Raw genomic sequence first — 53,528 nt, forward strand, 5'->3', positions numbered from 1 at the left:
TTTAAGTTTCGAAGAGAAGTAGGCGGCATAGATTCCCATATCATAATTTAAATGGTAAGACTGCAGCGGATCTGTTTCGTACTGGCCGGATAAAGCATTCAGTATGTGCACATCCGTAGCGTTGGTAATATGCTGCTGCACGGTTTTCGCTCCCATTTCAAAGGTAACATTGTCATTCAGAGGGTGCACATAATCAATTGACAGGTTATGACTGTTGTCTGTTCCGGGGTTGTTCCCTGAAATTCCGTTATAGGGAGAAGCCACTCCTGACAGACTCTGTGTCTGGAAATAGCTGGTGGTGGGAGAACCATAACTGAACACATAGTCTGCTGTAAGCTCCTGCCCTTCTTTTTTAAAGGCTTTTCTGAAGCTCAGACTTCCATCTATAGAGCGAACGGAAGACTGATTATCAGAAGTTCTGGATCCTATAATAGATTCTACATTGGAGGTGTTATAATCTGTGATATACTGCTGCTGGCTGATCAGCCCGGTACTTTTATTTGAAAAGCTGTTAAAGGATAGCGAGCCACTTAAAGCAGTGGACGTACTCATTGACCAGTCAAATCCCAGTCCTGTTCTGTATCCGTGTCTCTCAAAATCAGTATAGCCATCCTGTAATAGACGAGTACCTGTATTGGAGGCAGCATCTCTTGATGTTCTGTCCTGAGAAAAAGGAGTTTTTGCTTTCAGTTGGGCATTTCCGCTAAAAAAAGCATTCATACTGAAGGTATTGTTCTTATAATTCAGATTCAATGATCCGGTTTCGAATAAAGTTCCACCAGTAGCATTCACAATTCCATTGATTCCTTTTACTTTACTGTCTTTTAAAACAATATTAATAATTCCTCCCGTTCCCTGCGCATCGTATTTTGCTCCCGGGCTGGAAACCACTTCAATACTTTTAATCTGACTTGCAGGAATAGATGCCAATGCATCCGCAAGACTGTTTCCAAAGATACTTGAAGGTTTTCCGTTGATCAAAAACCGGATATTTGAATTTCCCTGAAGCTCTACATTTCCATCCGCATCTACGGTTACCTGAGGGACTTTTCTCAAGACATCAATAGCTGCTCCATTTTGAGAAGTCACATCATTGCCAGCATTAAATACAATTTTATCTACTTTATTTTCAACTACTGATTTTTTCCCCACAATTGTTACTCCTTCCAAAGCAGTTTCCCCATTGATCAGCTGAATATCACCCAATGAAACAGTCATATTACTGTTCCCGATCTGAATATCAGAAGTGGTTTTGTTTTTGTACCCCGCATAAAAAACAGCTATTTTGTACGTTCCCAAAGCAATATGATCTATGGAGAATTCCCCTTTTTCATTGGAAGTACCTCCGTTCATTTCTTTGTTATCCTGATTCAGCAAGCCAATACTGGCATGATCTATTGCATTTCCCGTTCTGGAATCTACAATTCTTCCGCTTATTTTCCCCTGATCATCCGCTTGTTGTGCATTGGCCATTCCTACAGAAAAAAATAGAGCCAATAAAATTGATACTTGTTTCACTATGATTATAGAATTATTACGGTGCAATAATGGGGATCAATTTAGTATAAATTCTGAATTTTCAATTAAAAGGGTTTAAATAAAATAGTAGAGATTCCTGCGGAATGACAAAGTGTATGGATAGATAAAGCTTAATATTTGTCATTCCGGTAGGAATCTAAACTCACATATGAAGTGCTTTATTTTAAACCATTAAGAAGAAATTAAGAGGATAAGAATGTTACGAAAAGCTTCGCTTTTAGAGTGGACTTAAATAAAATCTTCGATTTTCATCTTAAATCCCCTTAATAACTTCATAATCTTTAATGGTTAAAAAATAATTTACTCCAGTTCAACAGATACTTTCACCAACTCCTACGCCATTCATAATACTTTAACATCCATTATACCCTATCCCCAGATAAATTTTCGTTCTTTTGCAAAAAGTTTTAATTTTTAAATAATTGCATGTCGAAGTTTGATGAAATCCGGTATTTTTCTGATCAGGAAGTGAATGAAAGATTAGGGAGTATTGCCCATGATCCCATGATGAAAGCATTTATGAATTTTACTTTTCCTGGTGCAGATGAGCAGGTTTGGCTTGAACAGTTTAAAGAAGTTCATTCCATAAGTGATTTTCAGCATCAGTTTGTAGCCTATGCCGTTCGTCAGATCCTTGCGAAAAGTTCTGAGGGTTTAACAACTTCCGGCTTCGATAAGCTGGATAAAAATACCTCTTACCTTTTCATCTCGAACCACAGGGATATTGTTCTGGATACTTCACTGCTTAATCTGGTATTGCTGGAAGGAGGCTATGTTATGACGGCTTCGGCCATCGGCGATAACCTTGTCCGTAAAAAGTTTTTGAATGTACTGGCTAAGCTGAACCGTAACTTTTTAGTACAAAGAGGATTGTCACTTCGTGAACAGCTTAAAAGTTCACAGACTATGTCTGAGTATATTGATGAGCTGTTGCATCAGGAAAACCGCTCGGTATGGATTGCCCAGCGTGAAGGCCGTACAAAAGATGGTAACGATTCTACCCAGCAGGGCGTTTTGAAAATGCTTGCTATGGCAGCCGGAGACCAGTCGCTGATAGATTATTTTAAAACATTAAAGATTGTTCCGATCTCCATATCTTATGAGTATGATCCTACAGATTCATTAAAAATGCCTCAATTATTGGCCCAGCACAGGGATGAGGAATATATCAAAGGTAAAAATGAAGATTTCACCAATATATTGAGTGGAATTCTTGGGCAAAAGAAACGCATTCATCTGCATGCCGGTGATGTTATCGATACGGAACTGGATGATATTGCAGCCACCATTGATAATAAAAACAAACAGCTGCAAGCGATTGCTCAGGTTATTGACCGTTCAATCATCAGTAATTATAAACTTTGGCCAACGAAGTTTATTGCTTATGACCTGCTTCACAACACCAATATCTACGCCTCTGAATATACTGAACAGGAAAAACAATTGTTTGTCCGCAGACTTGAAATGCGTATTGATCCCTCTGAACCCGTTTCGAGAGAGTATTTCTTAGCGATGTATGCGAATCCTTTAGTGAATAAGCTGAAATTGGAAGAAGATAAAAACAGTGCATCAGAAGATGAATAAATAATCTCTGCTGTGAGCATAAAAAAGCCAATGAAAATAATTTTCATTGGCTTTTTCTTTTTAATACAGATTAAGGTATGGCAGGAGCAGCAGCTTACGGTTTCCCGTAATTTTTCCTTCTCAGTTGTTTGTAGTTTCGAACATTATAAAACAAGAGGTTTTCATCAATCTCGATTCAAAAAACAACTGATACATTATGAATAAAAAAACGACTCCTGCAGATCTCTTTTTGGGAATTCTTGCATTATTACTGATCAGCGTAAGCTTTTACCAGACCTGGCTCGGATTACAGCAGATTTTTGGCCCGGCATCATTTGTCATCGCTTTGGTTCTGTCATTACTTCTTCTGTTTCTGTGCTGGATGCTCAGAAATGCCAAACTGGAGGGAAAACCTACGGGAAGCCTTGTTGGTATCTATATTTTTATTGCTTCTTTCTGTTTCATTGCCAACTTTAATGCATTGTACACAAGGTTTATGAAAACAGATATCTATACGGATGAACTTCGGGATATTAATAAAAACTTCACGACTCTTGAAAACGATGTAGAATCGAAATTAAGCTATAAATACAATAAGATCACCACTCAAAATATCGAGATCAAGAAAAAACAGCTGATGGAGCAGATCAAAGATCCCGGAAATAAAGGAATCGGAACGCGTGCCCAATCATTGATAAGAGATGTTGAAAAAATGACGGGTCAGAAAGTTGACCTCCTGACTCCTGTTGGCAATGACTATGAGGATCTTTCTGAACGAATGGGAAGGCAGATCGATAATATGATCTCTGACCTGTCTCCCGAAGAAAGAGCATTGAAAACAGACATCAATAATGCTTCCCTGAAATGGAATAAAAACATCCAGGATCTACTTCTTTTATCCAAGAAAGAAAAGGATGAAATGTCACAGGGACTGATTGATGAATCTTTAGCGGATTATAATAAACTGGGAAGCAGAGCACAGACTGTTTTGGGAAATGAAAAGATTCATTTTGAGCCTTTAGAATCCAAAACCCAGCAGGTAGGAAAAATAGGGTTTGCCTTTGAGCATGCTATTAAAAACTTCGGAATGTATCAGTTTGTGGTATTGGCAGGCTGTATCTTACTTGATTTTGTTATCGTCATTATCATTCTGCTGGTGACCAATCCGGGAGGTCATAACCGAAATAACGGAGGCAGCGTATTCAATAATAAAAGAAGTGGTAAAACAATAATTCCTAATAACTAAGCCATGGAAAGTAATGAAAATTTAAAACCGTTGTCCCTTAACAATGAAGATGCTCTAAAACCGCTGTCTTTTGATTTCCAGAATACGGTAAATGAGGATTTCGTTCCTATTGCCAAAACCATTTCCAATGATATCAAAAATAAGGAGAGCAACTTTGTTTTTTTCTTTGGAACTGCAGAATCAGGGAAATCTGTGATCCTGTCTTCTATGCTGTATTATCTCCGATCGTATGCAGGTGTATTAAGGCCTAAACTTGGAACTCCTAATTCCAAAGAAGCCAACGTCCTTCTGTCTGATTTTTTTGAAAATATAAGACAGGGAATTCTTCCCAACAGGACTACGAGAGATCAGGTCACACGTCTGGATCTTGTTTTTGAACCGAATAATAAATCCAAAAAAGTATTCCCGATAGACCTTACTTTTCTGGAAACTTCCGGGGAAAATCATAATGATATCAGAAGAGGAGGAAGCTACCACAGCAGTATTGAGTCTTTTCTTAATGCGAATATCCCGCTCACTTTCATTATTGTCACGAGTTATGAATCTGCTTATAAAGACGATTCCCTGATCAATGAATTTCTGGATGAACTGGAAAGAAAGGGCAAAAATTTAAAATCTGTCAATGCCATACTGGTGGTTTCCAAATGGGATAAATCCGGAAGAATGGATGTAGAAAGTGCTGAAGAGCTCGATCATTTTATTTCAGACAGACTGCCTATGACTGCTCAGCGAATTGACACCTATGGTCTAAGCAAAACCTATTATACCGTGGGAAGCGTTCAGAATGCCACCGGGGAAGAAAGAATTAACTTATTGAATCTTTCTACGGCTGAAGTATTGTCCAAATGGCTGTACAGAAGTATTGCAGGATATGATCTTGATTATGAAGGAACATTTTGGGAACGTTTAAAATTTAGTTTAAAAAATTAATGGACAGTACTTATTTTTTCTCTGCATTTGGTACGTTCGGAAATCCGAATGGCTTCAGGCAGTCATTCTTTCTGGGCGCCAACAGAGAGATTGCCAGAGAGATCAGAACCTTTGATTTAAAGACGGATGCCATTAAGCTATTTCCTCAGAGCAATATCTATTCGGTACGAAAAGATATTGCAGGCGGGCGCAACCTTATCTCCTACTCTGTGTATACATTTGCCAAAGAGCAGAATTCTGATAGAGGGGGTACTTTTATAGGTTCCAGTCTTATTTTCATCAATAAAACAGCCTCCGAAGGTTTGATCATCAATGCATTGAATGATTTTCAGACGAATCTTGAAAACAATACCCTTTCGGAAGGCACGATTACAATCAATCATTCGGACCAGTTTACCATTCAAAAGCCTAAAGATTTTGATAAAATAGGATTTAATCTCCGGGAAATAGATGATCTGAGTTTTGCTCAAAGCAGCAATAATTACATGGTTGTTTACTGTGAAACCAATGCCTCTCAGTTGCAGAAATTTTTCAGTAAATCTATTGAACTTCTGAATGCCTACGATACAATCTATTTTACCCAAAGTCATGAAATCGGAGAGTTCGTGAAGCAAAAAGGAATTTTTAAAATTGTAGATGCGGCTGGTTTTCAAAAAGAAATTGAAAAGCTTCATGAGGAAAAACTCCGAGCTGTTCAAAATACGATTGCTGATCTTGAAAAGGAAAAGGAAAGTCTGAATGAGGAAAGAAAAACCCTGCTTGAAGACTTGAAAAGACAGATCGCACAGAATGAAAAACGACACCAGGAAAATGAAGATAAAATAAAAGAATCCAAAAAAGGAATTGATGTCATTAACAATGAATATGACCTGTATTCCGGAAAAATTACTGAGGTAATAAACAGTCTGAAATTGGATGGACAGGTGAAAACCGCCAGGGAAAGACATATCGACAATAAAAAATCATTTACCCATAAGCTCAATCAGAATAAAAATACGGAATCGCTTGATACTTTACTTTCCCCCTCTGCCAGAACAGAAATTTCAAGAGAAAACAGACCCTACGGAAATGATCTTTCAGATTTTAGCCGGAGCAATGGAAGAAATGAAGAAAAAGAATTCAAACTGGATGTCTTTAAGGTAGCAACATTAATACTTTTCCTGTTATTGACGGGAGTCATCGTTTGCTGTTTTGTGTTTTTGGATGCCGGAAAATTATTCACCTCAATAAATATTTAAAAACAACTTACTAATCAATCAATTACACCCACTTCCCTTGCATACATTATGTAAGGGAAGTTTTTTATTTCCTCGCTTCTTTTTCAGCTTTTACGATCAACTGATAGGCTTTCTGACGGGTAAAAAAAATACCACATCTTGTAAAAACATTTTGAAAATCACTCCATTAAAAGTAAAATTGTTTATATTTAATTAGATAAAAGGCAAAGGAATTGAATGTTATAAAAGGCAGGATAATTGCAGCCATCTAAAAAACCACACAAAATAAGGCTTATGAATTTACAGTTAGATCCACATTCTAAGACTGAAAAAGAGTCTGTTGATCATTTCCGTTTGGACGTTCTGAATGGACTGCAGCATACTCCCAAAAAATTATCTTCAAAATACTTCTACGATAAAATCGGCGATCATCTTTTCCAGAAAATCATGGCCATGCCTGACTATTATCTGACCCGTTGCGAGCTGGATATTTTTAAAAATAAAACGGATGAACTTACCAGCCTTCTCATTCCTGAGAGCGAATCTTTTGACCTTATTGAACTGGGAGCGGGAGATGCTATGAAGTCAACTTATTTACTGGAACAGCTGATCAGAAAGGGAGTTGATTTTACTTATATGCCGATTGATATTTCGGGAAATATTCTTTCGATTCTCCATAAAAAACTAAGCAGTCAGTTTCCGGAAATGAAAATCATCTGCTTGGAAGGTGATTATTTTGAGATGCTTCAAAAAGCAGCCTCATTATCTGACCGAAGAAAAGTCGTTTTGTTCTTAGGAAGCAATATCGGAAATATGACTCCGGAAGAAGCTGAAGATTTCTGCCTGCATTTGAATACCAATCTATCTTCAAAAGACCGTGTGTTGGTAGGATTTGACCTTAAAAAGAATCCCCACACTATTTTGAGTGCCTATAATGATAAAGAAGGGATCACCGCTTCCTTTAATCTTAATCTTCTGACCCGCATCAACAACGAACTGGGTGGAGATTTTAACCTTGAGCAATTTCAGCATTATCAGACTTATGATCCCATCACAGGAGCCTGCAGAAGTTTTCTGGTAAGCCTTATCAGCCAGCAGGTAACCATTGGCAATACCAGAATTTCATTTGAAGAAAATGAGCTTATTGATATGGAAATTTCACAGAAATTCTCTGCTGAAAAGATTAAAGAATTGGGTGAAAAATCAGGTTTTACCATCACAGGAGAGATCAAAGATTCTAAAAAATGGTTTGTAGATACTGTCTGGCAGGTAAAATAAATGAACCCCTGCAGCCCATCACATCTGCAAGAGTGAAAAAATGAAAATCAAGCACTAAAACAAAAAGATATGACACCAGAGATCACCACAAAAGATATTGTAAAAAAATATGTGGATATCCGCAGACGTTCTGAAGAAATCTGCGCTCCACTGGAAATCGAAGATTATGTAGTACAGCCTATTGTAGATGTAAGTCCTCCGAAATGGCATCTTGGTCATACCACCTGGTTTTTTGAAACTTTTATTTTGATGCCGAATTTTCCCCAATACGGGGTTTTTGATCCTCAGTATAATTTTGTTTTTAACAGTTACTATGAGACCATCGGAGCACGGGTCATCCGGACCGACCGCGGAAATCTCAGCCGTCCCTCGGTTTCAGAGGTGTATCTATACAGAAAATATGTAGATGAGCAGATGAAGGCTTTTCTTCAAAGCTCATTTATGAAAGAGTCTATAGAACCACTGTTGGAATTAGGTCTTAATCATGAACAGCAGCATCAGGAATTATTAATCACTGATATCAAATATATTTTAGGACACAACCCACTTTTCCCTTCTTATACAAAAGAAAAGCCTCAGCAGTATGGCTCCGGAGATCTGCAAATGCTCAGATTTTCGGAAGGAATCTATGAAATTGGTTTTGAAGGGGAAGGATTCTGTTTTGATAATGAATTAGGAAGACATAAAGTATATCTTACAGACTTTGAAATCGCCAATCAACTGGTAACTAACGGTGAATATTTAGAATTTATGGAAGCAGGTGGATATTCAGATTTCAAACACTGGCATGCGGAAGGATGGGACTGGGTGAAACAAAATTCTGCAAAATCTCCGCTATACTGGCATTATATTGAGGGCAAATGGATGAATTATACCTTAAACGGATTACAGGAAATAGATCCCAATGCCCCGGTGTGTCATATTAATTTCTATGAAGCATCTGCTTTTGCATCGTGGAAAAGAATGCGTCTGCCTACTGAAGCAGAGTGGGAAGCAGCTTCTCATCATTTTGATTGGGGAAGCCGTTGGGAATGGACGAATTCTGCTTATCTGCCCTATCCTCACTTTAAAAAAGAAGCAGGGGCTGTAGGTGAATATAATGGAAAATTCATGGTCAATCAAACGGTTTTACGGGGTGCTTCAGAAGCTACTCCTCCGGGACACAGCAGAAATACGTACCGTAATTTTTTTCAAACCCATTTGAAATGGCAGTTCACAGGAATCAGGCTTGCTCAGTAATTGTTTACCGATGATCAAAGTAGAATCAATATCTAAGAGTTTTAATGGAAAAAAGGCAGTAGATCATATTTCTTTTCAGGCATCTGATCAGGAGATCCTTGTTCTTTTGGGAACCAGCGGATGCGGGAAAACAACCACCCTTAAGATGATCAACCGTCTCATAGAAGCAGATGCGGGGAATATTTTCATTGATGGTAAGAATATCCGTGATCAGAAAGCCGAGGAACTGCGGATGGGAATTGGCTTTGTAATGCAGCATTCCGGTTTATTTCCTCATTATACCATTCAACAGAATATTGCGGTAGTTCCGGAGCTGATGAAATGGGACAAAAAGAAAACGGAAAGAAAAACTCATGAGCTGTTGGCTAAACTTCATCTTTCTGAAGAGGTCCTTTCCCGATTCCCCCACGAGTTAAGCGGCGGACAGCAGCAACGGGTAGGTATTGCAAGAGCTTTGATTGCAGACAGCCCGGTTTTACTGATGGACGAACCTTTCGGGGCTTTGGATACTATTACCAAGGCTGATATTCATTCAGAATTTAAATCACTGGAGGATCTTAAAAACAAAACGATTGTATTGGTTACCCATGATGTACAGGAGGCATTTGATCTGGGACATCGGATATGCCTTATGGATCAGGGAAAAATTGTACAGACCGGCACTCCCAAAGAAATTCTTTACCATCCTTCCAACCATTTTGTCCGTGATTTCTTTGCTGAAAACCGGCTTTTATTAGAATATAAAGTAGCGACTTTACAACATATCAGTCCCTTCCTTAGTCCTGAAAAATCATATCATGAACTAGAAAGTATCAATAATATAAGCGTATGGGATGTTTTACAGCAGTTAAGCTCCGGTCATCAAAATGCTGAGGTGTATGAAGAGCTGATCAGAGCGTTTAATCATTATAGAAAATCACAGATTGTATGACGCAGCAGAGTCTTTGGGAATTTATTGCTGAACAGCAGGAAAAGCTGATCACCCAGGTTATTCAACACCTTGGGCTTACTTTTTTGTCTCTGCTTCTGGCTATTATTGTTGGAGTCCCTTTAGGAATCCTGATTGCCAGAAAAAAGAAACTTTCCAGTCCGGTACTGGGTATTGCTGGGATTTTACAAACCATTCCGAGTATCGCATTACTGGGATTTATGATTCCCGTTTTTGGTATTGGTCCAAAACCAGCGATTGCAGCTTTGCTGATCTATGCACTTCTTCCTATCATCCGAAATACCTATACCGGAATTACAGGTGTAGATCCGGCAGTTATTGAGGCAGCCAAAGCAATGGGAATGAACAGGAGCCAGCTTCTTTTTAAGGTAAAACTTCCTTTGGCAATGCCTGTCATTGTTGCCGGAATAAGAACCGCAGCGGTTATTAATGTGGGAGTTGCTACTTTGGCTTCTTTTGTTGCAGCAGGCGGTTTGGGAGAGTTTATCTTCGGAGGTATTTCGCTTAACAATACCAATATGATTTTGGCAGGAGCCATTCCGGCAGCATTACTTGCTGTTGTATTGGATCAAACAATTGCCATGATACAAAAATCGGGATATCAATTCTTTCAAAAACTGAAATATATACTTCCCATCCTCTTTATTATTCTAGGAATAGGTTATCTACTGACTTCTGTCTCAAACCGTACGATCAAGGCTGGTTTTACCCCGGAGTTTATGGGAAGGCAGGATGGCGACCTTGGATTGCGTTCTGTATATGGACTCAACGTACATCCGCTTGTGGTAAGTGATGCCATTATGTATAAAGCGGCCTATGAAAAGGAACTTGATCTGATCAGCGGATATTCTACAGACGGCAGAATCAAAGCTTTTGATCTGTATGTATTGAATGATGATAAGAAGATATTCCCGCCCTATTTTGCGGCTCCTATTATTAAAACCAAAACACTGAAAAAATTTCCGGAACTGGAAAAGACCTTAAATCTATTGGCTGGAAAGTTCAATGATTCTATCATGACCGATTTGAATTACAGGTCTGATCATCTCAATCAGACCCCGGAAAAGATTGCGAAGGATTTTTTAATCAGAAATAATCTGTATAAAAGTCCACGAAAGGGAAATTCGGGGACGGTTCGGATTGGTTCAAAGATCTTTGGGGAACAATATATTCTCGCAGAAATGTATAAAATGCTTATTGAAGGCTATACAGACTATAAAGTAGAAACAAAAACAGGCTTGGGAGGAACCAAAATATGTTTTGATGCCTTAACAAATGACGCCATTGATTTTTATCCTGAATATACAGGAACCGGGCTTCTGGTGCTTTTACAACCTACGAAAGAGGTGATCAGAAATGTTTCCCAAAGTCCTGACAAAACCTACCGGTATGTGAATTCAGAGTTTGAAAAGCAATATGGAATTCAATGGCTGCAGCCTTTAGGATTTAATAATGCTTATGCATTGATGATGCGAAGAAAGCAGGCTGAAGATCTCCACATCAAAAGTATCTCTGATCTTAGGAAATATTTTGACGGAAAGTAAAATAAAGGATTTCCCAATTATTGAGGAATTTCTTTAATAATAAAAATGATGGGTGAAAAAATAAATAAAAGAACGATCGGTTTCAATAACGAAGCTGATCTCACTATCATGCCGAGGTTTCTCAGGATCAATCTTCATTTCATAAACATATTGAATTTCTCCTTCAATGTAGGTTTCTATTGCTAAATTAAGTTTCCAGGAATGCTGAAAATCTGCAATCTTCTGAAGCATCTTTTCCTGATCTGTCAGCAGGATCTCTGAATTTTGCATTTCCCATTCATCAGAACCGGAAGCACCCATGGCAGCAATGATAAATGATGTAAAATCCGGAATATCCATTTTCTGTATCTTAATAAGGGTAAGAACAATTTCATCTCTATTGAAAATCACTTCTGCGATTTCACGCTTAGAAATAAAAAAATCAGAAGCTCTTTCCTTTAATTTTTCTGTTAATATGGATCGGTCAAAAGGCATTTTTATTCTTTTAGCAAAGTTAATTTTATATTTTAAATAGTTCCAATCCGTTTATAGGAGATCAATTATCTGTTTAAAATAAACATTATCTTCGTACAAAATTCGAAAATATGAAAAAAACACTTTTGCTGGTTTCAGCTGTACTTGTTCTCAGTTCCTGTGTAGTAAGAACGGCGACTAAGGTAGTCTCAGGAGCGGTAAATCTGAGTTACAAAGCTGTAAAAGGTACTGTAAACGGAATCAGCTGGGCAGTAAGCAAGGCGAAAGGGAAAATTGATGAAGACCGTCTGGATGGCACCTGGAAAGTGGTAGGAGTTTATCGTGGTTCTTTTGAGGATTTCTCAAAGGATCAGAATCCTGATGGTTCATTTACTTCAGAATGTGCAGAAGGTTTTGATCAGATTATTTTCAAAGCTAAAAAGTCTAAATTCAAACCGGTGCACTGCAGTTCTGAGAAAGAAGACTGGGTGAAATATTCTTTAGAGTTTGGAAAAAATCCTGCCACTAAGGAAAAGGAGAATTATATAGAATACAATTCTAATAATTATATTTCGGTGGTTGACGCCAACAGTAAAACGATGATTCTGGAAGGAAATCTGATGCCTAAGCTGGCATTTTCCGGGGCTAAGCTCTATCTGCTGGAAAAAGTAAAATAGATTTTAAAAATCAATAAAAAAATCCCTGTTCTTACAAGTAATAAGAACGGGGATTTTACTTTTAAAAAATATTTCTCAGAATTATCTCTTTAGATCCTTATTTCTGTTCAATATCAACTATTTTCTTTCCCGGCTCTCCCAGATAATGAAGAACCAGTTTTTCATATACTTTGTAGCCGTCATCTACATTGGTAAATATCACGATCCCTTTTCCTGAATTGGGTAATACAATGGCAATACATCTTGTACCCTGATCAGCTCCGCCATGAGATAAAGCATATTCCCCATTTCCAAGGTCATAGATTTCAAGACCTAATCCGAAATACTTATTTTCTTTGATTTTCACCTGCTTTTTGATCATATCCCGGAATATTTCAGGTTTCAGGTTTCCCCCCTTCATTACACTGGCCATAAAATTTCCGTAATCTTCTATCGTGGTATGCAGATCATCAGCAGCATTAGCTGTTTTAATTTTTTCTATTGGATAAGGATTTCCCTTTTCATTATATCCTGTCACAAATCTTGACTCATCCATATTCTGATCCCAAATATAGTTGGTGTCAGTCATTTTGAGGGGCTGAAAGATAAGCTCTTTGGCAAGCTGTTCCAATGGCTTTCCAAATTTCTTTTCGAGAGCTTTCCGAAGGTATTCAAATCCTTCTCCTGAATATTGATATTTTGTACCGGGATCAAACTGAAAGTTCAGTTTTTTATCAGCATTCATCCATCTCCAGTTGGGAAAACCGGTCTGATGGCTCAGGACAATCCTCGTTGTCAATTTCTTGTGTCTCGGATCGTTGATGATATCAGGATCTGTCCAGTAGGCATCTAAAGGTTCATCCAACTTCCACTGTCCTGAACTTACAAGACGTAAGGCAACCATTGCTGTAACAGGTTTGGTGAGCGATGCGACATTAAAATAGGCATTTCGGGGAGCTGAAACTCCTTTTTTATATTCTCCAAAAACTTTTACTTTCTGTAATTTTCCTCCTTCAATAATTCCTAATCCCAAGGTAGGAATATTATTTTCTTTCAACCAGCTTTGCATCGACTGGTCGTTATCAAACATGGTTTCACTATCCGTAGTTTGCTTTGGGTGGTGATTAAAGCTCAATGAATTCTTAAGTTTCCACTCAGCATTTTCCAACACCCACAGATGCGTGAACTTTGCTTCCCCTACTAATTTGTCAGCTTGATTTCCTGCCTTTTCATAAAACAGATGATCTCCATTCTGAATGGCAGCATAGATCTTCCCATCTTTATACATGGGATAAATCTCAGTGCTTTTCGCAACCAAGACTCTCTTGAGCTGATAGGTTTCCGGAGATTTACACAATCCGTTTTTAAAATCAATGATGAATTTCTCTTTATCCTCAAAACCACCTTTATCATGATAAAATTCAAATCTGCTGCTTAGCATACTTTCCATCTGCCTGATGTTGCAAGTATTGTAGCCTACTGAAAAAAGCAGACTGTCTTTCGACATAATTGTTCTATAAAGAGGATCTGTTTTTTCTGTCTGTGCATGAATTGTACTAAAGAGCAGCATAAAAAAAGGAAGGATAAACTGTGCCGTTTTTGTCATTATTATTTTTTTGACAAAGATTCAATTTCATTTCATTTTTTAAATAAAAATGAACCCGACAAAAACCCGACAAAGCCGTGACATGAACTATATCATATTGAAATTCAACTTGTAATATAATTTTTTATAACGGTCTATTTCTGCAGCATTACGAAGAATAACAAATATATTGGACAGGATAATGATGATCATAAGCACTAATGTAAGCTTTGGTCCCGGCTTTAAAAAGATCCCGAGCATGAATACAATAGGTGCCATTATCGTCCATATTATCTGAACCGAAATGATTTGTCTTACGAGACTATTTCGTTGTTTCATGGTAAACATCAGCAGCAATGGAACAAAAATATTCAGAGGGGGTAAAAGGGTAAATAATAATGATGACAGGTTAATGATTTTAATATAAGAATAGTTAACCGGAATTGGAATTGGCTCTTCTTCTACTTTTATTTCCACCTCATCTGTTTCTGGAATTTCCTGAGGGATGTCCTGCAGCAATGCAGATTCTTGTATTTCCAAAGCCTGCGCAAGAGTTTTGAGGGTATACCCTTTCGGTTCTGTCCCAGCTTCTATCCTTTGGATGGTTCTCACAGAAATCTTTGATTTTTCTGATAGTTCTTCCTGGGTCAGATTGTTCTGTTCTCTTATGGCTTTTAGCTTGGACATAGTATGCCTTCCAATTAATTTTCGTCAGCTAATTTACATTTTTTAATAGTAATACAATAAAACAGCATTCTGTACGGATACAAAATGCTGTCTCTTTGGAGTATAAGTATGTTTATTTTAATAAGTCTTTTCAGAACTCTCCAATAGTCTTTCATAAACTTTCCTTTTTGGTGGGATTATGGGGTTGTACGTAATTTCTTTGTCGACCCAACGTTCGGGCCGTAAAAATGAGAGAATAAGCTCCATATCTTTGTTATTAAACCCTTCATAAAATCTGTTTTTTTCTTCTTTTGGTATGGGAGTTGGGGGTGTTCCATCTTTTTTACGCGGAGCAAAATGTGCCCCTATATAATCTCTTTTTTCTCTTCTGAATTTTGATTCTATATTAGGTTTAAGCTGTTCCTTCAGGTCTTTTATCTGTGTTTCTGTTTTGGCTCCTGAGGTCATTATTATTTTGTTAATCTCTTCATCTAATTCGCTCTCAATTCTTTGATTGATTTCTTTTATCTTTTCCTGAAGAAATTTACCTGATCGTGTTGGAGGTTCACTCAGCAACAAACGTTCATATCCGGTGGCATCTCCTCCTTTTTGAGTCTTGCCTCCATCTCCCTTCTTCCAGGTAAGCATTCTGCCTCCGCTCTCACTACCCTCTTCCTCCATGTACCTTACCGTGTATCCTAACATCGCCATTACTTCCAGGTTGCCGCTTCTAAAGCCCAGATGCTTTACATGGGTAAAATGTCTCTCAAAATACTCATACAGCTTAAACTGCCCAAAACGGGTATTGCCTCCCCATGCTAATAAAGATTCTGTTTTTTCATCCCAAAATTCGGTGATATTGAATACTTTAGAAGGGTGAATATGACTTTTAACCTCATTGACAATATCATCAAACTTAGATCCTCTCTCTTTCACATAGCCTTTATCTCCGGTAATAATGATTGCATCATACATCTCCGCTACTCTATAAATAATCTGCCTGATCCCTGTATAGCTTGTATCGTGTTCTATATGAATATCTCCTCCTTTCCCACTAAAACGGGACCATAAAATAAGTAAGTTGGTTCCAATGGTAGGGATTCCTTTTTGTTCCAGCCATCTTTTTATAGCGTCATCTTCATAGGTATTGATATTGACCTTCCATCTTTCTTTTAGCTTAATCCGTAAGGCCGGCGAGTATTTTCTGGCAATATAATCTGTCCCATAGTTCACCCCTTTAATATATCCCTTTCGCTGATATTTACGTGCTTCATCTTCTAATTTTTTCTTACCGGCTTTATCTCCCCTTAACTGTTTTACTTCTACAACATGTATTCTGTCCTCACCTATCCCGGAATCTCTATAGAATCTTTTTATAGAATCTGCTTTATCCGTATGGTCTGTGACCGTGCCGTCGCCTTTTGAAATTACAACATGAAGCTCCTCATCACCAATTAAAGCCGCGGCAATTCCAAACATATCCCCTGTGGCATATCCAGGCTGGATAAGCACTTTAGGTTTAAATTCAGGTTTGGGGCCACGTTGGCGTTCAGGTCTTGGTGCTGGTCTGCGAGCAGCAGCATCTGTATTGGACACAGGTGCTTTGTCTTTTTTTCTATTTCTTATCATATCGTTTATTATAATACGTTAGGGAACAAATTTCAAGGTAAAGCTCCCGACAAAATAGAGGGGATCTACCCATTTTTAGAAATTCAGGGTTTCCCCTTATGGGCAGACAATGTATTTGTGTATCATGCATTACTGATGATGACATACACTTATATATGCTGCTTTATTTTCCGATTCTGTTATTTACTGACACGACGGTTATCTAAAATTTCACTCATAGGAGAATTCCCTTATTTTTTAAAATTCAGTTTTTTCCCTTAATAAAGATTTATTCAGTTTGATGAAATTTGTATCAGACAAAAGAGATCAACAATCTCACAGTGAAGACTTAATCAAAAATAATAGGAAGGTTGAGTTGAAAGAAAAGTCTTTGAAAAAAGAGGCTTGAAAATAAAAACAATAGTAACCCATTAAAACCAGAATATGGCAGATACAGTAAACACCCAGACTACAGATGCAGTAACGCAGACCAATGTTACCGTGCTTGGTGAGTCTCCCGCACAGGCTATGAGTATGCTTTACCAGATGGCCACACATGCCAGTGGAATTTCCATTCAGAATTCTGTAACGAATCAGCAGAACTTGAACCAGCTCAACCCTGCGATTGTTGCAGATGCCATTAAAATTTTAAAAGGATAATCTAAAACCTTATCATCATGAGTGAAAACAACAGTGAAACCCAACAATCCCAGGCAGCCAATGCTACCACTCCGGCGGAGAAAGCTGTAGTATTTGTGAACAGTGAGGTACTGGCTCCCCCTAAGGCTTCCCCAATGACCGGAGTAACGAAAGTAATGATAGAACAGTCTACAGGAATGATGGTTCAGGATTTACAGTCTTTTTTAAAAGGATTTGAGCAGGTAGGTCTTATTGCATTAAGTAGACTGGCCAATAATCTACTGACGTATGGAACGACTTTCGGGCCGGCTCCGGGAAGTAAAGAAACTTCTGTTCAGATGGCTGAAAACCTTCAGAGTCAGGATGCAGGAAAAGGCAATGAAATGATGAAAGACTTATTCAAAATGGTGAGTGAATATGCTGAAGTAAAAGCTAAGATTTCCAATACTATTTATAATGTCAACGCGCTTCCGGTCTCAGAAGCTCTTCCTTCTCCCCCATCCTATACGGAAGTAATCCCTGAGACTGAAGATCCTAAAAAAAAAAACGAGTAGATCCGGTTCCGGAAGAAGTCTCATCAGAAAAGGAAAATATGAGAAAAAGCTTTATCACGGCTGATCATGGGGGGAAACTAGTATTAAAGTCAGTAAAACTGACACAGCCACTCGTAAAACCAGAGATTAAAGAAGCAGTAATTCCTTCAGCAGAGCCTGAAGTACACCCAAAGAAAAAAACAATAATAGCCCAACTCATTGAAAAAATTAAAATAAATAAAAGATGAATTATTCTTCAACAACCAAACCCGCCAAAATTTTAAATCTAGAAAATCTAAATGATTTAAATGAACGACTTTATCTGACCCGAAGCAGTGATATTTCTTATTTTGACACAAAAAGTGCTGATGTCAAAAAGACGGAACACAATGCAGAGCGAGCTGTATTTAATCTTCAGACCTCAAACATTAATATTCAGCCTGCCATAAGACTGGTGAACTGCATCAACAGAGGAAATAAAAGATACAATCATTTCCAGTCTTTTGTGGTGGAACCTATAGATAGATCAACGGGAATTGCCGTCATCATGGTCAAGCTGGATGATCCGAAAGCTTTTTATTGTAATGTGAGAATTTTACCTTTTACAACCTTAAATGAAATTGCAGTTTCAGATCTTGATTCAAAACTTTTGACCATTAATCTTGAAAAGGCAAAATGGATTCTTAAAACAGATATCACGATCACCCCATCTGATACGGGAGAAGCTCAGTATTCTGTACATGATGTGGATGTAGCTGCCATTTCCGAATTGGTAAGTCAGGAAGAAATAATTGAATTAAAAAGAGAGCTGGAATTCCAGGCTTCTAAGCTGATTGCCCATTATTTCCAGGAAATCCTGAGTATTGTAGTGAATGAAAACCCTCCAAACAACGGCAGGCTTCCTGTGATTCCGGATGATTATATCCTTACCCTTCCTCCCAACCAGTTAAAAGAAATGTTGTCAGCCACTGCTATTTCAGCGTGTATTGCTTTGGAGATAACAGGTTATAATGTAGTAAAAGATATCAACCACGACTGGAAGGCTGCAGCTGCATTTATTAATTATCTGCTGTAAAGTAAACGTTTACTTTTTCAAACATTATAAAAAACAGTACTTATGCGCAGAAGAATCCGCAAGAAAGCTCCCGTTCCCCAAACTCCGGTACCCGTAACGGAACCTGAAATGGTAGAAAAAGAAATCATGCCTTTTGTGTTAAGACATGAGGATGAAATTATCAGCTATATCAGAGATAAAGCTGTCAAAGAGACCATGAAGTCACTTGCTCCTCTCCTGGAAAAGCTGGAAGAAGCCGTAAAACAGCAGGAATCTGCTCAGACTCAGATTGCCACACAAGCTCCTCCTGAAACCCCTGTGATGAACTATGAAGAGCAGCTGAAAAAGCTTCAGGAAGCATCATCAGCAAAGGTAAAAGAGAAGGAACTCAAAATCATGGACCGAATGAATAAACTGAATGCCCGATTTGGCAATATCCGACCTTAAAAACATCAAAATCAATACATATGGACGAAATTAACGTAATCATTACAGGAATGTCTACTGCTGTACCTCAGGCTATTTCCACACAGGTAAGCGCCCATTCTACCGGACAGATGCAGATCAATTCTGCGTTGAATCAACAACGGAACGCCATGACCGGGATCACCAATTATGTCATGGGCGTAAAAAAGATGAGTCCAAAAAATATAAAACTCAAGCAGCTCGGGACATTTAAAAAAGAACGTTTTTAATCTAAGTCTCTAAAAACTACGGATGCGGTTTATTTCCCTGCAAAGATGAAAGCTGGTGCCCTCCATATAATACAATCAGGTCAACATTTATTTTGCACCGTTTTTCAGATGCCGTCAATGTACAAAAGCAATTATTCAGAATCCATATTTAGCCCAAAGGAATCCGACATTGCCGGCATACCTGCAGCAGGAATTTATTTTTAAGACATATATTAAAATAGAAACCGCATCCTTTTATCCAAAAAAAATATGCTTTAAACTCGCGCAGATTTTACAGATAGGGTTTCAACCATTGTATTCAGAGCCACCCTTCAAGTCTAATTTATTCATAACCTGTCAATACCAATGCCTTTGAAATCTATTCATCTGGAGGATCTGTGGTGAGTTTAAAAGATAGAACATAAAACTAGTTTACCTCAATAATTATTAACCGAGATCAGATCTCAAAAAAAACAATTACAATTATGCCAGTTAATGAACAAATCACAGACGCAGTAACGCAATCTAATGTGAAAGTAGTAGGAGAATCTCCTGCAATGGCTCTAGCCAACGTGTACCAATCTGCTGCACATTCTACAGGAATTATGTTTGAAAATGCAGTAAATGCACAAAACCAGCAGAACATTCTGGGTCAGGCAGCAACTACTCAAGGTATTCTGCAGATCTACAGCCTGGATACGGTAGCAGATGCGGTTTCTATCGCTAAGATTCTTAAGCCGTAGTTTTTACCCTTTTTTGAGAAAAAAGTAATTCTCTCAGCCGGAAAATCCGGTCGTTTTTTAACCTAAATAAACAATAATCATTATGCCAGTTAACGAACAAATCACAGATGCAGTAACGCAGTCGAACGTAAAAGTAGTAGCAGAATCGCCTGCAATGGCTTTAGCTAACGTGTATCAATCTGCTGCACATTCTACAGGAATCATGTTTGAAAATGCGATGAACAACCAAAATCAGCACAACATCGTTACACAAGCAGCCACTACGCAAGGAATCTCTCAAATCTACAGTAAAGATACCATAGCGGATGCCATCTCAATTGCTAAAATTCTTAAACCTTAATCCATTTTGCATACCGCAGAATACAACCCATTTTAGAGCCGGAACAACCGGTTATTTTAACCCAAATAAACAATAATCATTATGCCAGTAAACGAAAAAATCACAGACGCAGTAACACAATCAAACGTAAAAGTAGTAGCAGAATCTCCTGCAATGGCTTTAGCTAACGTGTATCAATCTGCTGCACATTCTACAGGAATCATGTTTGAAAATGCAGTGAATACACAAAACCAACAGAATATTGTCTCCCAGGCAGCTACTACACAGGGGATCACTCAGATCTACAGTCTGGATACCATTGCTGATGCTGTTTCTATGGCCAAAATCCTTAATCCATAATCCATTTTTGCGAACAGCTGAATTCCATTTTCCGAACAACCGGATTTTCCGGTTGTTTTTTAACCCCAATAAAAAATAATCATTATGCCAGTAAACGAACAAATCACAGACGCAGTAACACAGTCGAACGTAAAGGTAGTTGCAGAATCTCCTGCAGTAGCTTTAAGCAACGTATATCAGACAGCAGCCCATTCCACAGGAATCATGTTTGAAAATGCGGTGAGCGCACAAAACCAACAGAATGTTGTCACTCAGGCAGCTACTACACAGGGTATCGCACAGATCTACAGTCTGGATACCATTGCAGATGCTGTTTCTATGGCTAAAATTCTTAATCCGTAATCCACTTTTGCGGACCTCTTTAAAACTATTATCCAAACCACCGGAAAATCCGGTTAACCTTTAACCCAATAAACAATAATCATTATGCCAGTAAACGAACAAATCACAGACGCAGTAACGCAGTCGAACGTAAAAGTAGTAGCAGAATCTCCTGCAATGGCTTTAAGTAACGTATATCAATCTGCTGCACATTCTACAGGAATCATGTTTGAAAATGCAGTGAATGCACAAAACCAACAAAACATTTTAGGTCAGGCAGCGACTACTCAGGGTATTCTGCAGATCTATAGCCTGGACACTGTAGCAGATGCAGTTTCTATTGCTAAAGTATTGAATCCTAAATTATAGTGTATTTTTAGATTTCTTGTTATCAGGGAGTACAGTCATGTGCTCCCTGATTCTTTTTTAGGTAGAAACTACTTATCAAATAATACAATTTCGTTGGGATCTATCACCTTGTTTTGCACGGCATAAATAACAAGTCCCGCCATATTTTTCACTCCCGTCTTGATCATAAGATTGGTCTTATGCGTTTCTACCGTTTTGGGTGAGATAAAAAGAGAATCTGCAATTTCCTTAGTACTCAACTGCTGGCAAACCAGTCGTAAAACATCTATTTCTCTTTCGGTGAGCTCATTTCTGGAGAAAGCATGAAATTCCGGAAGTTTATTGGAAAGCTGGGTTCTCATGACATCAATCTGATCGTTGGAAAAATAATGTCCGGTATGATGAACGGTTTTGATGACCGCCAGGAGCTCCTCCAGTTCAATTTCTTTAGGCAAAAAAGCATGGGCTCCCATTTTCAGCATTTGCCCCATGAATGAACGGCGGTAGAAGCTGGAAAGAACAATGATTTTTATTTCTGTTTCTTTTTTACCGAGTTCGGCCATTACCTCAAGGCCGTCACCATTCGTCATTCTCAGATCCAGAATCAGAATATCTAAGGCCACAGAACCCTGCTCTGTGAGAAACTGATGTCCGCCTGTAGAAGTCAGGACAACCTGATAGTCACCACTATTTTCGATATAATTTTTCAAAAGCTGTACAAACAGCAGATCATCATCTACAATTCCGATTTTAATTTTTGAGTGTTCCATGTTTATTTTTTATTGTATTGCCATACAGGCAATGAATTTGGTGCCTTTTTCAGGCTGGGTTTTAAGTTTATAAATGGCTTTAATTTTTTGTGCTCTTGACTGAATATTCCTCAGACCAATGCCTCCAGAGTGAGCTTCTACGATAAAACCGCGGCCGTTATCTTCTATGGTTAGCATCAGATAGTTGAGAGATATTCTTAAGGATACGTCTACTTTGGTCGCTTCAGCATGTTTCAGGATATTGGTGATCAGTTCCTGTACGATTCTGAAAAGATTCAGTTTTACAGGGCTGCTGATGGGTATTTGTATGGTGATATGCCGGAAAATTACCTCTATATTTTTATTAACCTGTTCAAGATAATCTGCTATTAAATCCGCCAGCTCAATCTCTTCAAGATCAGGGGGTGTAAGATTATGAGACAGCTCCCGTATCAGCTGCATCGATTTTTTTAAATCACGATTAAGCTCTTCGGGATTTTTATCATTAAGATTCAGACGGATGAGATTCAACTGTGAGATGATATTATCATGAAGTTCTCCTGCCAGGCGTTCCCTGTCCTGTTCCTGTAAAAGCAGCATATTCTCCCAATGTTCATTTTTTGTATTTCGAACTATCCGGGAGACTTTCTGTTTGTTTTTCCTGATGTTTTTTAAATAACTGATCACCAATAACGTAATGAATACCGTTGTTAAAGAAAATAGTCCAATACCGATCCATATCCATACAACTATCTGATCCTGATTTTCCCAACGCCACATCCCAGATTAATAAAAGAAATATAAAAAGACAATAGCAGGGTGCCTCTGAAAAGCCAGATAGGGGCTACCCAATTCAGGTGGTTGCTGATTAAAAAATTAAAAGTAGTGGATATGAGGCATTCAATAGAAAAAAACAGGAAAACAATGATGTTTACAACAAACATGTCTCTATCTGCTCTGCCTTCCCTGATTATTTTCATAAAATAAGAGGCTGCATAGCTACAAATAATAATACTGGTGATAATATTGGAATAAAAGGTAACCTGCATATCATTTTGCACATACAGCACATTCGTAATCAGGGTTAATATGGCGTAACAATAGATCATCCATTTTACCTCACGGGAAAGCTGGATATAGTAATTGCCATAGATCACCGTAAGAATCATCAAACCAAAAAACTGGCTCAATGTATAATTGTAGATATTGAATGTATTTAATTTCATCAGCCGTCCGGCCAAATCAGACAGTTCCAGCATGAATTCTCCTGAAAGAAGCACAATCACAGGAAGTTTTGATTTTATCCCTTCTTTTACCAATATAATCAGCCCTGTACATAAAACGAGATTAATAATAATCTGTAAATACAGGGATAAACTGTTATACGAAAACACTGGTGCTTTGCTTCAGAAGTTGATAATCATTAAGAGTATCAATAATGGTAAAAGGAGGTCTTGGAGTAGAATAATTTTCTGCAGTTTCGCTCATATGATTAATCGCCAGACTTTTCACTGTAATAATTTCGATATGATATGGGAAATCCGGATCCTTTTTTTCCAGATCATCTGTAAGTCCAAAGAAACTGGTACACGTCTGCCCTCCTGTAATCCCCATATTTTCATAATCTGAAAACGGTATGGAAATCAACTGAAAGATATCTTCTGTTTTCTGAGACTGCAGCCACGAAGTACCAAACATATTCCATCTGAAGTTTCGGTTAATGGCGGATTCTGCGGTAATTGGAGGAACTTCAACCACAATATCATTGCTGCTTTCTATTTTTGATTCACTAAAATCACGTAAAAAATCTTTGATAAGGATGGTACTGAAGTTGGCATCTTTATCACTTTTAGAATCAATCAGGAAAAATTTCAGCTGCCCATCATGAATCCCTACATAGGCATGAATCATTTTCGGTTCTGCGGTTTGAAGATTTTTTTTCCATTGTTCAATTTCTTCACCTGAAACGCTGAAGTGGGTTCCCTGATTCAAATAATTCAAAATTTCTGCTCCATTCATATCAATTCCGTTTTTGTAAGAATCAATAAGATTTTTCCATTTTCTGATAGCTTCAAAGATGTTTTCAGTAGTCATGATAATATTTATTTGTGAATGATAATTATTTTATGTGTTGAAATTTACAAAAAAAACAGACTGATATTTATTTTTAAATCACATTCAAGTGGAAAATGAATTTTAATTGAATAAAAATGAATTTTTCTTCTGTTTCTGATAAAATTAAACCAGGAACACCCCGTATCTTTGCACCGGAAACCTTCTCAATTAAATAAATACTGTCATGATTCCATTCCACGAGCTTCTATTTTTCATTCTGGCTGCACTCATTTTAGTCATCAGTCCCGGTCCTAATATGATTTATCTGATTTCAAAATCCATCACACAAGGGAAAAAGTCTGGGTTTATCTCGTTAGCCGGAGTCGTATGCGGATTTTTATTCCACATCATCATGGTTTCCTTTGGTCTGACCGCTGTTTTGCTGGCTGTACCATTGGCTTATACTGTTCTTAAAACACTGGGAACTGTCTATCTTTTATACCTTGCTTATCAGGCTATAAAACCCAAGAGCAGGAATATCTTTGATGTTGATAAGAATGTTGCTCATGACAGTCCCAAAAAGCTTTTCACTATTGGTTTTTTAACGAATGTATTAAATCCAAAAGTGGCGGTATTTTACCTGTCATTTTTTCCTCAGTTCGTCAAACCTGAGTATGGTTCTGTGTTCACGCAAAGCCTGGAATTGGGGGTGATTCAGGTTTTGATCAGCTTCAGCATCAATTTTATTATTGTATTAACTGCTGCAAGAGTGGCTTTATTCTTTTCCAATAATCCGGTCTGGATAAAGGTACAGAAATGGTTTATGGCCAGCATACTTACCTACTTAGCGATAAAAATGGCATTTTCAAAAGCAAAATAGAATCCGGAACAGGTTTCATTCTGTTCCGAATTCTGAAGTATATTCATATAAAACGTAATCTAAGGGGGCCGTTATGATATGTCCGGCAAATTTGAGGGTAATATGGCGAATGTAAAACCGTGAAAATACGTAATTTTACCATTAAGTATTTCTTCTAATCAGAGCATAGATTATATTTTCGGTGCCTTCTTTTATAGTACTTAAAGATGAAACATACAATTCCAACTTATGATTTGAGTGGTATTTCCCACCATAGATTCCATGTCAGAAGAATGGATAAAAATACCCAGGATGCTGAGGACATTCTTTTAGACAAAGGAATACACAGAGACAGTCATTACATTTTTACCTGTATGGAAAGCGGACATGTGAAAATGATGGTAGATTTTAAAATCATTGAAAAAAAGGGTCCTACCATTTTCTGTGTATTGCCGGGTCAGGTACATCAGGGATTATTGATGAAGGAGGTTTACGGATGGTTCGTAGCCGTTAAAGCAGAACTTGTACCCGATGTGGTACGGTCTTTTTTCCAGGAATCGATGGTGGAAATACAACCTCTCTCCATTGACAAAGGTCTTATCAAAAAAATAAATACTGCAGCCGGTTTACTTCATGACTCCTATACTCATGAAATGCTTTCCTCTAAAGAAGGATTTCTGGTAACTCAATCTTTGCTTAATGCATTTCTGGGAATGTTTGCACTAGTGTATTCCCAAAAGAATATTACTCAGGCTTCCAACGAAAGCCGTGCTTTACAGGTATCAAGAGCATTCAGGAATTTGGTACGAAAAGAATTCAAAACCTTGAAAAGTCCATCAGAGTATGCTGAAATTTTAAATATTACAAGGGGATATTTAACGGAAACAGTCCGCGAAGCAACAGGAAAACCTGCGCAGCACTGGATTCATCAGGAAATTTTAATCGAAGCTAAGAGACTATTGGTTTTTACGGATCTGAGCATAAAAGAAGTTGCCTACGAGCTGGGATATAGTGACCACACCTACTTCAGCCGTTTGTTTTCCAAACTGGAAGATCAATCTCCGTCGGCATTTCGTGATGAAAATAAAAAATAACACCCCAACCACGAATAGTCCAATCAATTCCCCGAAACAGCTATCGGTATTTTCTGATTTTGCAACGTCCTTTGCAATAAAAATAATTTATGCCAAGCCTACCAAAATGGATCAATGACACTGTAGAAAATGTTTGGTCCTCAAAATTTAAAGACTGTACCGTTAACCATATAGAAAAAATCACAGACGACCTTCGCCTGATACGCTTTGAAACAGATTTACAGGACGTCCCTTATGAGCCTGCTTATGCAATAGGAATAAGAATCAATGACAGGGATTTCCGTAATTATTCTCCATTCAACTTCAACAGAGAAATGGGGACTTTCGATGTCTTATTTCATCTTCATGATGCTCATGCAGCGGGGAGTCATTTTATAACCAATCTATCTGCCGGAGATTCTATAAAACTTTTAATGCCAAGAGGAAAACAATTCTTCATTCCCAACGCCAAAATTCATTTTTCTGTAGGGGATGAAACTTCATTGGGAAGTTCTCTTTCCATCAAAGAAGCTGTGGAAGAATATGGTTCATTATTTATATGCCTTCACGAGCTGGAAGAAACTTCTGCTTTGGAAAAACTGAATCTGTATGGTTATCATTGTCCTAAAAATAATACGATGAAAATGATAGAAGCTCTCAACGATTTTCTGCGGGAGGAAAAAGAGACCATCTATGATGATGAAGTCATTTTTTACCTCACCGGAAACGGAGAAAGGATGTCTCTCATCAGAAAATTTCTCAAAGCCAAAGGAGTTTCTGCCCGATGCATAAAATCTCAGGCGTATTGGATTGAAGGGAAGAAGGGGTTGTAAAAAGTGAAAATATCAACTTTCCTCTTCAAATAATGAAACGTTATCCGACAATAGAAAAGAAAATTATTGCCGGATACCGTTTTCATTATATATTTTTTGAAAAGAATTTCTTTTGGATTATTTCTGTTTCTTACCTAATGCCTTCACTTTTTTCAGCCAGTGATCACGCTGCTCTTCTTTAGAATTTCTGATGATTCCAATATAAGTTACTTTCACAGGTTTTACACCGCAGTATTCAAGTATCGATTTCTTAAGCTGATTCACACTGGGTCTGCCAAAAAACAAACGATAATACCATCCCGGCTGATCTAATGTGGTAAGAATATGTGCTGTTTTACCTTTTAAAAGTTTATCCCACCACACAGAATTTTCCCTGTATTTATAAGCCATTCCCGGTAAAAAAAGACGGTCTATAAATCCTTTCATCACCGCAGGAAATCCGCCCCACCAGACAGGATGTATCCAAACCAGGTGATCTGCCCACTGAATGATTTCCCATGCTTTTAATAAATCTGGTTCAAGTTCCATTCTTTTCTGGTATCCAAACTTCAGATTAGGATTGAAATTTAAATCCTTTATGACAATTTCTTTTACTTCTGCTCCTGTTTCCAGGGCTCCTGCTCTGTACGCTTTTGCAACTCCAAAGTTGAAAGAATCTCTGTTGGGATGCCCGTTGATAATTGCTATTTTTTTCATTGTGTTACACTGATATTAATAGAATCATAAGCATGAAGCTGCGCCAGTAATGATGAGGGCTCATGCAGCTGATGACTGAAATACACCTTATTTTCATGAGGGTTTCTAAAGAGTTCTTCCGCGTGCAGAACCGCAGATAAAGCAGTCAGTTCTGCCTGGCCTTTTACACTCTGCAAGCTCAGTTTCTTTTGTCCGGACTGATTGTCGACTACAATTTCAAAGACCGCCTGATCCCCATTTCCGCTCGATCCAAAAATCATTTTTCTCTCCTTTAAAGATAAAATATTATAGATTCTTACATATTGAAATGCCCCAAGCAGCCAGGTAATGAATTTTGAATTATAGGTCATTTTCACACTTACATCGGAAATTCGTTCTACTTTGTTGAGAATATACAGATCGGGAACGTCAAAATTATAGGCATTTCTCTTTCCTATTCCAAAGGAAAAATGGAAATCTTCTGTATCTAAAAAATGTCTGATAGAAACTGGTTTATCATTCTTATAATGCACAAAAGGAACCGCTACATTTTCTGCCATAAAGTGAGCAGAACTCTCTCCTGCCAGATCTTTCACCGAATAATATACAAAGAGCTTTACTTCATTAATATCCCCGGAATCCGAAAGGACATTCACCAATCCAGGGACAATCCCGCCCATCCAGCCGGAGCTGAATACAATCCTGCTGTTTACATCTGCTTTTCCGGCAATATGATACGCTTTTACCAAAGCCGGGGTAGGTTTTGTAATATCAAGATAATCTATTTTGTGATCGATAGCGAAACGAAGAACGTGATCTTCTTTATCATTCACAGAAAGAATGATGAGGTTTATTTTTTTATCAGAAATGGCTTTAAACGAAGAGGGATCTGTAACATCAATCTTCAGGTCTTTATCTGTTTTGCCTCCTTTTCTTCCCCCAATAAAAACAGTGATATGAGGATTTCTTGAATGCAATATTCTAGCAATCGTTTTACCTACCAATCCGTTTCCTCCAATAATCAGAATATTTTGCTCCATAATTTTTTTGACAAAAGTAGAGCGCTCCTATTCCAATCAACAGGACAAATGTCTAAAAAGTAATCTCCTTCCTGATCCGGCTCAAATGCCGCTGTGTAATTCCGAGGTAAGAGGATAAATACTGCAGTGGGATTTTCTGGATATAGTCGGGATAGTTTTTAATAAGCGCAGTATATCGTTGGGTGGCTGTGTCTCTTTGAAGCTGAAAAAATCTATTTTCAAGCTCAAGATATTCCTGTTCAGCAATGATTTTCAGAAATTTGGTCCAGTTCAGATTATCCTGAACAAGGGTATCCATCTTTTCTTTTTTCAGGATCAGCAGCTCTGCGTCATTGATGGCCTGCATATTTTCTTTACTGAGACATCCTGAAATAAATGATGAGTAGGCAGCAATCATCGTATTGGGAAATCTGAAACAATAGGTCATATCTTTCCCATCATCAGAAATGTAAAAAGACCTGAAAATTCCGGATTTTATAAACCCCACTTCCCGACATCGCTCGCCTTCCTGTATGAAATAATCATTTTTATGTACTTTCCTGATTTCGAAAAGCTGCAAAAACTCTTCAATTTCATCATCTGAAAACAGATTAAAGCTTCGAAAATAATCATGTACCATCATTCTTAAAAGTAAAGGGATTATAATGAACTACGAAAATAGATAAAAAGATGGAGGCAATATGCTTTATAAACGCAAAGTTTTAATTTTTGCAGAGTCTTAATGTAAAGAGGGCAAAGGCGGAGGTTGTCTCAAAAGTCAAATAATTTGGCTTTTGTCATTCTGAAAGAAATGAAATGTAGTGAAGAATCTCATACTTCTCGTTATTAATGAGATTCTTCATTCGTCAGAATGACACTTTTGAGACAACCTCTTTTTATGCAGGAGCATATTGGTAAACTTCAATTAACAACAAAAAAAATCATCTCAGGACGAGATGATCTACCGTTTTGAATTTACTTGAGTTATTTATGAAGATATGAATGATGTTTTGTTGTAACAAAGATAGGTCAGTCCCGGTTTTTATCAATCAGGGTAATCCCTAAACTTTTATCCGTAAAAATACGGTTGTGTAAACAAAAAAGCCCTGCAGGACATACCTTACAGGACTTTAGTTTATCTAACAATATTCTGTTTATTGTTTAAAGTTCAAGGTTTAAAGTTATGATTGTCATTCACTTTCACCCTGATTCACTTTATTAAAGAGGGCTTACCAGTTGTAAGAACCATTCTTTAACTTCTCCTTCCAGGTAAGGACCAAGTTTTTCCTCACAGGTCTTATGGTAACCATTCAACCATGCAATTTCACTTTCTGAAAGAATTTCTTTTGCCACTGTATCTTTAAAGAACGGGCAGAATGTAAGCGTTTCAAATTCATAGAATGTTCCGTGAATTGTTTTTTCGGCTTCTTTTACTGCGATCAGGTTTTCATGACGGATTCCATAGTGCCCTTCAAGATAATACCCGGGTTCATTTGAACAAACCATTCCTGGTAGAAGATCCTGAGGATTCAGATCTTTTCTGATATTCTGCGGCCCTTCATGTACATTCATGAAGCTTCCTACTCCATGCCCTGTCCCGTGGTTGAAATCTTTTCCTTCCATCCATAACGGAAGTCTTGCAATGGCATCAAGGTGCACTCCTTTTGTTCCTTTCGGAAATTTCACCATCGATAGACGGATTAATCCCTGTAATACCAATGTTGAATTTCTTTTAAACTCTTCAGAAGGCGTTCCTAATGCAAAAGTTCTTGTAATATCTGTAGTTCCTTCAAGATACTGACCTCCTGAATCTACAAGAATAGTAGCCTCATTGGTCACTTCTTTGCTCCCTTCTTTCTTGGCAGAATAGTGCATGATGGCACCGTTATCTTTATATCCTATGATGGAACCGAAACTTTCTCCTACAAAGTTTTCTCCTTCTGCACGGAAACCTTTCAGTTTCTGTCCGATAGAATATTCATTCATAGTTTCTTTTCCTGCATTGTGCGTTAACCAATAAAGGAATTTCACCATCGCAACCCCGTCTCTTACCATTACGGTTCTGAAACCTTCCAGCTCAGCCTCATTTTTCTGGGCTTTCATCAGATTACCGGGAACCGCAGCTTTGATAAACTGGTTTTCGGCTTGTAATGTTGCAAAAATCTGTTGATTGGTATTGGGAGAAACCAATACTTTTTTGTTCTTGAATGTCTTCAGGAAATTGTAGAATTCTTCGTAAGGCATCATTTTTACAAAGGAGTCATCCATTTGTTTTCTTGCCCCTACTTCCATTTTTTCTAATCCCGTGAATAGAACCGCATCGTTTTTAGTAATTACAATATATCCTAAAAATACAGGATTGCTTTCTACATCGCTTCCTCTCAGGTTCAATGTCCATGCTACATCATCCAGACTTGATATAATGTGTACAGTAGCTTCCTGCTCTTCCATTTTCTGACGGATGGCAGAAAGTTTATCAGATACCGATTTACCAGCTCTTTCTACCGGATGTACAAAGATCAGGTTGGCAGATGGAGTTCCTCTTTCTTTCCAAACTTCTGTTAAAAGCGGAGAATCTACCAGAGTAATATTTTTTGAATTAAATTTTTGAGTAAGCAGTTCCCAGTTGGCATTAGAAGCAGCCAAAGCATTTACCGCCACTTTACCACCGGCAGGGATTTCTGAAATGATCCAGTCGATATAATTAGGAGTACCTTCCATACCGTCCTTGAAAAGGTCGATTCCTGAACCATCCAGCTCAATAGCTGCTTGTGTAAAGTATCTTCCGTCTGTCCAAAGTCCAGCTTTGTCTTTGGTAACTACCGCAAAACCGGCAGATCCTAAGAACCCTGATAACCAAGCTCTCTCCTGCCATTGTTCAGGAAGATATTCGCTCATATGCGGGTCTGCAGAATATACTATAAATGCATCAACATTATTTTTCTGCATTTCTTCACGAAGCGCAGCAACTTTTTCCTTTGAAGTCATTCTTTTTCTTTTTTAAACACCGAAAGTTACGAAAAATTTGATGTCGGCAGATTAAATATATTCCCTATTTTCCTTAATAATCTGATCTTTTTTAAAGGAATCCTTTTACAACGAAACCGTAATTTGTTTTTTTATGTTTTATTTTAAACAACCTCAATTATGCAGCTATAAATTTTACCAAAATTTTTATAGTATATTCTTATTTTAAATGGCAAGCTTTAGTTTTTAAAAAACATTTTTGAGATAGTATCACCTATAGTATAGGTTTCAACTCCGGTCAGATTGGTCAGCAGAATCACTGCCAAATTATCATCAGGATAAATATTTACGGAAGCACGTCCTCCTCCAAGAGCTGAAACGGCAAAATGAACGTCTCTCCTGATAACCGGCCAGCCCAATGCATAAGCATTTAATAATCCTCCAAAACCTTCATAAATTCCGTTATTTAATGGCACGGGTATCCACATTTTTCTGATATTTTCCTGATGCTTCAAAAATTTACCACCCTGTAATGCTATGATCCATTGTGCAATATCACCAGCACTCGTAAAAACTCCTGCATCTGTTCTGAAACTTGTAGGAAAATCCTCATACAATTCTCTGAGTTCATTTCCTTTGAGATGTTTTCCTGTTGCTCTATCTAACCTATAAAAACTATAAGTGGGAGCTTTATTTTTCATTACATCATAGGAGTTTCCATATTTTGTATTATTCATTTTGGCGATTTTAAATTGACCATTTTCGATCCACTCTTCAAAAGGAATTTTTCCTATTTTTTCAATGATCTTCTGTAAGACAAGATAATTAGTAGCATTATAATTAAATTTCTCTCCAGGATCAGACAATAGTGGTAAAGTCTGAACTTTCACCCATGCAGAATCCTGTCCTTTGTCACTAATCAAACCGTCTCCGTTTTCTGATTCAATATCCGGTAAACCTGAAGTATGGCTCAGTAATTGCCTGGTGGTAATTCTCCCCCAGTTTTCTGGTATATGATCCAAATAAACAGAAATGGGTTTTTCAATTTCAAGATCGTTCTTTTCTACCAATTGCATAATAGCAACAGCGGTAAATATTTTAGCAATAGAATTGATAGAAAATATTGTATTATGTGTAACAGGAGCTGAAAACTCTACATTGGCTGTCCCCAAGGGTTCTGAAAGTAAGATTTTGCCATCCTTAACAACAGCAATCTGAAGTCCGGGAATCTTTTCCTTTTTCATTTCTTTTGCAAGATACTCCAGAACTTCTTTTTTATGATTTTGCCCGGAAAAGAGAGCTATGGTAAAGAACAACATACTTATAATAAATAAGATATTTTTCATTGAAATAGTTTTCCGAAAGTTAAAAACATTTCGGTTTATAAATCAAAAAAACGCATCTTTTAAAACATTAAAACCTCAAACATATTTCATAAAACAAACCATTTTACAGTATAAAAAGCTACCACATTATCAAAATAATAAATTTTTGGAAAGATTATTGCTACATTTTACTTCATGAAACAGCAAAACTACAATAACCACAGAAAATTTTATCCGCCACATCATTTTGTCTACCTTCCTTTACTCATCATATTGGAGATTGTAGGAATTTATAAAATCTGGGCTGACCCGGAAAATCAATTGATATGGATTCTGTTTTCTATTGTTATTTTTTTGCTTTTTTATCTGGCATTTATGACACGGCAGCATTATGCTCTGGGACTTCAAAACCGAATGGTGATTCTGGAGTTTAAACAGCGTTATTTCGAGATTTTCAATAAAAGATCTGATGAAGTTGCTGAAAAACTGAAATTCGATCAGATTGCTGCATTGAGATTTACCTATGATGATGAATTCAAGGAGCTTTTATACAGGGCTCTTCATGAAAACATATCAGGAGACGAAATTAAAAGGTCTATTAAAAACTGGAGAGCTGATCGGCTGAGAATTTAACCAACACACTCAAACAAATATATACCTATGAAAAAATTAAGCTTATACAGTATTACGATATTATGCTTGTTGATGTTAACAAGCTGTGAGGCAGTAGAAACAATTTTTAAGGCAGGAATGTGGTGGGGAATCATCCTAGTCTGTGCGATAGTAGTGATTCTTTTACTGATATTTTCGAGGGGTAAAAACTCCTAACCATGCTTTATGGAGAAGAATACAGATCTGGAGATCATTTCTCACCTGAAGCCTTCAAAAATTGTTAAAATCATGAAGGATCCGGAAGCTTCTGCAAAGGCGGTACATCTTGTATATACCACCGATGCGGAAACCACCGGGATTATCCGTAAGAAAACAGGAAAAAAATATTCCTATTATAAAGAAGGAAAAAAAATAAGTAATAAGGAGGAAATTACAAGAATCAACAAGCTGGTGATTCCGCCTGCCTGGGAAAATGTATGGATCTGTGCCCTGGAAAACGGACACCTGCAGGCAACAGGTTTTGATGCCAAGCAAAGGAAACAATACCGTTACCATCCTCTTTGGAACGCTTTAAGAAATCACACGAAATTTTACAGAATGCTTCAGTTCGGATATGCATTACCGGACATCCGGCTGCAAGTAGAACAGGATCTTGCTGTGCGAAATTTTGAGAAGCGGAAAATTCTGGCTTTAATTGTAAGCCTTATGCAGAGAACCAACATCCGTATCGGCAATGCCATTTATGAAAAACTATACGGTTCTTTTGGCCTGACGACTTTAAAAGGCAAACATGTGAAGGTGAATGGACAGAAAATCACTTTTTCTTTTAAAGGGAAAAAGGGGATTATGCATCGTATTGATCTTCGGAGTAAAAGACTGTCAAGGCTCGTTCAGAAGTGTAAAGATATTCCGGGGAAAGAACTTTTCCAGTATTTTGATGATGAAGGAAATCTCCACTCTATAGATTCCGGGATGGTGAATGATTATATTAAGGAGCTTAGTGGTGAAGATTTTACTGCTAAGGATTTCAGAACCTGGTCGGGAACGGTAAGCGCTCTGATTGCTTTTAAGGAAATAGGGTATGCAGAAAATGACACCCAATATAAAAAGAAGGTAAAAGAAGCGCTTGATATTGTTGCTGAGCATTTGGGAAACACAACAGCGGTATGCAGAAAATACTACGTTCACCCTTTAGTCATCAATCTTTACGAAAACAATACCATCAAAAAATATCTTGATGAACTTGAAGTCATTGAAAAGAATGACGGGAAAACTGATCTGACCCGAGAGGAAAAACTGGTTCTGAAAATTCTGGAAAACGAGAGAATGTAGGAAGATGGAAGAATGGAAGTTTTAATTCGTTCTATTGACAAATATTTGCACCTCATTACTTCCAGCATCTGACATCCCGCCTCCAGCCTCACTACACAGATATTCTATTATTATTCAAAAACTGAATTCTGTATTCCTTCGGGGTAATCCCTGCAATTTTTTTGAAAAGCTGCGTAAAATGGGAGGCCGTATGAAAATTCAGCTCATAAGCAATTTCCGCAATATCTTTACTGGAATGCAGTAATGCCTTGCTGTAATTGATATCAATTTCATTGATCCACTGTTTTGGCGACTTCTGAGTTACCCCTTTTACACATTTATTCAGATAACTTTCTGTCACGGAGAGTTTATCAGCATAAAATGCCACCCGTTTTTCCACCACGTGATATTTAAACAAAAGATCCCGAAACTGAAGAGACAGCTCCATGGGGCGTGTTGCAGATTTATGATGGGTATCAGAATCTGTACTCAGAATCTTGATTAAAATAAGATGCAGCATAGTGACTACTACATCATTGACATTGAGGTTATTTAACCATAATTCCTGCTCCATAATCGGGAGAAGCTGTGTAATGGTACCATAGGTCAGGCTGTCAAGATTCAGAAAGGGAGTCATGAAAAAAATACTGCTTTTATGTTTAGGCAGTTCCTGTTCGGACAGTATATTATTTTCATAGGCAAGGAAAAAGCCTTCAATATCGTCAGATAATTCGACTGTTGCTGTAATGGTGCCTTGTTTTATAAAGATAACCCCTCCTTTCTCTGCGTGATATTCTTTATTTTCAAGATATTGTCTGATATGGCCGTTGGTAACGAAAATAATAAAATTAAACGTTGTACGGTACGGAATCACCGGCATTAGAATCCCTTTAAGATAGTTTTCTATCCGATAGAGCTGCAGATCAGCATTATTGGCTAATATCTTGTCCGTGATATTCGGTAGAAAAAGCTTTTTATATTGAAAATTGGATAGAACTTCCATATCCTTGTTATGATTATTTAAAGTTATACAAAATATTTTTAAGACTCAATACTCAATCGGCTGAGAAGGGCGAAAAAGCAAAATTGCAAAAGAGGACCTCGTATCCCGCACTCACCTCTTTCAAACCCTTATACTCTCAAACCCTCTCACCCTTTTACTCTCTCAATCTCCCACTTAGAACTTATAGTACACCCCTACTCTTACTCCAAAAGGGCTTCCCGGTGTGTAGGTAAGATCTGTGATAGGTTCTGCCTCTCCTTTTAATTGGGTTTCTGTCGCAAACTGGGCTTCATTCCATTGTACATTGAAAAGGTTGTTGACCTGAATATTGGCTCCCCACTTCTGACGGTTGTAAGAAAGCATAAGATCATTCACAAAGTAAACTTTGGTTCTGATACTGTTATCTTCCACTGCTGGTCTTGCACCAAGATATCGGTACTGAAGTCCTAAAGAAAAGCCATTCAGGAAATCCCAGTTTACAGATCCTGTACTGGTTACTACAGGCGCCAGCGGAACATAGTCCTGACCTTTTTCTTCTTCCACAAATCTAGCATGGGAATAATTGATATCTGCATTCAGATAAAAGTTTTCTAATGGCTGGAAACGAACGCCAAGATCTGCTCCGAAACGTCTCGATTTTCCGGAAGGCTCTACTACAGCATCATCCCCAACGTATACAAACTCCTGCTGAAGATCCATATACCATAAAGCTGGCGTAATGATCAACGATTTGAACGGATGTAATCTCACCCCGAAATCAGCGCCAATAGAATATGGAAGGGTATTTTCGTTTTTATTAGGAACCACCACTCTCAGGTCATTGGAGTGAAAGCCCATCCCTGTTTTCAGGAACCACATCACGTTATCATTTTGGGCATAAGAGAAATTCAGTTTGGGGCTCACTCTTGTCGCTTCTTTGGATTGTCCGGACGGCAATTGCTCCACATCCAAAAGATTATGCATATTAAAGATAAAATGATCTACTCTCAAAGCCGGATTGATGGTCCATTTTCCGGTTTTCCAGATCAAACCTGAATAGGCATGAAGATTGGTTTCCGTTCCTGTCACATCTGATAATCTGTCAAGCAGCAGATCTCTGTGGTAGACATGGTTCAGCTGTAAAGTATTAATGTCATCGTTTCTTAATCCTATTCCTGAAGTCCAGTTCAAAGAGCTGTTGGCAAGGGAAAAAGTCTTTGTATATTTTACTTCGGCTCCATAAATATTTCTTCCGTCGGTCTGCTGAATTTCATCGCCATGATCTTTATCTTTTAAATTAAAGGTAAAATCGGAATACAGATTGAAATTATACTTTGAATAGAAAGCCATAGCATCGATCTGCTCGGATTGAGAAATGATATGTTTAAAATTCATCTGCAGGTTTGTTCTGGATGTTTTTCCACCTTCTGTAGGGTCTATACTTCCCCATCTTCCGATGATTCCTTCATCTACAGCACGTTCTGGAATCTGCCCGGAAGCATTCCATGAAGAATTGAATGTTGAAAACTGGATATTAAAATAGTCTTTATCGGTAAGCCATTGATTGTATTTCCCAAAGATATTGACTCTGTTGAAATTCTGTTTTACATCGAAAGGCCCGTCTGTATAGTTGTATTCTGCTGCTATATAGGCATTTTTTCTCCCGAGATCATCATGCAGAATATTGAACATTCCCAGTACTCTTTTTGAATTAAAAGATCCCCCTTCCAGTTTGATCATACTGTTTTTCAACCCATTGTACGTCTGAAAATCTACATATCCTGCCGTATTAAAATCTCCCCGATCCATATAATAGGCTCCTTTTCCGAAATCAATATTATTAACGGTTTCAGGAATGACAAAGTGTAAGTCCGAGTATCCCTGACCATGAGCATGAGAAACAATATTTACCGGCATTCCGTCTACATTCACACTTACATCGGTACCGTGATCGGCATCAAATCCTCTTAAGAAAAGCTGTTCAGCCTTTCCTCCCCCGGCATGTTGTGCAATAAACAACCCGGGAACTTTTCTCAACAGATCCTGCGCTGAGCTTACCGGAAATTTGTTCAGATCTACTTTGGTAATGGCTGATAAAAAGGAACTGTGGTTAATGGCTACTTCAGAAATCTGAAACGGCTTATGCTGTAAAAAAATAACTTTATTTTTATCTTCATCATTGGCGACCACCCATTTTACCTCATCATATCCCTGGCGGCTGATCACAAGAGTATCAGGAAGAGATTTTACAGGAATAGCAAATGTGCCGTCTGTTCCTGTGTGGGTATGGCTGTTTCCGTGGTCATATTTTACTAAAACATCCGCGATCGGAAATTTGTCATCGGCATCTTTTATCAGCAGTTGTTTTTCTGCTTCCTGCGCCATCATTTTTCTACTGAATACCATGACTAGAAATGCTGCGGCTATTTTTGTTATTTTCATTTTTTGTTTTGTTAAATTAGAAATTAGAGGAGAGATAATAGATGGAGAGATGAGAGACACCTGATCTTGGATTCTAATCGTCAATTTTGCTTCGCAAGTGAATACAATTATTGTGAAAGAGCTTCAAACTTTGAGCCTTGAACTTTATACTTTAAACAGTTTTCCACTCTCTCATTCTCAAACCTTCCGATTCTCCAACCTATTAAAAATCTTAGTTTTTCGCTTTAAGAAATATCTTCTGAATTAAAAGAGTAATCCATGTTCCGGCTACGAATGGGAATGTAAATACTCCACCCACGATATCCAGACAATGGTTATCTATTAAAAGATCATCAATCACAATGGTTAACAAAACAGCAATAAGTACCCATAACCCATCTGTTTTCTTAACTCCTGAGAATGCAATTGCCGAAAGCACTGCATTAAATCCAAATAATCCCATGTGGATTTCTTTAACAGGTTCTCCATTCAACTGTGATAATCCCGCCCCAAGAATAGAGGCTGCCAATCCGTATAAAGCAGCTATCGGGGAGCTGATAAAAACAGCAAGAAAGAAAATCATTCCTGAAAGTACACCACCCTGAAATATTACTTCACCAAAACCATTGGTACAGGAAAGCAAATCGTCATATTGCGTAGGAACCACTTCACTGCTCAGCATCGCAGATGGTGGAATATGAGTAAAATGATGAAGTGTAAATACCAACACCCATGTAATGATGATAAAAGGAAAAGTGAAGACCGGAATTTTCTTTTGAATAAAAAAATGTTGAATAACAGCAGCTAATGCTCCCCCCAGTACAATAAGAACCCAGATCAATAATGTGGTTTCGAATAGAAAAGATAACGCTACACCTACAAGAGCTGCACTGAAACCATACAACCCGGCATTGATTTCAGATTTATTGTATCTAAGCTTCATCGCCGTGAAAGTTCCGGCTGCCGTTGAAAGCAATACTCCTACCCCACACTGCCAGCTCCCCATAAAAATGCCTATCAGAAACAAAAGCCCCGTCCATCTGTTTTCCTGGAGCATAATCTGCCCGATTCCTTTTAAAATAGTATCTAAAAAAGGGATTTTTTTGAAAAATTCGTTCATAGTTTTTTTAATTGTATTAATGATTGTAGATATTGAGATAAAAGATGTAAAGATGATAGATGAGAGACATTTTAGGCTTAAATATCAAGAGTCTATTTTGCTACGCTAAGAAATGGTGAATTATCGATCATCAAGGAAAGATGTAACAACCTTAAATCTTAAACGCTGTCACTCCCACTCTCCGATTCTCAAACCCGAAACTTTCAACCCGCATCACATTACCATCCAAGAAAGACCATCCCAACTCCGCAAACCGTTACCACTGCTCCACTTACCACGCCCATATATCTTTCCAGTTTTTCAGTATTGAATAAGGTGGAGTAACCGTACCGTCCCAAAAGTACCATTCCAAGCATTGTCAGCACGGTAGTTATTGTGAAAGAAGTCACCAGTACAGCAATTTCAGACATTGAGTGTTTCACTCCCGAATAGAATAATAAAGGAATCAGAGGTTCGCTCGGTCCCATTACGAAAATCATGAAAAGTACAAGCGGAGTCACTTTTATTCTTTTTTGAGGCATTACTACTTCAGTGTGATTATGCTCGTATACATAAACATCATCACCCATCACATCAAAATGCTTATGAGGTTTGTTCCTGATCGCCTGAATAAGACCATATATCAAATAAACTCCCCCAAAGATCAGCAATGCCCATCCTGAGAAATTCCCTCTGATATCCTGAAACCAGGAGATCTTATTCAGCTGCCATCCAAGGAAAACTCCTATAAAACCTAAGATCAGAGAACTGAAAACATGCCCAAATCCGCAGACCACTGTTAATATGGCTGTTTTCATTCCGCTCCACTTTTTTGATTTTGAGAGTACGATGAATGGCAGATAATGATCCGGCCCTGAAGCGGTATGTATAAAACTTATTGAAATGGCACTCAAAAGAAGCGCCCAAAGTGTACTATCCATTTTTTAATTTAATTTTTTTACCTGGGAGCCTTGTCAAGGTTTAGAACCTTGACAAGGCTCCCTTTTTATTCTAAAGACCAAAGAATTTCCTGAATATACAGGAAGAAGTTGTACATCATTTCCCCTCCATGCCCTAAAGCTCTTACTACAAAACCGTTGTCTTCCATTGCAGAAACGCCTACTTCCATTTCTTCATGATGTTGTGCTGCAGCCTCAACAATCTCTTCAATCAAGCCATTCTTATCTACATTTTCCTTTGTGCTGTAGAAGATCAGGGTTCCCTGATGGGTATACTGTTCCAGATTTCCAATACTGCTGATCGGAATCATATCAGGCTGAATCAGAACATTATCCTTCACTACAAGTTTATTGTTATGATAGATTTCCATTACATTCTGGAAACGCTTCAGCTTAAAAACTTCTCCATAATGTTTTCTCCCACAGGTAATAATCTCACTGATGATGATCTGGCTGTTTTTCCCAATATGAATATTTGCTTTACTTTTAAAATTGGAGTCTTCATGTGGAACGATAGGATGCGGAACATAGGCAAAAGACGTTTCATCCTCCATCTTTACATTAAGCTCCTGAAGTGCCTTATCTTTCATGTTGAAAAGCCTCTGATACGATTGTGACTGCAGTTGAAGTGCAGATCCTTTTTCGAGAGCAACGTCCAGATGATAGTGGTCTCCATCCAGAATTCCCGGAGAGGAGCTCATCACCATCTGATAGAGCTTTTTGTCACTTTTTCGCTGCCCTACAGAAACTACTCTGAAAGGAAGTGAGACATAAAGGTCTTTCACATAGGATTCTCCTCCCTTGAATCCTGCAATAATACTTAAACGACTATCCATCTATCTTACTAAGTTCGGTTCTTCAATTTCTTCTAAAAGAGCATATTTTTTGATCCATCCGATTACCTTATCCAGTCCCTCATCCGTTTTAAGATTGGTAAAGACAAAAGGATTTCCTTTTCTCATTCTTCTGGCATCATTTTCCATCACTTCAAGACTGGCTCCTACATGCGGTGCAAGGTCAATTTTATTGATGATCAATAAGTCTGATCTTGTAATACCAGGACCTCCTTTTCTGGGGATTTTTTCTCCTTCTGCAACATCGATAATGAAGATGGTAACGTCTGCCAGGTCCGGACTGAAAGTCGCTGAAAGGTTATCCCCTCCACTCTCAATAAGAACCAGTTCGATGTCCGGGAAGCGTGCTGCAAGCTCATCTACCGCTTCAAGGTTCATACTTGCATCTTCACGGATTGCGGTGTGAGGACAGCCCCCCGTTTCTACTCCAATAATTCTGTCATGAGGAAGAAGACTGTTTTTAGCCATAAATTCAGCGTCTTCTTTGGTATAAATATCATTGGTAATCACTCCGAGATCATATTTACCGAATAATTTTCTGCTTAAACGTTCCAATAATGCAGTTTTTCCTGAACCTACCGGTCCTGCAACTCCTACTTTTATATATTTTCTATTTTCCATTGTATTTAAATTTTACTTTATTTTTTTAGCGCGATAGGCGCTGTTTTTTTTATTAATTGAGAATATTGTAAGGGATGCAAAGGCATTTCATTCGGCTAAGAAACATCCCGTTCATTGAGGCCTAAATCTCTTCATTTTCTTAGCTTTCCAGTCTTCCTTTATCATTTTGCCTTTCCTCCCTTTTATCTTTTTATTTTTTCCTTACGACATGTAAAGCCTTGAATAAAGCCTCTCATGCTGCATACACCTTATATCAAAAGCGGTATTACAAAGTCCAACCATATCTCTGTCCAGTTCTATCGTTTCTACAACTGCTTTTTCCATAACAGGATAGAGGGAAAACAAGATATCCTGTCCATCCAGTTGTCCAAGAGGGACCAACTTCACGGCATTGGTGATCATCCCTGCAACTGAGGTATAATAAAATCCCAGAAGTGCTTCATACAAAGGGATCTTCATTAAATAAGCATACACCCCAAAAACAATACAGTAATGAGAATTGGCTTCTTTATGCTGAACTGCTTTTTCAAAATCCTCCATCAAAGGGGAACTTTCTCTTCTTTTGAAGATCTTGATCAGTCTGAGGCCTAATTTCTGGCTGGCCTGACGGATTTCTTTCGGACATTTTATGGCATTACATTCGTTATCTAAATCCAATAGTTGTTGTAAATCGCCATTTTCAGCAGCTTGATAAGCCATTTTAACAAAAGCTCCGTCATTGAATTTAAGGTTGTACTCCAGCATATTCTGAACAAATTCTTTTGCTGTTGCCAGATTATGCACGATTCTTTCCTGTACATAGGTTTCCAGTCCGTTGGAGTGGCTGTAGCCCCCTATGGGAAGCGTAGGGTCAGAGAGATGAAGGAGTCCTGACAGAAAGTTTATATTCATATTATTCATCTTTCGGAGCGGCCATTTTTAAGATTTTTGTAAAAATTGTGGAGCCAAGGCTTCCGTGTCCGTGAGGCTCTACGTTAGATTTAAGAAGATTCAGCAGTTTTACGGATTGTTTTTCCGGTTTGAAACCGCTTGCTTCCAACCATCTGAACATAGGCATTTCAAAAGGAAGCAATACTTTATCCTCCTGAATAAAAAGCGGAATATGTTTGTTTCCTATTTCATAGCACACGGTACCCATTTCCAACAATGAAGCGGGTGACATCACGATAGCTTCTGTTTCCAGAACATTGACCGCGATTATTTTTTCGGCATCCTCAAAAAGAATATCTCCTTCACGCAAACGCTGACCTTCTCTAAGAAACTTGGTCGCAACATCAGTTCCCTGTCTGGTCTTTTTACGCTGGATTCTTTTGGTGGTCTCAAACCATTCCAGATCAAGAAAATCTATGGTTTTCCCTGTAGGATTTTCGGTTAGATTGCCTATGATTTGATTAATTATCATTTTTGGATTTTTTTCTGAAGTCTAAGTTTTTGGAAATACCCACTCCGAATGTTGAACCACTGATTCCTGCTACATAGCTTTTCGTCCAACCTTCTTCTTTTGTTTTGGTCTGAAGCATTGAAAGTTCAGCAAATTTGAATTTCAGAGCCCAGCCTCCGCCTAATAAAATTCCGATCAGAGGATAGGCACGAAGACGGAATCCGTTAAAGTTCTGCATTGCATCAGCCGCCGTTGACAGCTGTTGTCCCCAAACATAATGGGCATCCACCTGCCCAATCAATACAAAGTATTTCCCAAGCATTAATGAGGGGCTGTACCAGATACCGGCTTCATTTTGTTTGTAGACGACATTGTGATCAACCGTATTCTGTGAGTATGCATAATTGACTCCAATAAGATCATTATTGTTGATGAAGTATCCCACTCCCAGCGGTGCACTTGAAACAGTACTGCTGCTGCTTGACGGTGTTGTGATTTTAGAATAGTCTAAAGAACCATACACCATAAACTGTCCTTTGGGTCCTTCTTCATCACTTTTCAGTCGGTGTCCTCCTAAAAACTGAGCGTTTACATTCCCTGAAAGCATAGATATTCCGGCTATGGCAAAAGAAAAAACTGTTTTATTTAAATATTTCATTCTAAACTTAATTCTATAATTGTGTTAAATTGTTTTGAATAAACCTTTCAATTTTTAAATAAACCTTATAGGTTTTTGAAACCTATAAGGTTGGTAAGATTTATCTTAGAATAAGAAATACAATTGTGTTAAAGGAAGTGTTTCTGCCGGTTCACAAGTGATGTATTCACCATCTACTGTTACTTTATAGTTTTCAGCATTCACTTCAATTAGAGGAGTCTTATCATTATGAATAAGATCTGCTTTTGAAATATTTCTACAGTTTTTCACCGGAAGAATCATTTTCTCCAATTTGTAAGAAGCAATTGTTCCGTTATCGATAGAGATCTGTGAAACAAAGTTGGCACAAATACCAAATTTGGCTTTCCCATGAGCTCCGAACATATTTCTGTAAATAATCGGCTGAGGTGTTGGAATAGACGCATTCGGATCTCCCATTTTAGCAGCGATTACAAACCCTCCTTTGACAATCATTTCCGGCTTTGCTCCAAATAATGCAGGCTTCCAGATCACCAAATCTGCTAATTTTCCTTCTTCAATGGATCCTACATATTCTGAAATACCGTGAGCAATCGCCGGGTTGATTGTATATTTGGCTACATATCTTTTAGCGCGGTAGTTATCGTTTTCTGCATTCTGATCTTCTTCCAAAGCTCCTCTCTGCTCCTTCATTTTGCTTGCCGTCTGCCATGTTCTTGTGATCACCTCTCCCGGTCTTCCCATTGCCTGAGAGTCTGAACTCATAATGCTGAAAACTCCCATGTCATGAAGAATATCTTCTGCTGCAATGGTTTCAGGACGGATACGTGAGTCTGCGAACGCTACATCTTCAGGGATATTTTTACTCAAATGGTGGCATACCATCAGCATATCCAAATGTTCATCGATTGTATTAACCGTGTAAGGACGTGTAGGGTTTGTAGAAGCCGGCAATACGTTTGGATACATGGCAGCTTTAATGATATCCGGTGCGTGGCCTCCTCCTGCTCCTTCCGTATGGAAAGTGTGGATTACTCTTCCGTTGATCGCTCTCATGGTATCTTCAAGAAATCCTCCTTCATTCAAAGTATCTGTGTGGATGGCAACCTGAACGTCATATTTATCAGCTACTTTCAGCGCAGCATCAATCGTTGCAGGAGTTGCTCCCCAGTCTTCATGGATTTTTACTCCTAAAGCCCCTGCTTCCACCTGTTCTTCGATAGGCTCTTCTGCTGAGCAGTTTCCTTTTCCGAAGAAACCAAGGTTCATCGGATATTCTTCTGCTGCCTCAAGCATTTTCTGCATGTTGAATTTTCCCGGAGTAACAGTTGTAGCATTGGTTCCGTCATTAGGACCTGTACCGCCACCGATCATTGTTGTAATTCCGCTGTACAGAGATGTTTCGATCTGCTGAGGACAGATATAGTGAATGTGGGTATCAATACCTCCGGCTGTTACGATATATCCTTTTCCACCGTGAACTTCAGTTGAAGCTCCAATGATCATATTAGGACTTACCCCATCCATGGTATCAGGGTTCCCTGCTTTTCCGATTCCTACGATCTTTCCGTCTTTGATTCCGATATCACCTTTTACAATTCCCCAGTGGTCGATGATTACTGCTCCTGTGATACAAAGGTCCAAAACACCTTCATCTCTTTTGGCCGTCACATTCTGGCCCATCCCGTCACGTACGGTTTTTCCTCCTCCGAAAACGGCTTCGTCTCCGTAATGGGTGAAATCTTTTTCAATTTCAATGATAATTTCAGTGTCTCCCAGTCTGATTTTGTCTCCGGCTGTTGGACCTAATATATTGGCGTATTGTTTTCTGTCTACGTTTAAGCTCATCTTAGTGATTTTTAAAGTTTAACTCTTCAACTTTTGCAAGGCTTGCTTTTTTCTGCTCTTCAGAATCTACCTGTCCGTCGACAAGGTTGTTGAAGCCCATTGCTTTTTTGTTTCCTCCTATTTCTACCAATTCCACTTCTTTTTCTTCCCCCGGCTCGAAACGTACTGCAGTACTTGCTACAATATTCAGTCTCTTTCCGAAAGCTTTTTCGCGATCAAAGCTCATGGCCTTATTGACTTCGAAAAAATGGAAGTGTGAACCTACCTGAATAGGACGGTCTCCTGTATTGGTTACTTTTATTTTTACAGTTTCTCTGCCTTCATTGCAGATAATTGTACCTTCTTTTACAAAAATTTCTCCTGGTATCATCATCAATAGTATTAGCGGATTGGATTGTGTACGGTTACCAGCTTAGTCCCATCCGGGAAAGTGGCTTCAATCTGAACGTCATGGATCATTTCTGAAACGCCAGGCATCACATCATCTTTGGTAAGAAGGTGAGCGCCTTCCTGCATCAATTCAGCTACTTTTTTTCCATCTCTTGCTCCTTCCAGCAAAAAGTGACTGATGAGTGCTATTGATTCCGGGTAGTTTAATTTAAGGCCTCTTGCCTTTCTTTTTAGAGCGAGTTCGCCTGCCAGAAATAGCATAAGCTTCTCCGTTTCTCTCGGTGTTAAGTGCATAATATTTTTATTTAAAGTTGGACAAACACTATCCTGTTCACCTTTCTGTAAGGCAAATAGAAATGTTCAAAAATGTAAAATGGGGAATGATTATTACGGATCTGTATTTACATGAATACAAACCATAACGGATCATTAAAATCTCAAAAAGGGATTAGCAGCCTGCTATCTGCAGAGAATGATACAGGATGTATCTTGGTGCTGTAAAATAAATACGGTTTTGAACAGCCGCAACCTGTGTATTATAAGTATAGCCTGCAAAGAAATAGTGTAACCATTGCTGTGCAAGTACTGAATAATCAAATTTTACTTTCTCCCAGTCATTGGAATCCTGTACATCCTGAGCATCTGTGAAACTATACATTTCAGGCTGAGTCTGCTGATCGGATTTCTGTTGAAGGAGATGTATTTTTGAAAGGAGATCAGGATAGGATTGAGTTTTCCCTTTATGTGCAAAAAGACCTGCACACAACGCTGAGAAAAATAAGACAAAAGAGAAAAATAAGACTCTTTTTTTCATACCTGATTAATAATGGTGTAAAATTAGAACAATCTTAAAACTCCGGCTATCAAAAAAATTATTTAAAATGTTCAAAATCGCAACAAATGCAATTTTATACATTTTTAACATTTAGCCATAACCAACTCATTTACAACACTTAAACATCATTTGTGAACTATGACAAATATTTTGTTGTTTCTATTCTTATGATTAAGATCATTCACTTCATTTTCTCCTTCTATTTAAAATATCGAATAAATACATCTTCTATTCTCAATAGCAGATGTTAAAAAACCACTATTTATTAATGATTATTGAAGAATAAAGTTTATTCCATAAAATCAGGTGGTATTTTTTTCTTTCCTTATAATTATCGTAAATTTGTATACACATCTTATTTAATTTAATAAAATAATAAAACGTAATATGTCAAAAGCAATTTCGCAAGTACCATTAGCGGTAAACGAGCCGGTAAATTCATATGAACCGGGATCTCCAGAAGTTAAGAGCCTTATCGACACTTATAAAAAAATGTGGGCTGAAAAGGTAGAAATCCCAATGATTATCAATGGAAAAGAAGTAAAAACTGATACAAAAGTACAGCTTCAGTCTCCACAGGATCATGCTCATGACTTCGGATTCTACTACCAAGGTGGTATGCAGCATGTGGATGACGCTATCAACGCGGCATTGGCAGCTAAAAACGATTGGAATGAACTAGGCTGGGAACAACGTGCAGCAATTTTCTTAAAGGCAGCTGATCTTTTGGCTGGACCTTACAGAGATGTGATCAACGCTGCAACGATGATCGGACAGTCTAAAAATGTACACCAGGCTGAAATTGACGCTGCTTGTGAGTTCATCGACTTCTTAAGATTCAACGTAGAATTCATGACAGAAATGTATTCGGAACAGCCAGTTTCTGACAATGGAATCTGGAACCGTGTAGAGTACAGACCATTAGAAGGATTCTGTTTTGCAGTAACTCCGTTCAACTTTACAGCAATTTCAGGGAACCTTCCGACTTGTATGGCCATGTTAGGAAACGTAGTGGTTTGGAAGCCTTCTGACAAGCAGGTATATTCTGCAAAAGTAATCATGGATGTATTGACAGAGGCAGGTCTTCCTGCAGGGGTTATCAACATGATCTTTACAGATGGAAAAGAAACTGCTGAAAAAGTATTGGCTCACCGTGATTTCGCAGGTCTTCACTTCACTGGGTCTACAAAAGTATTCCAGGGAATGTGGAAAATGATCGGTGATAATATCCATAACTACAGAACGTATCCAAGAATCGTTGGAGAAACAGGTGGTAAGGACTTTGTTATTGCTCACCCTTCTGCTAACGTAGAAGCTGTAGCGACTGCATTGGTAAGAGGTTCTTTCGAATACCAGGGACAGAAATGTTCTGCTGCTTCAAGAGCTTACGTACCTAAGTCTCTTTGGGCTGATGTGAAAAAAGTAATGGAAGCTCAGATGAGCACCATCAAAGTAGGTTCTCCGGAAGATACTTCTAACTTCGTAAATGCAGTAATCGACAAAAATTCTTTCGAAAAATGTAAAGGATATATCGACAGAGCAAATGCTTCAGGTGAAGCTACTGTAGCGATCGGAGGAAAAGTTGATGATTCTAAAGGATGGTTCGTACACCCAACAGTAATCGAAACGACAAATCCTCACTACGAAAGTATGGTAGAAGAGATCTTCGGCCCAATCTTATCGATCTACGTATATGAAGATCAGGACTGGAAAGAAACGCTGAAGCTTGTAGATTCTACTTCTCCTTATTCATTAACAGGTTCTGTATTTTCTCAAGACCGTTATGCTATCAATGAGGCTTTTAAAGCGTTAGAAAATGCTTCAGGTAACTTCTACATCAACGATAAGCCTACAGGTGCCGTAGTGGGACAACAGCCTTTCGGTGGTGGTAGAGCTTCAGGAACAAATGATAAAGCAGGTTCTAAAATGAATCTTCTAAGATGGACGTCTGTAAGAAGCGTAAAAGAAACATTCGTTTCTCCAAAAAACTACAAATATCCATACCTGGGATAATGATAAGTAATGAGCAATAGGCAATAACTAATGATTGTCTGTTCTTTCAATACAGCCTCGGAATTTCAATTCCGGGGCTTTTTTGTGGGATGAGTTCGGGGTACGAGACGCGGGATACAAGGTTTAAAATGTAAGGTTAGTGGTAATTAGAAAGGTTATTTTAACCACTCTAACTCCCAAACCCTCTAACCCTCAAACTCTCCCCCTAATCCCTGCCACCTCCTACCTAACATCTTTTAACAAACTTTACCTATACTTTACGACTTTCCATACCCTCTTAGGAATAATTGTTGATTTTTAATCACTACACCCCCCAAAATAAAATAGTATGAAAAAGTTATTGCTAACAGCCGTTGGAATAGGAATATTCGCAGTGAGCTGTGGAACCAAAGAATCGACAATGTCATCGAGCAGCCGTGATTCAGCGACGGTAGATAATGCACGAAAAAGCGCATCACCTGCCACCACTGATACCATAACTGCAAAGAAGACAAATCCTGACAGTATCAAGATGAAAAAGGATTCTACGGTGACATCACCCGTCAAATAGTATTAATATACATTCAATTTAAAATGGAAAATCTGCAGATGAAAGCGCTGCAGATTTTTTTATTGTGAAGATAGAAGGATAAAGAGTTCGGTGAACATATCGTTATTGAGTTTTAAGTTTGGGCTAAAGCCGGTGGATAGGTGCTGTTTTTTTTAGTGGCCGGGCTAAAGCCCACCTATTGAATTTTGATAATAAAATCTTTTAATCTTTTAATCTTTTAATTAAATGATTATATTTGATTAACATCAACATTAAAATAGTATTACAATGAAAAAAATATGGATAGGAGCAGTTCTTGGACTTCTTTTCTTGGGAAGTTGTGCTCAAAACAAAGAAAAAAGAGAGGAATATAAAGATGCTCACAACAAAGATTCTTTAAGAAACAGAATGGGTGATTCTGCTGTGGCCAATTCAATCCCTTCACCGGCAGCCTCTGATACTTCAAAAACAAAAACCGACAGTACAAAAGTTAAATAAAATCACAAATCCACAGACTTCTGTGGATTTGCACTTAAAAAAACTTGACTGAAAAAAAACCGGGCAATCAACCCCGATTATGAGATATGATTAATATTCTGAATCAGAATATTTCGTTAGAAGTTAAAAATGGGAATTGAAGTTTGTGTTACCACTCTTTTATTTCAGAAGATGTAATATCCTTTCAAAAATAAAAGAGCTAAACCGTTGTGGTATTTGTATTCATCCCTTATAAAGCTGCCGCAAAGATATGATAGCAAGGCTTTCCTATAAAACAATAGGTTGTTCATTTTCATGAAAATGGTAAGATAGAATTAAAAAAAACACTTCTTTTTAATCATTTTCGGGAAAATGAACATTTTTATCTGATTGATTTTCAGCATCAATATATTTAATATAAGCGGAGGGAGAATGGTCTGTAACCGCTTTGAAGACTGCGGCAAACTTACTGTGTGAAGAGAAGCCGCATTCATCAGCAAGGATGCTTATTTTATACTGTCTGTACTTCTCATCATTGATCATTTTGTCTACAATATAGTTGATCCTTAAGCGGTTGATATACGTTTTAAAGTCAGCACTTTTATGCTGATTAATGACATAAGACAGATATTTTGTATTGGTATTCAGTTCGCCAGCAAGAAAAGACAGGGACATTCCTTTATTGTTATACAGCTTTCCTTTCTCAAATTCTTCCAGCAATTCGAGCAGTTTTGATTCTGTTTCGGAGGTCATCAGTGAATCATTTCGTTTTCGGTCTGTTTCAGAGTCTTTTTCATCAATTTCTTCCACGGATATATTAGAAAACTCAGAACCACCGGATTGTTTTAAAGGGTGACTGTTCCTTTTACTGATCATATTCAACTGAGTTCTTATGATATTTCTAAGTTTTGAACGCTGTTTTTTCTGCTGTGTTCTGAAGAAAATAAGTAAGCCAACCAACGATATAAACAGGACAATAATAGCAACATTCTTCACCAAATTCATCTGTCCGTTCTTTTTATTAATCTTCCCTTTAGAAATCTCAGGACCTCTCATGGTGAAACTTTGGTTACGGGCAGCAATGCTGTCGTACATCCTTACATATTTTACCGCATATAAAGACGCTTTGAAATTATCCCCCGTTCCTTCATAGTAATCATTAATATTAGAGTATACTGCTTTTTTAAGCTTAAGACTTCTGGATGTATCTGCAATTTTTTCAGCTTTTTTAAGGTATAATTCGGCATCCTTCCAGTTCTTTTGTTTCAAACGGATACCTCCCAGTCCATTATAGACCAATCCCAATGTGCAGCTGCCATCTTTAAGCAATCCTTCAGCTTTTCTATAATAATTTTCTGAAACAGAATATTCATTAAGTTTAAAATACACATCTCCCAACACCTGATAAGAAGCCGCTGCCGTTCTATCCTCATAACGGCTGTCTATTTTTTCAAAATATTTCAGGGATGACTCAATGTATCGTATTGCATTTGAATAATTGCCCAATTCCATTTCATAGAAGGCCATTTCCTGATTCAATAATCCTGCTGCCTCATTACTTTTCTGAAAATCAGAGATCTTCCCTGATGCTTCCAGCCCTTTTACAATGTATTTTTTGGACCTTTCGTATAACCCTACCTGTCTATATTGTCTGGCAAGTAATCGGGTTACCACAGCCATCCATTCCGGATCATTAACCTGATTGATGACAGAATGGGCATTTTCACTATAGCATATTGCTTTTTTAAGCTCACCTGCATGATGATAAAGTTCCGAAGAAAGAACAAGGCATCTTATTTTCTCTGAAGGCGTTTGTGCCGACAAATAAAGAGAATCTGCAGTTTTGATCGCTTTGGGTAAATCCTTATAAGCTGTAACAGAAGAAGTTCTTTCACAGATAAGATCAAAGTTATTTTTTTTCTGAGCGAATATGGGGACAGCTGTTGCCAGCAAAAACAAAAATTTCAGAAGATTTTTAGACATAAAAAAACAAATTATTATTTTTATTTTATAATAATTCATCATTACTTTCACAGGGGGTGTCTTTTTGTTTTTTACAAAACTAGTGATATTTTATTTTTTATTAAAATATAATATTGAAATTTAATCATTTAACCCAAAACAGCATTTTACATTAATTTTAATAATTATACTAAAACAATAGATGATTATCTTTCATATAAGCTGATGTCTGCTTTAAAACTAAGGTTCCTGTATAATTATTTTCAATATGGACGGCTTATGTGTCATCATATTTATTACATTTGCATGGAATAAAAAGTTTTTATGAAAAAAATAGCTATACTTTCCTCCATCTTTATAGGAGCCCTTGTATGGGCGCAGGGAATTAAATTTGAAGAAGGCAAATTTGCCACTATCCTGGCCAAAGCAAAAAAAGAAAAAAAGCTGGTCTTTATAGATGCATATGCCTCATGGTGTGGACCTTGTAAACTGATGGTGAAAAACATTTTCCCACTTCAGGCTGTAGGTGATTATTATAATTCTCACTTTATCAATGCTAAAATTGACATGGAAAAAGGAGAAGGAATTGAACTGGCAAAAAAATATAATGTAAAAGCATTCCCTACTTACCTGTTCATTGATGGAAATGGTGAAGCTGTACACAGAACGCTAGGATATGTTGAAGAGAAAGACTTTATCCAGTTTGCGAAGGATGCTGAAGATCCGAACAAAAGACTGACTTCTTTGAAGCAGCAGTTTGAAAAGGGAGAAAAAGATCCTGAGTTTTTAAAGAATCTTGCAGGGCTTACCATGTATAATGATGCTGAGTTTGCCGGTAAAGTACTTAACCGTTATTTTCAGCAGAAAGCAGGCTTAGACCAGGAAGATATTCAAATGCTTCTTTCGGGAGTTCAGACTACAGACAGCCCTTTGTACAAGATTTTCCAGGATAAAAAAGCAGATATCGTTAAATTCTTCCCAGAAGATAAGTATGAAAAGTTCGACAAAAACATCAAACTGAATACCGTTTCCAAAAAAGCATATAACGCAGATACCAAAACGTGGAATGACAGCTATTTTATGGCTGAAACTCAGAAATTCCTGAGCAAAGAAGAGGCGGACAAGATCTTAAAAAGGATGAAAGCCAACAGAGCTTTAAAGAATAAAGATATTCCTGAGTATGAAAAATTAATTCTTGACCTTTACAAAGATTATTCTGCAGCAGGTTCTGAAGAATTGAATTCTCTTGCATGGAACTTCTTTGAAAATGTAAGCAATAAAACATCTCTTGAAAAAGCAATCAGCTGGGCACAGGAATCTGTGAAGAAAGACCAGAACTTTGCCAATACAGATACTTTAGCTAATCTTTACAATAAGGTTGGAGATAAGAAAAATGCAAAAATGTGGGCTGAAAAGTCTATTGAGCTTGCAAAGAGTACCGGACAGGATTCTTCTGATACAGAAAAATTATTGAAAAGTCTTTAATAAGTAATACATCATAAAAAACCCCGCAGAACTTCAGTTCTGCGGGGTTTTTATTGTGTTATTGAACCACCCGGTCAAAAATTCTTTGAATTT

56 protein-coding genes (1 of these 56 running past the window's edge) are annotated in these 53,528 nt (G+C 37.9%); 28 read left to right on the forward strand and 28 right to left on the reverse strand.

Translation table 11 applies throughout. The annotated features are described in order from the left end of the window. Positions 1-1,518: the 5' portion of a TonB-dependent receptor domain-containing protein gene (locus tag DBR39_RS12745; RefSeq protein WP_148089916.1), read on the reverse strand. The gene continues 954 nt to the left of window position 1, outside the view; only the first 1,518 of its 2,472 coding nucleotides appear in the window; the start codon lies at positions 1,516-1,518; the stop codon falls past the left edge of the window. A 447-nt stretch (positions 1,519-1,965) separates the two neighbouring features. Here DBR39_RS12745 and DBR39_RS12750 point away from each other — a divergent pair, with 447 nt between their 5' ends. The 8 genes from DBR39_RS12750 (at position 1,966) to DBR39_RS12785 (ending at position 11,505) form a co-directional block, all read left to right on the forward strand. Next, entirely contained in the window at positions 1,966-3,123 is a 1,158-nt protein-coding gene (locus tag DBR39_RS12750) for a 1-acyl-sn-glycerol-3-phosphate acyltransferase (protein ID WP_124533645.1), read from the forward strand. 196 nt (positions 3,124-3,319) lie between these two features. After that, positions 3,320-4,348 (forward strand): hypothetical protein, encoded by a 1,029-nt coding sequence (locus tag DBR39_RS12755; protein WP_124533647.1) that lies wholly within the window; start codon positions 3,320-3,322, stop codon positions 4,346-4,348. Positions 4,349-4,351: 3 nt separating this feature from the next. Continuing rightward, positions 4,352-5,278, forward strand: coding sequence for a hypothetical protein (locus DBR39_RS12760; protein ID WP_124533649.1), 927 nt, complete (start codon positions 4,352-4,354; stop codon positions 5,276-5,278). Then, positions 5,278-6,516: a hypothetical protein gene (locus DBR39_RS12765; protein ID WP_124533651.1), complete on the forward strand. Its 1,239-nt coding sequence runs from the start codon at positions 5,278-5,280 to the stop codon at positions 6,514-6,516. Before DBR39_RS12760 ends, DBR39_RS12765 begins: the two co-directional genes overlap by 1 nt. A 273-nt stretch (positions 6,517-6,789) precedes the next feature. Beyond that, positions 6,790-7,773, forward strand: coding sequence for an L-histidine N(alpha)-methyltransferase (gene egtD / locus DBR39_RS12770; protein ID WP_124533653.1), 984 nt, complete (start codon positions 6,790-6,792; stop codon positions 7,771-7,773). 69 nt (positions 7,774-7,842) lie between these two features. After that, on the forward strand, positions 7,843-9,012 hold the full coding sequence (egtB, locus tag DBR39_RS12775; RefSeq protein ID WP_124533655.1) for an ergothioneine biosynthesis protein EgtB: 1,170 nt from the start codon (positions 7,843-7,845) through the stop codon (positions 9,010-9,012). Positions 9,013-9,022: 10 nt separating this feature from the next. Next, entirely contained in the window at positions 9,023-9,943 is a 921-nt protein-coding gene (locus tag DBR39_RS12780; RefSeq protein ID WP_124533657.1) for an ABC transporter ATP-binding protein, read from the forward strand. Then, positions 9,940-11,505: an ABC transporter permease/substrate-binding protein gene (locus DBR39_RS12785; RefSeq protein ID WP_124533659.1), complete on the forward strand. Its 1,566-nt coding sequence runs from the start codon at positions 9,940-9,942 to the stop codon at positions 11,503-11,505. The genes DBR39_RS12780 and DBR39_RS12785 overlap by 4 nt, the downstream gene beginning before the upstream one ends. Before the next feature lie 33 nt (positions 11,506-11,538). Here the strand turns inward: DBR39_RS12785 and DBR39_RS12790 are convergent, their stop codons facing one another. Beyond that, positions 11,539-11,979 (reverse strand): hypothetical protein, encoded by a 441-nt coding sequence (locus DBR39_RS12790; protein WP_124533661.1) that lies wholly within the window; start codon positions 11,977-11,979, stop codon positions 11,539-11,541. 110 nt (positions 11,980-12,089) lie between these two features. On the opposite strand from DBR39_RS12790, the gene DBR39_RS12795 reads away from it, so the two are divergent. After that, the gene (locus DBR39_RS12795) at positions 12,090-12,635 is read left to right on the forward strand and encodes a hypothetical protein (protein WP_124533663.1); all 546 of its coding nucleotides are present in this window, start codon (positions 12,090-12,092) and stop codon (positions 12,633-12,635) included. 97 nt (positions 12,636-12,732) lie between these two features. Here DBR39_RS12795 and DBR39_RS12800 read toward each other — a convergent pair whose 3' ends face one another. The 3 genes from DBR39_RS12800 to DBR39_RS12810 form a co-directional block, all read right to left on the reverse strand. Continuing rightward, entirely contained in the window at positions 12,733-14,220 is a 1,488-nt protein-coding gene (locus DBR39_RS12800) for a serine hydrolase (RefSeq protein WP_124533664.1), read from the reverse strand. Between the two features lie 87 nt (positions 14,221-14,307). Then, positions 14,308-14,886: a helix-turn-helix domain-containing protein gene (locus DBR39_RS12805; RefSeq protein WP_124533666.1), complete on the reverse strand. Its 579-nt coding sequence runs from the start codon at positions 14,884-14,886 to the stop codon at positions 14,308-14,310. A 117-nt stretch (positions 14,887-15,003) separates the two neighbouring features. Beyond that, complete coding sequence (locus DBR39_RS12810) at positions 15,004-16,494, reverse strand: hypothetical protein (protein WP_124533668.1); 1,491 nt, start codon at positions 16,492-16,494, stop codon at positions 15,004-15,006. Between the two features lie 423 nt (positions 16,495-16,917). Between DBR39_RS12810 and DBR39_RS12815 the strand changes: the two genes are divergently transcribed. The 11 genes from DBR39_RS12815 to DBR39_RS12865 all read left to right on the forward strand — a co-directional run bounded on the left by DBR39_RS12815 (position 16,918) and on the right by DBR39_RS12865 (position 21,485). Then, complete coding sequence (locus DBR39_RS12815) at positions 16,918-17,133, forward strand: RebB family R body protein (RefSeq protein WP_047433885.1); 216 nt, start codon at positions 16,918-16,920, stop codon at positions 17,131-17,133. Between the two features lie 17 nt (positions 17,134-17,150). Further along, positions 17,151-17,666, forward strand: coding sequence for a hypothetical protein (locus DBR39_RS12820; protein WP_124533670.1), 516 nt, complete (start codon positions 17,151-17,153; stop codon positions 17,664-17,666). Positions 17,667-17,704: 38 nt separating this feature from the next. Beyond that, a complete protein-coding gene (locus DBR39_RS12825) occupies positions 17,705-17,893 on the forward strand; it encodes a hypothetical protein (protein ID WP_124533672.1) in 189 nt (62 codons plus the stop codon). Next, positions 17,890-18,720: a hypothetical protein gene (locus DBR39_RS12830; RefSeq protein ID WP_124533674.1), complete on the forward strand. Its 831-nt coding sequence runs from the start codon at positions 17,890-17,892 to the stop codon at positions 18,718-18,720. Before DBR39_RS12825 ends, DBR39_RS12830 begins: the two co-directional genes overlap by 4 nt. Positions 18,721-18,762: 42 nt before the next feature. After that, complete coding sequence (locus DBR39_RS12835) at positions 18,763-19,146, forward strand: hypothetical protein (RefSeq protein WP_124533675.1); 384 nt, start codon at positions 18,763-18,765, stop codon at positions 19,144-19,146. A gap of 20 nt (positions 19,147-19,166) precedes the next feature. Next, positions 19,167-19,394 (forward strand): RebB family R body protein, encoded by a 228-nt coding sequence (locus tag DBR39_RS12840; RefSeq protein WP_124533677.1) that lies wholly within the window; start codon positions 19,167-19,169, stop codon positions 19,392-19,394. Positions 19,395-19,858: 464 nt separating this feature from the next. Then, positions 19,859-20,116 (forward strand): RebB family R body protein, encoded by a 258-nt coding sequence (locus tag DBR39_RS12845; protein ID WP_047378383.1) that lies wholly within the window; start codon positions 19,859-19,861, stop codon positions 20,114-20,116. 82 nt (positions 20,117-20,198) lie between these two features. Beyond that, positions 20,199-20,456, forward strand: a complete 258-nt coding sequence (locus tag DBR39_RS12850; RefSeq protein WP_410494258.1) for a RebB family R body protein — start codon at positions 20,199-20,201, stop codon at positions 20,454-20,456. An 81-nt stretch (positions 20,457-20,537) separates the two neighbouring features. Beyond that, positions 20,538-20,795, forward strand: coding sequence for a RebB family R body protein (locus DBR39_RS12855; RefSeq protein ID WP_047378385.1), 258 nt, complete (start codon positions 20,538-20,540; stop codon positions 20,793-20,795). Positions 20,796-20,879: 84 nt separating this feature from the next. Continuing rightward, positions 20,880-21,137: a RebB family R body protein gene (locus tag DBR39_RS12860; protein WP_103232200.1), complete on the forward strand. Its 258-nt coding sequence runs from the start codon at positions 20,880-20,882 to the stop codon at positions 21,135-21,137. Positions 21,138-21,221: 84 nt separating this feature from the next. After that, positions 21,222-21,485, forward strand: a complete 264-nt coding sequence (locus DBR39_RS12865) for a RebB family R body protein (protein WP_047378387.1) — start codon at positions 21,222-21,224, stop codon at positions 21,483-21,485. Positions 21,486-21,553: 68 nt separating this feature from the next. On the opposite strand, the gene DBR39_RS12870 is transcribed toward DBR39_RS12865, so the two are convergent. Genes DBR39_RS12870 through DBR39_RS12885 form a run of 4 tightly spaced genes read right to left on the reverse strand, consistent with a single transcriptional unit; the run spans position 21,554 to position 24,307 of the window. Further along, positions 21,554-22,234 carry a response regulator transcription factor gene (locus DBR39_RS12870; RefSeq protein ID WP_124533681.1) on the reverse strand — a complete coding sequence of 227 codons (681 nt, stop codon included), beginning with the start codon at positions 22,232-22,234 and terminating at the stop codon, positions 21,554-21,556. A 9-nt stretch (positions 22,235-22,243) separates the two neighbouring features. Next, the gene (locus DBR39_RS12875; RefSeq protein ID WP_124533683.1) at positions 22,244-22,993 is read right to left on the reverse strand and encodes a sensor histidine kinase; all 750 of its coding nucleotides are present in this window, start codon (positions 22,991-22,993) and stop codon (positions 22,244-22,246) included. Continuing rightward, positions 22,963-23,607 (reverse strand): hypothetical protein, encoded by a 645-nt coding sequence (locus tag DBR39_RS12880; protein WP_124533685.1) that lies wholly within the window; start codon positions 23,605-23,607, stop codon positions 22,963-22,965. The genes DBR39_RS12875 and DBR39_RS12880 overlap by 31 nt, the downstream gene beginning before the upstream one ends. Further along, positions 23,594-24,307 (reverse strand): hypothetical protein, encoded by a 714-nt coding sequence (locus tag DBR39_RS12885; RefSeq protein WP_124533687.1) that lies wholly within the window; start codon positions 24,305-24,307, stop codon positions 23,594-23,596. The genes DBR39_RS12880 and DBR39_RS12885 overlap by 14 nt, the downstream gene beginning before the upstream one ends. A 205-nt stretch (positions 24,308-24,512) precedes the next feature. On the opposite strand from DBR39_RS12885, the gene DBR39_RS12890 reads away from it, so the two are divergent. From DBR39_RS12890 to DBR39_RS12900, 3 genes are all read left to right on the forward strand, one after another. Next, complete coding sequence (locus tag DBR39_RS12890) at positions 24,513-25,148, forward strand: LysE family translocator (protein WP_124533689.1); 636 nt, start codon at positions 24,513-24,515, stop codon at positions 25,146-25,148. A gap of 206 nt (positions 25,149-25,354) precedes the next feature. Continuing rightward, complete coding sequence (locus tag DBR39_RS12895; RefSeq protein WP_124533691.1) at positions 25,355-26,221, forward strand: helix-turn-helix domain-containing protein; 867 nt, start codon at positions 25,355-25,357, stop codon at positions 26,219-26,221. Positions 26,222-26,310: 89 nt separating this feature from the next. Next, entirely contained in the window at positions 26,311-27,033 is a 723-nt protein-coding gene (locus DBR39_RS12900) for an FAD-binding oxidoreductase (RefSeq protein WP_124533693.1), read from the forward strand. 117 nt (positions 27,034-27,150) lie between these two features. Here the strand turns inward: DBR39_RS12900 and DBR39_RS12905 are convergent, their stop codons facing one another. The 5 genes from DBR39_RS12905 to DBR39_RS12925 form a co-directional block, all read right to left on the reverse strand. Then, the gene (locus DBR39_RS12905; RefSeq protein ID WP_124533695.1) at positions 27,151-27,729 is read right to left on the reverse strand and encodes an NAD(P)H-dependent oxidoreductase; all 579 of its coding nucleotides are present in this window, start codon (positions 27,727-27,729) and stop codon (positions 27,151-27,153) included. Continuing rightward, positions 27,726-28,748, reverse strand: a complete 1,023-nt coding sequence (locus tag DBR39_RS12910) for a saccharopine dehydrogenase (RefSeq protein ID WP_124533696.1) — start codon at positions 28,746-28,748, stop codon at positions 27,726-27,728. Before DBR39_RS12910 ends, DBR39_RS12905 begins: the two co-directional genes overlap by 4 nt. Before the next feature lie 52 nt (positions 28,749-28,800). Further along, positions 28,801-29,367: a Crp/Fnr family transcriptional regulator gene (locus tag DBR39_RS12915; protein ID WP_124534702.1), complete on the reverse strand. Its 567-nt coding sequence runs from the start codon at positions 29,365-29,367 to the stop codon at positions 28,801-28,803. Between the two features lie 578 nt (positions 29,368-29,945). After that, a complete protein-coding gene (locus DBR39_RS12920) occupies positions 29,946-31,715 on the reverse strand; it encodes an aminopeptidase P family protein (protein WP_124533698.1) in 1,770 nt (589 codons plus the stop codon). 218 nt (positions 31,716-31,933) lie between these two features. Continuing rightward, a complete protein-coding gene (locus DBR39_RS12925) occupies positions 31,934-33,040 on the reverse strand; it encodes a serine hydrolase domain-containing protein (RefSeq protein WP_124533700.1) in 1,107 nt (368 codons plus the stop codon). 174 nt (positions 33,041-33,214) lie between these two features. Here DBR39_RS12925 and DBR39_RS12930 point away from each other — a divergent pair, with 174 nt between their 5' ends. Both DBR39_RS12930 and DBR39_RS12940 read left to right on the forward strand, forming a co-directional pair. After that, a complete protein-coding gene (locus DBR39_RS12930; protein ID WP_124533702.1) occupies positions 33,215-33,652 on the forward strand; it encodes a DUF6526 family protein in 438 nt (145 codons plus the stop codon). Between the two features lie 204 nt (positions 33,653-33,856). Continuing rightward, a complete protein-coding gene (locus DBR39_RS12940; RefSeq protein WP_124533704.1) occupies positions 33,857-34,963 on the forward strand; it encodes a DNA topoisomerase IB in 1,107 nt (368 codons plus the stop codon). A 91-nt stretch (positions 34,964-35,054) separates the two neighbouring features. Here DBR39_RS12940 and DBR39_RS12945 read toward each other — a convergent pair whose 3' ends face one another. From DBR39_RS12945 to DBR39_RS13005, 13 genes are all read right to left on the reverse strand, one after another. After that, the gene (locus DBR39_RS12945) at positions 35,055-35,945 is read right to left on the reverse strand and encodes a helix-turn-helix domain-containing protein (protein WP_124533713.1); all 891 of its coding nucleotides are present in this window, start codon (positions 35,943-35,945) and stop codon (positions 35,055-35,057) included. 174 nt (positions 35,946-36,119) lie between these two features. Continuing rightward, positions 36,120-38,366 carry a TonB-dependent receptor gene (locus DBR39_RS12950; RefSeq protein WP_124533715.1) on the reverse strand — a complete coding sequence of 749 codons (2,247 nt, stop codon included), beginning with the start codon at positions 38,364-38,366 and terminating at the stop codon, positions 36,120-36,122. Between the two features lie 211 nt (positions 38,367-38,577). Further along, a complete protein-coding gene (locus DBR39_RS12955; protein ID WP_124533717.1) occupies positions 38,578-39,465 on the reverse strand; it encodes an urea transporter in 888 nt (295 codons plus the stop codon). A gap of 218 nt (positions 39,466-39,683) precedes the next feature. Then, positions 39,684-40,385: a hypothetical protein gene (locus DBR39_RS12960; protein ID WP_124533719.1), complete on the reverse strand. Its 702-nt coding sequence runs from the start codon at positions 40,383-40,385 to the stop codon at positions 39,684-39,686. Positions 40,386-40,450: 65 nt separating this feature from the next. Continuing rightward, complete coding sequence (locus DBR39_RS12965) at positions 40,451-41,239, reverse strand: urease accessory protein UreD (RefSeq protein WP_124533721.1); 789 nt, start codon at positions 41,237-41,239, stop codon at positions 40,451-40,453. Continuing rightward, a complete protein-coding gene (ureG, locus tag DBR39_RS12970) occupies positions 41,240-41,878 on the reverse strand; it encodes an urease accessory protein UreG (RefSeq protein WP_103290289.1) in 639 nt (212 codons plus the stop codon). It lies immediately after the preceding gene. A 201-nt stretch (positions 41,879-42,079) separates the two neighbouring features. Then, positions 42,080-42,769, reverse strand: a complete 690-nt coding sequence (locus tag DBR39_RS12975) for an urease accessory protein UreF (protein ID WP_124533723.1) — start codon at positions 42,767-42,769, stop codon at positions 42,080-42,082. A 1-nt stretch (position 42,770) separates the two neighbouring features. Beyond that, on the reverse strand, positions 42,771-43,280 hold the full coding sequence (ureE, locus tag DBR39_RS12980; protein ID WP_124533725.1) for an urease accessory protein UreE: 510 nt from the start codon (positions 43,278-43,280) through the stop codon (positions 42,771-42,773). Beyond that, a complete protein-coding gene (locus DBR39_RS12985) occupies positions 43,270-43,917 on the reverse strand; it encodes a hypothetical protein (RefSeq protein WP_124533727.1) in 648 nt (215 codons plus the stop codon). The genes ureE and DBR39_RS12985 overlap by 11 nt, the downstream gene beginning before the upstream one ends. Positions 43,918-44,022: 105 nt before the next feature. Beyond that, positions 44,023-45,744 carry an urease subunit alpha gene (gene ureC, locus DBR39_RS12990; RefSeq protein WP_103232559.1) on the reverse strand — a complete coding sequence of 574 codons (1,722 nt, stop codon included), beginning with the start codon at positions 45,742-45,744 and terminating at the stop codon, positions 44,023-44,025. A 1-nt stretch (position 45,745) separates the two neighbouring features. Next, positions 45,746-46,114, reverse strand: a complete 369-nt coding sequence (ureB, locus tag DBR39_RS12995) for an urease subunit beta (RefSeq protein ID WP_103232560.1) — start codon at positions 46,112-46,114, stop codon at positions 45,746-45,748. Between the two features lie 11 nt (positions 46,115-46,125). Further along, positions 46,126-46,428, reverse strand: a complete 303-nt coding sequence (gene ureA / locus DBR39_RS13000; RefSeq protein ID WP_103232561.1) for an urease subunit gamma — start codon at positions 46,426-46,428, stop codon at positions 46,126-46,128. Between the two features lie 154 nt (positions 46,429-46,582). After that, positions 46,583-46,948 carry a hypothetical protein gene (locus DBR39_RS13005; protein ID WP_124533729.1) on the reverse strand — a complete coding sequence of 122 codons (366 nt, stop codon included), beginning with the start codon at positions 46,946-46,948 and terminating at the stop codon, positions 46,583-46,585. Positions 46,949-47,356: 408 nt separating this feature from the next. Here DBR39_RS13005 and pruA point away from each other — a divergent pair, with 408 nt between their 5' ends. Together pruA and DBR39_RS13020 are read left to right on the forward strand one after the other, a co-directional pair. Continuing rightward, positions 47,357-48,982: an L-glutamate gamma-semialdehyde dehydrogenase gene (gene pruA / locus DBR39_RS13010; RefSeq protein WP_124533731.1), complete on the forward strand. Its 1,626-nt coding sequence runs from the start codon at positions 47,357-47,359 to the stop codon at positions 48,980-48,982. Between the two features lie 817 nt (positions 48,983-49,799). Next, positions 49,800-50,009 (forward strand): hypothetical protein, encoded by a 210-nt coding sequence (locus DBR39_RS13020; protein ID WP_103232565.1) that lies wholly within the window; start codon positions 49,800-49,802, stop codon positions 50,007-50,009. Between the two features lie 333 nt (positions 50,010-50,342). On the opposite strand, the gene DBR39_RS13025 is transcribed toward DBR39_RS13020, so the two are convergent. Beyond that, a complete protein-coding gene (locus DBR39_RS13025; protein WP_185147182.1) occupies positions 50,343-51,971 on the reverse strand; it encodes an AraC family transcriptional regulator in 1,629 nt (542 codons plus the stop codon). A gap of 303 nt (positions 51,972-52,274) precedes the next feature. Here DBR39_RS13025 and DBR39_RS13030 point away from each other — a divergent pair, with 303 nt between their 5' ends. Next, on the forward strand, positions 52,275-53,435 hold the full coding sequence (locus tag DBR39_RS13030; RefSeq protein ID WP_124533737.1) for a thioredoxin family protein: 1,161 nt from the start codon (positions 52,275-52,277) through the stop codon (positions 53,433-53,435). Positions 53,436-53,528: the final 93 nt, after the last annotated feature.

This window comes from Chryseobacterium sp. KBW03 (assembly GCF_003852415.1).
GTDB lineage: Bacteria > Bacteroidota > Bacteroidia > Flavobacteriales > Weeksellaceae > Chryseobacterium > Chryseobacterium viscerum.

Excerpts from the sequence above, each read along its gene's own strand:
- DBR39_RS12800 (WP_124533664.1), bottom strand. The coding sequence starts at position 14,220 with ATGACAAAAACGGCACAGTTTATCCTTCCTTTTTTTATGCTGCTCTTT.
- DBR39_RS13030 (WP_124533737.1), top strand. The coding sequence starts at position 52,275 with ATGAAAAAAATAGCTATACTTTCCTCCATCTTTATAGGAGCCCTTGTA.
- DBR39_RS12790 (WP_124533661.1), bottom strand. The coding sequence starts at position 11,979 with ATGCCTTTTGACCGATCCATATTAACAGAAAAATTAAAGGAAAGAGCT.
- ureC (WP_103232559.1), bottom strand. The coding sequence starts at position 45,744 with ATGAGCTTAAACGTAGACAGAAAACAATACGCCAATATATTAGGTCCA.
- DBR39_RS13020 (WP_103232565.1), top strand. The coding sequence starts at position 49,800 with ATGAAAAAAATATGGATAGGAGCAGTTCTTGGACTTCTTTTCTTGGGA.
- DBR39_RS12875 (WP_124533683.1), bottom strand. The coding sequence starts at position 22,993 with ATGTGGCGTTGGGAAAATCAGGATCAGATAGTTGTATGGATATGGATC.
- DBR39_RS12850 (WP_410494258.1), top strand. The coding sequence starts at position 20,199 with ATGCCAGTTAACGAACAAATCACAGATGCAGTAACGCAGTCGAACGTA.
- DBR39_RS12760 (WP_124533649.1), top strand. The coding sequence starts at position 4,352 with ATGGAAAGTAATGAAAATTTAAAACCGTTGTCCCTTAACAATGAAGAT.
- DBR39_RS12870 (WP_124533681.1), bottom strand. The coding sequence starts at position 22,234 with ATGGAACACTCAAAAATTAAAATCGGAATTGTAGATGATGATCTGCTG.
- DBR39_RS12755 (WP_124533647.1), top strand. The coding sequence starts at position 3,320 with ATGAATAAAAAAACGACTCCTGCAGATCTCTTTTTGGGAATTCTTGCA.
- DBR39_RS12830 (WP_124533674.1), top strand. The coding sequence starts at position 17,890 with ATGAATTATTCTTCAACAACCAAACCCGCCAAAATTTTAAATCTAGAA.
- DBR39_RS12890 (WP_124533689.1), top strand. The coding sequence starts at position 24,513 with ATGATTCCATTCCACGAGCTTCTATTTTTCATTCTGGCTGCACTCATT.
- egtB (WP_124533655.1), top strand. The coding sequence starts at position 7,843 with ATGACACCAGAGATCACCACAAAAGATATTGTAAAAAAATATGTGGAT.
- DBR39_RS13025 (WP_185147182.1), bottom strand. The coding sequence starts at position 51,971 with ATGTCTAAAAATCTTCTGAAATTTTTGTTTTTGCTGGCAACAGCTGTC.
- egtD (WP_124533653.1), top strand. The coding sequence starts at position 6,790 with ATGAATTTACAGTTAGATCCACATTCTAAGACTGAAAAAGAGTCTGTT.
- DBR39_RS12795 (WP_124533663.1), top strand. The coding sequence starts at position 12,090 with ATGAAAAAAACACTTTTGCTGGTTTCAGCTGTACTTGTTCTCAGTTCC.
- DBR39_RS12920 (WP_124533698.1), bottom strand. The coding sequence starts at position 31,715 with ATGACTTCAAAGGAAAAAGTTGCTGCGCTTCGTGAAGAAATGCAGAAA.
- DBR39_RS12930 (WP_124533702.1), top strand. The coding sequence starts at position 33,215 with ATGAAACAGCAAAACTACAATAACCACAGAAAATTTTATCCGCCACAT.
- DBR39_RS12945 (WP_124533713.1), bottom strand. The coding sequence starts at position 35,945 with ATGGAAGTTCTATCCAATTTTCAATATAAAAAGCTTTTTCTACCGAAT.
- DBR39_RS12905 (WP_124533695.1), bottom strand. The coding sequence starts at position 27,729 with ATGAAAAAAATAGCAATTATCAACGGGCATCCCAACAGAGATTCTTTC.
- DBR39_RS12765 (WP_124533651.1), top strand. The coding sequence starts at position 5,278 with ATGGACAGTACTTATTTTTTCTCTGCATTTGGTACGTTCGGAAATCCG.
- DBR39_RS12820 (WP_124533670.1), top strand. The coding sequence starts at position 17,151 with ATGAGTGAAAACAACAGTGAAACCCAACAATCCCAGGCAGCCAATGCT.
- DBR39_RS12805 (WP_124533666.1), bottom strand. The coding sequence starts at position 14,886 with ATGTCCAAGCTAAAAGCCATAAGAGAACAGAACAATCTGACCCAGGAA.
- DBR39_RS12965 (WP_124533721.1), bottom strand. The coding sequence starts at position 41,239 with ATGGATAGTCGTTTAAGTATTATTGCAGGATTCAAGGGAGGAGAATCC.
- DBR39_RS12845 (WP_047378383.1), top strand. The coding sequence starts at position 19,859 with ATGCCAGTTAATGAACAAATCACAGACGCAGTAACGCAATCTAATGTG.
- ureE (WP_124533725.1), bottom strand. The coding sequence starts at position 43,280 with ATGATAATTAATCAAATCATAGGCAATCTAACCGAAAATCCTACAGGG.
- DBR39_RS12810 (WP_124533668.1), bottom strand. The coding sequence starts at position 16,494 with ATGATAAGAAATAGAAAAAAAGACAAAGCACCTGTGTCCAATACAGAT.
- ureA (WP_103232561.1), bottom strand. The coding sequence starts at position 46,428 with ATGCACTTAACACCGAGAGAAACGGAGAAGCTTATGCTATTTCTGGCA.
- DBR39_RS12900 (WP_124533693.1), top strand. The coding sequence starts at position 26,311 with ATGCCAAGCCTACCAAAATGGATCAATGACACTGTAGAAAATGTTTGG.
- DBR39_RS12815 (WP_047433885.1), top strand. The coding sequence starts at position 16,918 with ATGGCAGATACAGTAAACACCCAGACTACAGATGCAGTAACGCAGACC.
- DBR39_RS12780 (WP_124533657.1), top strand. The coding sequence starts at position 9,023 with ATGATCAAAGTAGAATCAATATCTAAGAGTTTTAATGGAAAAAAGGCA.
- DBR39_RS12825 (WP_124533672.1), top strand. The coding sequence starts at position 17,705 with ATGAGAAAAAGCTTTATCACGGCTGATCATGGGGGGAAACTAGTATTA.
- ureG (WP_103290289.1), bottom strand. The coding sequence starts at position 41,878 with ATGGAAAATAGAAAATATATAAAAGTAGGAGTTGCAGGACCGGTAGGT.
- DBR39_RS13005 (WP_124533729.1), bottom strand. The coding sequence starts at position 46,948 with ATGAAAAAAAGAGTCTTATTTTTCTCTTTTGTCTTATTTTTCTCAGCG.
- DBR39_RS12860 (WP_103232200.1), top strand. The coding sequence starts at position 20,880 with ATGCCAGTAAACGAACAAATCACAGACGCAGTAACACAGTCGAACGTA.
- DBR39_RS12955 (WP_124533717.1), bottom strand. The coding sequence starts at position 39,465 with ATGAACGAATTTTTCAAAAAAATCCCTTTTTTAGATACTATTTTAAAA.
- DBR39_RS12785 (WP_124533659.1), top strand. The coding sequence starts at position 9,940 with ATGACGCAGCAGAGTCTTTGGGAATTTATTGCTGAACAGCAGGAAAAG.
- DBR39_RS12915 (WP_124534702.1), bottom strand. The coding sequence starts at position 29,367 with ATGGTACATGATTATTTTCGAAGCTTTAATCTGTTTTCAGATGATGAA.
- DBR39_RS12840 (WP_124533677.1), top strand. The coding sequence starts at position 19,167 with ATGGACGAAATTAACGTAATCATTACAGGAATGTCTACTGCTGTACCT.
- DBR39_RS12910 (WP_124533696.1), bottom strand. The coding sequence starts at position 28,748 with ATGGAGCAAAATATTCTGATTATTGGAGGAAACGGATTGGTAGGTAAA.
- DBR39_RS12940 (WP_124533704.1), top strand. The coding sequence starts at position 33,857 with ATGGAGAAGAATACAGATCTGGAGATCATTTCTCACCTGAAGCCTTCA.
- DBR39_RS12950 (WP_124533715.1), bottom strand. The coding sequence starts at position 38,366 with ATGAAAATAACAAAAATAGCCGCAGCATTTCTAGTCATGGTATTCAGT.
- pruA (WP_124533731.1), top strand. The coding sequence starts at position 47,357 with ATGTCAAAAGCAATTTCGCAAGTACCATTAGCGGTAAACGAGCCGGTA.
- DBR39_RS12885 (WP_124533687.1), bottom strand. The coding sequence starts at position 24,307 with ATGACTACTGAAAACATCTTTGAAGCTATCAGAAAATGGAAAAATCTT.
- DBR39_RS12925 (WP_124533700.1), bottom strand. The coding sequence starts at position 33,040 with ATGAAAAATATCTTATTTATTATAAGTATGTTGTTCTTTACCATAGCT.
- DBR39_RS12855 (WP_047378385.1), top strand. The coding sequence starts at position 20,538 with ATGCCAGTAAACGAAAAAATCACAGACGCAGTAACACAATCAAACGTA.
- DBR39_RS12835 (WP_124533675.1), top strand. The coding sequence starts at position 18,763 with ATGCGCAGAAGAATCCGCAAGAAAGCTCCCGTTCCCCAAACTCCGGTA.
- DBR39_RS12865 (WP_047378387.1), top strand. The coding sequence starts at position 21,222 with ATGCCAGTAAACGAACAAATCACAGACGCAGTAACGCAGTCGAACGTA.
- DBR39_RS12750 (WP_124533645.1), top strand. The coding sequence starts at position 1,966 with ATGTCGAAGTTTGATGAAATCCGGTATTTTTCTGATCAGGAAGTGAAT.
- DBR39_RS12895 (WP_124533691.1), top strand. The coding sequence starts at position 25,355 with ATGAAACATACAATTCCAACTTATGATTTGAGTGGTATTTCCCACCAT.
- DBR39_RS12975 (WP_124533723.1), bottom strand. The coding sequence starts at position 42,769 with ATGAATATAAACTTTCTGTCAGGACTCCTTCATCTCTCTGACCCTACG.
- DBR39_RS12985 (WP_124533727.1), bottom strand. The coding sequence starts at position 43,917 with ATGAAATATTTAAATAAAACAGTTTTTTCTTTTGCCATAGCCGGAATA.
- ureB (WP_103232560.1), bottom strand. The coding sequence starts at position 46,114 with ATGATACCAGGAGAAATTTTTGTAAAAGAAGGTACAATTATCTGCAAT.
- DBR39_RS12960 (WP_124533719.1), bottom strand. The coding sequence starts at position 40,385 with ATGGATAGTACACTTTGGGCGCTTCTTTTGAGTGCCATTTCAATAAGT.